Source organism: Christensenella sp. KGMB01412 (genome assembly GCF_055522415.1).
In genome coordinates, this window is sequence record NZ_JBVFVW010000006.1 from 114,661 (window position 1) to 163,187 (window position 48,527).

The 48,527-nt window shown below is 46.2% G+C and carries 36 protein-coding genes, 1 other RNA gene and 1 pseudogene (1 of these 38 running past the window's edge); 4 read left to right on the plus strand and 34 right to left on the minus strand.

The genetic code is table 11. The features are described 5' to 3' along the window. The 10 genes and pseudogenes from ACS5WU_RS10760 to ACS5WU_RS10805 all read right to left on the minus strand — a co-directional run. A protein-coding gene (locus tag ACS5WU_RS10760; RefSeq protein WP_302760227.1) for a PAS domain-containing hybrid sensor histidine kinase/response regulator crosses the window boundary here: on the minus strand, positions 1-2,091 show its 5' portion. The gene continues 1,443 nt to the left of window position 1, outside the view; only the first 2,091 of its 3,534 coding nucleotides appear in the window; it begins with the start codon at positions 2,089-2,091; the stop codon falls past the left edge of the window. Next, a complete protein-coding gene (locus tag ACS5WU_RS10765) occupies positions 2,088-2,459 on the minus strand; it encodes an Hpt domain-containing protein (protein ID WP_046442911.1) in 372 nt (123 codons plus the stop codon). The genes ACS5WU_RS10760 and ACS5WU_RS10765 overlap by 4 nt, the downstream gene beginning before the upstream one ends. A gap of 4 nt (positions 2,460-2,463) precedes the next feature. Further along, positions 2,464-6,054: a response regulator gene (locus tag ACS5WU_RS10770; RefSeq protein WP_046442912.1), complete on the minus strand. Its 3,591-nt coding sequence runs from the start codon at positions 6,052-6,054 to the stop codon at positions 2,464-2,466. A 4-nt stretch (positions 6,055-6,058) separates the two neighbouring features. Further along, positions 6,059-8,638 carry an EAL domain-containing protein gene (locus ACS5WU_RS10775; protein WP_465089159.1) on the minus strand — a complete coding sequence of 860 codons (2,580 nt, stop codon included), beginning with the start codon at positions 8,636-8,638 and terminating at the stop codon, positions 6,059-6,061. 456 nt (positions 8,639-9,094) lie between these two features. Continuing rightward, positions 9,095-9,499, minus strand: coding sequence for an organic hydroperoxide resistance protein (locus ACS5WU_RS10780; RefSeq protein WP_059109094.1), 405 nt, complete (start codon positions 9,497-9,499; stop codon positions 9,095-9,097). A 138-nt stretch (positions 9,500-9,637) separates the two neighbouring features. Then, positions 9,638-10,756 carry an aldo/keto reductase gene (locus ACS5WU_RS10785; protein WP_046442913.1) on the minus strand — a complete coding sequence of 373 codons (1,119 nt, stop codon included), beginning with the start codon at positions 10,754-10,756 and terminating at the stop codon, positions 9,638-9,640. A gap of 282 nt (positions 10,757-11,038) precedes the next feature. After that, the gene (locus ACS5WU_RS10790) at positions 11,039-11,593 is read right to left on the minus strand and encodes a cyclophilin-like fold protein (RefSeq protein ID WP_302761183.1); all 555 of its coding nucleotides are present in this window, start codon (positions 11,591-11,593) and stop codon (positions 11,039-11,041) included. A 70-nt stretch (positions 11,594-11,663) separates the two neighbouring features. Beyond that, positions 11,664-11,741 (minus strand): annotated as a pseudogene (locus ACS5WU_RS10795) (flavodoxin family protein); the annotation flags it as partial. Between the two features lie 14 nt (positions 11,742-11,755). Then, entirely contained in the window at positions 11,756-12,319 is a 564-nt protein-coding gene (locus ACS5WU_RS10800; protein ID WP_302761185.1) for a sugar O-acetyltransferase, read from the minus strand. Between the two features lie 297 nt (positions 12,320-12,616). Next, entirely contained in the window at positions 12,617-13,783 is a 1,167-nt protein-coding gene (locus tag ACS5WU_RS10805) for an iron-containing alcohol dehydrogenase (RefSeq protein WP_046442949.1), read from the minus strand. A gap of 145 nt (positions 13,784-13,928) precedes the next feature. Between ACS5WU_RS10805 and ACS5WU_RS10810 the strand changes: the two genes are divergently transcribed. Then, a complete protein-coding gene (locus ACS5WU_RS10810; RefSeq protein WP_046442915.1) occupies positions 13,929-14,795 on the plus strand; it encodes a LysR family transcriptional regulator in 867 nt (288 codons plus the stop codon). An 83-nt stretch (positions 14,796-14,878) separates the two neighbouring features. Here the strand turns inward: ACS5WU_RS10810 and ACS5WU_RS10815 are convergent, their stop codons facing one another. Beyond that, the gene (locus ACS5WU_RS10815; RefSeq protein ID WP_302761188.1) at positions 14,879-18,661 is read right to left on the minus strand and encodes a lectin like domain-containing protein; all 3,783 of its coding nucleotides are present in this window, start codon (positions 18,659-18,661) and stop codon (positions 14,879-14,881) included. Between the two features lie 70 nt (positions 18,662-18,731). After that, positions 18,732-20,846, minus strand: coding sequence for a M13-type metalloendopeptidase (locus tag ACS5WU_RS10820; RefSeq protein WP_465089156.1), 2,115 nt, complete (start codon positions 20,844-20,846; stop codon positions 18,732-18,734). Positions 20,847-21,445: 599 nt separating this feature from the next. Between ACS5WU_RS10820 and ACS5WU_RS10825 the strand changes: the two genes are divergently transcribed. Next, on the plus strand, positions 21,446-22,672 hold the full coding sequence (locus ACS5WU_RS10825; protein WP_302761757.1) for a DEAD/DEAH box helicase: 1,227 nt from the start codon (positions 21,446-21,448) through the stop codon (positions 22,670-22,672). Between the two features lie 769 nt (positions 22,673-23,441). Here ACS5WU_RS10825 and ACS5WU_RS10830 read toward each other — a convergent pair. Together ACS5WU_RS10830 and ACS5WU_RS10835 are read right to left on the minus strand one after the other, a co-directional pair. Further along, positions 23,442-25,859 (minus strand): glycyl radical protein, encoded by a 2,418-nt coding sequence (locus ACS5WU_RS10830; protein ID WP_302761759.1) that lies wholly within the window; start codon positions 25,857-25,859, stop codon positions 23,442-23,444. Positions 25,860-25,889: 30 nt separating this feature from the next. Next, positions 25,890-26,840: an ROK family protein gene (locus tag ACS5WU_RS10835; protein WP_046442919.1), complete on the minus strand. Its 951-nt coding sequence runs from the start codon at positions 26,838-26,840 to the stop codon at positions 25,890-25,892. A gap of 208 nt (positions 26,841-27,048) precedes the next feature. Here ACS5WU_RS10835 and ACS5WU_RS10840 point away from each other — a divergent pair, with 208 nt between their 5' ends. Then, complete coding sequence (locus ACS5WU_RS10840; protein ID WP_046442920.1) at positions 27,049-27,942, plus strand: glycyl-radical enzyme activating protein; 894 nt, start codon at positions 27,049-27,051, stop codon at positions 27,940-27,942. Positions 27,943-27,997: 55 nt separating this feature from the next. Here the strand turns inward: ACS5WU_RS10840 and ACS5WU_RS10845 are convergent, their stop codons facing one another. The 6 genes from ACS5WU_RS10845 to ACS5WU_RS10870 all read right to left on the minus strand — a co-directional run bounded on the left by ACS5WU_RS10845 (position 27,998) and on the right by ACS5WU_RS10870 (position 34,546). Continuing rightward, positions 27,998-28,792 (minus strand): DeoR/GlpR family DNA-binding transcription regulator, encoded by a 795-nt coding sequence (locus ACS5WU_RS10845; RefSeq protein WP_059109597.1) that lies wholly within the window; start codon positions 28,790-28,792, stop codon positions 27,998-28,000. A 92-nt stretch (positions 28,793-28,884) separates the two neighbouring features. Beyond that, entirely contained in the window at positions 28,885-29,853 is a 969-nt protein-coding gene (locus ACS5WU_RS10850; protein ID WP_046442921.1) for an ABC transporter permease, read from the minus strand. Between the two features lie 12 nt (positions 29,854-29,865). Further along, complete coding sequence (locus ACS5WU_RS10855) at positions 29,866-30,849, minus strand: ABC transporter permease (protein WP_059109596.1); 984 nt, start codon at positions 30,847-30,849, stop codon at positions 29,866-29,868. 20 nt (positions 30,850-30,869) lie between these two features. Further along, positions 30,870-32,348, minus strand: coding sequence for a sugar ABC transporter ATP-binding protein (locus tag ACS5WU_RS10860; RefSeq protein ID WP_046442951.1), 1,479 nt, complete (start codon positions 32,346-32,348; stop codon positions 30,870-30,872). Positions 32,349-32,437: 89 nt separating this feature from the next. Then, complete coding sequence (locus tag ACS5WU_RS10865; RefSeq protein ID WP_302762062.1) at positions 32,438-33,490, minus strand: sugar ABC transporter substrate-binding protein; 1,053 nt, start codon at positions 33,488-33,490, stop codon at positions 32,438-32,440. 249 nt (positions 33,491-33,739) lie between these two features. After that, entirely contained in the window at positions 33,740-34,546 is an 807-nt protein-coding gene (locus tag ACS5WU_RS10870) for an AraC family transcriptional regulator (protein ID WP_302762064.1), read from the minus strand. Between the two features lie 190 nt (positions 34,547-34,736). On the opposite strand from ACS5WU_RS10870, the gene ACS5WU_RS10875 reads away from it, so the two are divergent. Then, positions 34,737-35,012 (plus strand): epoxyqueuosine reductase QueH, encoded by a 276-nt coding sequence (locus ACS5WU_RS10875; protein WP_320606990.1) that lies wholly within the window; start codon positions 34,737-34,739, stop codon positions 35,010-35,012. A gap of 575 nt (positions 35,013-35,587) precedes the next feature. Here the strand turns inward: ACS5WU_RS10875 and ACS5WU_RS10880 are convergent. The 14 genes from ACS5WU_RS10880 to ACS5WU_RS10945 all read right to left on the minus strand — a co-directional run bounded on the left by ACS5WU_RS10880 (position 35,588) and on the right by ACS5WU_RS10945 (position 48,489). Continuing rightward, positions 35,588-35,773 (minus strand): hypothetical protein, encoded by a 186-nt coding sequence (locus ACS5WU_RS10880; protein WP_465089157.1) that lies wholly within the window; start codon positions 35,771-35,773, stop codon positions 35,588-35,590. 345 nt (positions 35,774-36,118) lie between these two features. After that, positions 36,119-36,652 (minus strand): IbrB-like domain-containing protein, encoded by a 534-nt coding sequence (locus ACS5WU_RS10885; protein ID WP_046442925.1) that lies wholly within the window; start codon positions 36,650-36,652, stop codon positions 36,119-36,121. Continuing rightward, positions 36,633-37,964, minus strand: coding sequence for a phosphoadenosine phosphosulfate reductase (locus tag ACS5WU_RS10890; protein WP_302762173.1), 1,332 nt, complete (start codon positions 37,962-37,964; stop codon positions 36,633-36,635). Before ACS5WU_RS10890 ends, ACS5WU_RS10885 begins: the two co-directional genes overlap by 20 nt. A 176-nt stretch (positions 37,965-38,140) precedes the next feature. After that, positions 38,141-38,524: a transfer-messenger RNA gene (ssrA, locus tag ACS5WU_RS10895) on the minus strand. A 24-nt stretch (positions 38,525-38,548) separates the two neighbouring features. Then, positions 38,549-38,995, minus strand: coding sequence for an SsrA-binding protein SmpB (gene smpB / locus ACS5WU_RS10900; RefSeq protein WP_046442927.1), 447 nt, complete (start codon positions 38,993-38,995; stop codon positions 38,549-38,551). Positions 38,996-39,040: 45 nt separating this feature from the next. Continuing rightward, entirely contained in the window at positions 39,041-41,122 is a 2,082-nt protein-coding gene (rnr, locus tag ACS5WU_RS10905) for a ribonuclease R (protein WP_320606991.1), read from the minus strand. Between the two features lie 94 nt (positions 41,123-41,216). Beyond that, the gene (secG, locus tag ACS5WU_RS10910; protein ID WP_046442928.1) at positions 41,217-41,468 is read right to left on the minus strand and encodes a preprotein translocase subunit SecG; all 252 of its coding nucleotides are present in this window, start codon (positions 41,466-41,468) and stop codon (positions 41,217-41,219) included. A gap of 152 nt (positions 41,469-41,620) precedes the next feature. Beyond that, the gene (gene dusB / locus ACS5WU_RS10915) at positions 41,621-42,613 is read right to left on the minus strand and encodes a tRNA dihydrouridine synthase DusB (RefSeq protein ID WP_320606992.1); all 993 of its coding nucleotides are present in this window, start codon (positions 42,611-42,613) and stop codon (positions 41,621-41,623) included. A 40-nt stretch (positions 42,614-42,653) separates the two neighbouring features. Next, on the minus strand, positions 42,654-43,298 hold the full coding sequence (locus ACS5WU_RS10920) for a hypothetical protein (RefSeq protein WP_046442929.1): 645 nt from the start codon (positions 43,296-43,298) through the stop codon (positions 42,654-42,656). Positions 43,299-43,636: 338 nt separating this feature from the next. Continuing rightward, entirely contained in the window at positions 43,637-44,083 is a 447-nt protein-coding gene (locus ACS5WU_RS10925; RefSeq protein WP_465089158.1) for a VOC family protein, read from the minus strand. Positions 44,084-44,107: 24 nt separating this feature from the next. Then, entirely contained in the window at positions 44,108-44,938 is an 831-nt protein-coding gene (locus ACS5WU_RS10930; protein WP_046442931.1) for a sugar phosphate isomerase/epimerase family protein, read from the minus strand. Positions 44,939-44,969: 31 nt separating this feature from the next. After that, positions 44,970-46,967 (minus strand): oxidoreductase, encoded by a 1,998-nt coding sequence (locus tag ACS5WU_RS10935; RefSeq protein WP_046442932.1) that lies wholly within the window; start codon positions 46,965-46,967, stop codon positions 44,970-44,972. A 16-nt stretch (positions 46,968-46,983) separates the two neighbouring features. Continuing rightward, the gene (locus ACS5WU_RS10940; protein ID WP_046442933.1) at positions 46,984-48,006 is read right to left on the minus strand and encodes a Gfo/Idh/MocA family protein; all 1,023 of its coding nucleotides are present in this window, start codon (positions 48,004-48,006) and stop codon (positions 46,984-46,986) included. A gap of 36 nt (positions 48,007-48,042) precedes the next feature. Then, complete coding sequence (locus ACS5WU_RS10945; protein WP_052740350.1) at positions 48,043-48,489, minus strand: VOC family protein; 447 nt, start codon at positions 48,487-48,489, stop codon at positions 48,043-48,045. Positions 48,490-48,527: the final 38 nt, after the last annotated feature.

A 48,527-nucleotide genomic window follows, 5' to 3' on the forward strand; every position in this document is an offset into this window, starting at 1 on the left:
TGAAAAGCTTTCAACCGAAACATCAAAATCCTCAGCCGAAAAAGGCGCCAGGTTTTCCAGAACCGTCTGTCTGGTATAAATTGTCAGATTACCGCCGTTTCTGTCGATGAATGCTGCAAGCTCAAAGGTATAGGCAATCATATTAAGCAACCCCTGCTGCTCCCTGACAGAATCTGTAATATCCGAGCGCATGAGGCAAATACGGCCAAGCCGGAGATCAACCGCCGAGACCGTCATATTTTTGGTAAGGATATCCCCTTTCTCACTTACAATAGAATACGGAAAGGAGTATGTGCCCTCTTTTTCGAGACGGGCAAGCATATATTCCTCACTCAGCATTTGCTCTGCGCGTTTTTTATCTTTTGAAATCACCTGTTCCTTGAGCATATGCTCAATCTTTTCAGAATGCCTTCCGCTCTTCTCCGGAAGGTCCGTAGCATCTTTGCCGCTGTTAAGAATCGTATACCGGTCCTCCGCCAAATCAACATCCACAACCAGATCGCAGCTGGCAACGGATAACTGGTGCAGGATTCTATCGGTAATCGTCTGCTCCGTAATATCCGTTACTGTCAAAATACCCGTAATGTCGCCGGTATCAGGCGTCTCAACGAGATTCATCTCAAAGCGGATATAACGTCCGCGGGTTTCCTTCGGCAGCTTCACAAAGCAGTTCAAAACCTGCTCCGTATCACCCCGTTCAAACGCAGCCAGCGCCGGCGCATTCAGATATTTGCTTAAAAACATCTGCCGCTCTTCTTCCTCGACGATAAGGCTTGCAATCCCCTTGAAAAAATCCTCCCGGACCATCCCAAAGGTTTCCAGTAAATCGGAGCCTGTATGGTCAATAATCTCGTATATCCTGTTTTCTGTGATATTACAATGCCCAATCACCACCGCGTTAGCCCCCGGCGTACGGTAGTGCTGGACAATCAATTCGTTGTATTTCTGCCGGATACGTTCCTGCTCCTGCAGCTCTTTTGTCATATCGTGGTATACGGCGTAAAACTTGCGCTCCCCATCCCTGCTTTCAATCATCGTCAAAGTATTCTTAACCCATATGTAGCCTTCGTCGCCTCTTTTCAGCCGATATGTAATCTGGTACTGATTTTCTCCGCTTGCAATATACTCAGCGATTTTCGACGCAACGGTTTCCTTATCGTCCGGATGCACGCCGTCCATTGCGTTTCCTTCATATAACCGCCATGCTTCATCGATTGTCATATGCGTCATAGCGGCAAATCCGTCAGATAAATATTCCGGTGTCATCTTCCCGTCTTCTTCAAAACGGACAACTGCAATCCCGCTTGGAAGATGCTTTACAATCGTTTGGAAATATTGCTCCAGACGTTCCTTTTCCCTTCGGGTATTCACCTCTTCCGTAATATCCCTGATATACTTGATGTATGCCGGAACTCCATCCCAGACAGTTTCCCTGAACCGCGTAGCATAGAACTGATTGGTGCCGGGAATACTCATTTCATGTTCTTTGCCGTCAGGCTGGTGATCCTTCAAAGTGCAAAATGAACACGGCGCGTCTTTGCCGTGCAGTACAGCATAACATTTTTCTTCCTTCCGGATGTTCCCCACCCGAGACATGTTTCTGGATTCATTGACATAAAGTAAATTGTAATTCTCTTTTCCAATCACATAAATCCCATCTGCAGAATCATTTGCAATTTCCCTGAATAACCTTGCTTCTTCCGGTATTTTTAACGACTCGTTTTCTTTTTCGCCGTCCGGTACAGCAAACATATATTCAATGCGCGCAGGCTTTCCGTTCCAGTCGATCAGCTTTCCGTTGAGACGAAAAGTTTGCTTCCCGCCGCAAAATAAAAAATCGCAGGTTGCAGATTTTTTATCGGTCATTTGCCCGGCATTACAAAAACTGCATGGCTTGTCATAGCCTGCCACATTGTAACAAAAACAATCGTCTTCCTCCCTGTTTTTCAGGAAAACTTCTTTTGCCAGCCTGTTTGCATACAGAAGCTTCCCGCCGTCCGCCTCACTGATAAAAACCGCAACCGGCGCACCATCCAGCATATCTGTGATTTGCTCCGCGCAAAACGCACGAAGTCTATCGCCCTGTGTCATATCCGCTCCCCTTTTTTCAAAGACTGCCGAAGCTTATCCACTTCATGAAATTCCGTTTTGACCGATTCATACAATACGTCGTAATCATTACGCTGTTCCCGCCTGCGAAGCGGATCAACCATATCACAAACCGCCTCATAAAGACGCTTTAACCCCATATTCCCCGCCACGCCCTTGAGCGTGTGCGCCGCTTCAAAAGCCATATCAAGATTTCCGGATTCAATCGCTTCACCCAAATTGGCAAGGTTGTCGTCGTCAAACAACATATCGAGAAATTCCCGGTATGTCTCCTCGCTCCCCATAAAACGTTCCATCGTGGTCTCATAATCTGCGCCATAGGCTTCAAATATTTCTTTGAAAGTTTGCATCGTCTCAGGCCTCGTTTTCAAATATAAAATCATAAAGTGTCTGGTACATCCTTTTGGGATCGATTGGCTTTGTCAGGTGGGCGTTCATTCCTGCGGCTTTGCTCTTCTCAATGTCGTCGTCAAACGCATTTGCCGTCATTGCAATAATAGGGATTGTCCTGGCATCGTCATTGCTCAGATGCCGGATATTGGCAGCAGCGGTCAGGCCGTCCATCACCGGCATTCGGATATCCATCAAAATCCCATCGTAATATCCGTTTGCAGATTTTCCAAAAATTTCCATCGCGCGCAGGCCGTTTTCCGCAGTGTCCACTGTAAAGCCTTTTCCCTCCAGAAGCTTTTTTGCCACTTCCGTATTCATAAAGTTATCTTCCACCAACAGCAACCGCTTTCCTGTAAAGTCATAATCGATTTCTTCTGCTTTTTTTATTTGTTCTTCTTTTTCTCCCAGCGCTTTTGTCAGCGCCGAGATAATCGACGTTTTAAACATCGGCTTACTCATCAGAAGGTTGACTCCCGCAAGCTTCGCCTCATGCTCGATTGCCGCCCAGTCATATGCCGTCATAATAATAATGGTAACCTCCGGTCCCACAATACTGCGGATTCTCCGGGCTGTTTCAATTCCGTCCATTTCCGGCATCTTCCAGTCAATCAGTATCATATCAAAATATTTGCCCTCTGCAAACATTTTTTGTACCAAGCCAACGGCTTTATGCCCGCTGTCAACCCATTCGGCCTTAATCCCTATCTCATGAAGCGTGACGACTGCGCTTTCACAAATCGCCACATCGTCGTCCACTACCAGCGTTTTCAAATGCGTAAAATTATAATTTTGCTTTCTTTGGTTATGGCGCAGCTGTGCCTCTTTTGTAATGCCAAGCTTTACGTCCACGGTAAATTCCGTTCCGATTCCCTTGATGGAACGCGCCGAAATTTTACCATCCATCAAATCAACGATGTTTTTAGAAATCGCAAGCCCAAGGCCCGTTCCTCCAAACACAGCCGTCGCACCGTCCGATTCCTGTGAAAACGGCTCAAAAATATGAGGCAGGAAATCTTCGCTCATCCCCACGCCCGTATCGTTTATAATAAAACGCAAGGAAGCGTCTTTTTTGTTCTTATTGCGCTGCTCCGCAGAGAAGGTGACCTTTCCGCCTTCGCCCGTAAATTTGATTGCGTTGCTCAGGATATTGATAAGCACCTGCTGCAGCTTCATTGCATCTCCGATATAACAATCATCCAGCATTGGATCGACAATACATTCAAATTCCACATCCTTTGCCGCCGCCTGTCCAAAGCAGATCGAATTAATGCCGTTAAGGAATTCTTCGGTCGGAATTTCTTCATTTTTCAGTAGCATCTTTCCACTTTCAATCCGGCTCATATCAAGAATGTCATTGATAAGCGACAGCAGGAACCTTGAAGAAATCCCAATTTTTGAAATACAGTCCTGCACCTGGGCGTCATCCCCAATCGATTGTGCGGCAATCGCGCTCATACCAATGATGGCGTTCATGGGCGTACGGATTTCGTGGCTCATGCGTGAAAGAAAATCCGATTTGGCTGCGTTGGCCTGTTCCGCGGCAATCAGCGCCGCAGCCAGTTCATCCTTCTGCCGTTGTTCCTTGTGTACCACATCAGTCACATCGTTCCTTGCCAGGCACACCCGCTTCAGCTCTTTGCTGATATAAAAAAGCTGATACCGCTTTACCCTCAATTCGTCTTTCGTATTTTTCATTTCCACAATAAAGGAATAAGTGTCATCGTCAGCTAACCGCTTTTGCATATAATCAAAATCCAGTTTATGTAAGTATTCGTTTCTGGCCTTATCGTCCATAAACCGGTCTGCGACAATACGTATTTCTTTTTGGAATATTCCCGGGTTTGGCACCGTATCCTTACACCTTTCGTCACATGAAACCGGGCGATGGGTTTGTTGCAGGATATCGATCTCCGTGATGATATCATAGTCCAGCTCCACAATCCGGTCCAAAAGCTGCTCCTGCAATTTTTGCTCTGTAATATCCAACGTATAGAAAAAAACGATGATATCGCCGGTTTCCGGATTCAGGCAGGAGCGCAGGCTGGTACTGCCCCAGAAGGTGCTGCCGTCATTGCGCCTTCTCAAAAACTCAAAATGATAATCAACATTTCCCATCGCATAATCTGCCAGCACCTTTTTCCTGTCCATAACGCTGCGGATTTCTTCCCCATATTCCGCATAAACGGCCGATGCCGCAAGGTTATCCACCGTTTTGTCAAAAGAATCCCCTACGCGCGCAACAGCAACGTTAGACGTACTCACATAATTTTCCATCCTGTTTTGCGTTACATTGATACGTCCCTGTATGGTCCCGTCGGCCGGTGCCAGTTCCGCGAAATAAGCCAGTTCCTTTTCGTAGAGGTCTTTTTCCCTCTCCTGCAACTGCTTTTCATCCGTAATATCCACAAAAACGCAGTAGAAATATTGCTCTTTACCTTTTTCCGTAAACAACTGCGCCTTAATTGAAACCCATTTGACGGTCCCGTCCTTGCAGATCAGCCTGTTTTCGTTTTGAATGGTGTTGCCATGTTCCAGCTGTGCGTTTAGCTTGCCGGGCATTTCAGCCATGTCCTGCGGACAGATCACAGCGGACATCTTGTTTCCCATTGCTGCAAATTCATCACGGGTATAGCCCAAAAATTCGAACAAACCATCGTTCGCGTCAATGACAGAAAAATGTTCGTCAAACCGGCAACGGAATACCGCGCCGGGAATGTTGTTATAAAGATTCAGCACCTCTTCGCGCGCAAGTTTTTGATCGGTTATATCAATGCAGACCGATATAATTGCATGCCTGCCATCCTCTGCCACGACCTGCCTGCCCGTATCGTGCACCCAGATGTAAGAACCGTCTTTTTTCTTCATCCGGTATTCCACGATATATTCCCCGCCCGCTTTCATCTGGCATGCAACGGAAGCGTCCACCAGGCTCCTGTCGTCAGGGTGCATACAATTTGAAACCATTCCGTCAATATCTGCAACAAATTCCGCTTCGTCATCATAGCCCAAATATTCGAGCATCTGGCGGTTGATAAAATAGAACGGAAACCCATCTTCAATATATCCGCCCATCATTCCGCCGGGCAGGGAGTCGTAAAGCAGCTCCTGCCGCTGCCGCGCAATGTTCTCCATTACAAGCGTTTGCGGGTAATGCTCACTCCCCTTCTGGCTGCTGCTTGGTTCCGCAAAATGAAGGTTTCGAATCAGCCAGTCGTCATTTTTTTCCTGAACCATCGTAAAAAAACCACGCAGGTGCCATGCGTAAAGAGTATTTTTTAATATCATCTCAATCGATATATAGCAAATACGATCAGAAATTTTCTGCTCACGGACAAACGAAAATTTACAGGCAAACGGCTCCGAAATCTCACGGATGTCGTTGCCTATATATTCGATCATCTCATCCCTTCCCCAGGCAAATTCGTTTTCGCCGGTGCCTACAAAATTAATACCGTCAGATAAAAATCCGACGGCTGCTTCTGCATCCCTCCGTTCAAACCAACTGCCGCAGAATTCGCGCACAACCTCTCTTGCCGTCCCCGTCTTCTCCATCCGCTTATCCTTCCCACAGGCAACAATCACCTTTATAACCGCTCTTCGCACGATACAAAGCCTGGTCTGCCCCGTCAATGATTTCTTCCATCGAATCTCCCGCATTCCAAATGGCTATCCCTGCCGTACAGGATGCCGGAATGCCTTTTACAAAACAGTTATCCTGAAAGGTCCGGCAAATCTCCCGGCCTTTTTTCAGCATATCCTGTTCCGATTTAATCTGTTTCATTACAACAATAAATTCATCCCCGCCATAACGTGCCAAAACATCGTTCTCCCGCGTATGGGATTGCAGGAAGGCGCCAAATTGCTGAATAATACGATCCCCTTCCAAATGTCCGTACGTATCGTTAACCTGTTTTAAATGATCCAGGTCAAACAGATAAACCGCCAAAGGCGTCTTCTCTTTTTTCATGGAATTAATTGCAAAATCCATACCCCGCCTGTTCAAGAGTCCCGTTAAATAATCACGGTACGCCTCTTTTTCCAGCACCCCTTCGCGATCCTGCGACGCCGCTATTTCGATCATGCGCATAATTCGGTTTGAAAGTCCCCTTAAAGAGTGCGGTTTTCCTGCAAAATCATCAGCGCCATAGCTCAGCGCCTTTTCCTCCAGTTGTTCGTCCTGTGGTCCTGTTGCAATGACAGGAACATCGCAAATCGCTTTTTCCTTTTGCAACGCGCTCAAAACAGAAGCGCCTCCGCAATCCGCAAGCGTCATGCTCACGACGGCTACCACGATTTTATAACCATATCGCCCTATGTAATCCAATGCGCTTTTGGCATCCGGCGCTTCCAATACTTCAAAATGATCTTCAAAGTTTTTTCGCACGGCATTGCGGTATTGTTGATCTTCATCCGCAATCAGAAGGAGTTTTTTTCCATATATCCCGGGGCCTGCATCTGCCCTTTCCTGCACAGCTATCTGCTGCTTTTTGAGCAACGCTTCAAATTCGTTGCATGGCATTGGTTTTGCAAAAAGATATCCCTGGACAAAATCACATCCAATATCTCTCAGGCGCTCCAGCTGTTCTTTTGTCTCAACGCCTTCCGCCACAACGCTAAGATCCATCCAGCGGGCAAGGCCGATAATAAAGCGTAAAATCCCTTCATTCACCGGTTTTGCCGTTTCACTTTGTATGAATTTCATATCCAGCTTCAAAATATCAAGCGGCATCTTATTTAGCATATTCAGAGAAGAATAACCGCTTCCAAAATCGTCCATTTCAATGATAAAGCCAAGCTCGCGAAGGTGCCGCACCGTATTGATGATCTGGTTTGGATCTTCCGTGTAAGCGCTTTCCGTGATTTCCAGATGAATGCGCGAAGGATGCAATCCATATTTTCGTACGGTTTTCACTAAAAAGTCGGTAAGGTCGGCATTGTAAATATCGGCACGTGATACGTTTACAGAAATGGCAAACGGCGGGATCCCCCTGTCCTCCCATTCCCTTAGGATAGAGCAGGTTTTGTCCCACACAAATTGATCCAGCTTTGTTATAAAGCCATTTTTTTCAAACAATGGAATAAATTCAGCGGGAGATTGAAATCCCCATAGTGGATGATTCCATCGCACCAGTGCCTCCGCGCCCGCCAGTTCTCCGTCCCTTACCCTGTATTTGGGCTGCAGGTATATTTCGAATTGTTCCTCTTCAAGGGCCGATTCCATAATATCGGCGATCGCCTGTTCGTGAAGCAACGCGCTGCGAAGCTCGTCGTCATAAATAGCAAAATATTTTCCATACTGGCCCTTAATACTGCGTGCAGCCAATAGCGCACGGTCACACATCTGTTCCACAGAAATTGTTTCGTCTTCTATGGGATAGATACCCCACTTCATTACAATATTTTTTGTGTTCGATAGGGTACATATCTGTGCGCTGGCTTCGATAAACATCTCATCCGCATAGTTTGACTGACGCTCCAGCAGGCATGCAAACTGGTCTGCGTTAAACCGTCCGCAAATTCCCCTGTCATCCACAATGCTCGTATAAACGCCCGCAATTACCTTTAAAAGGCTGTCGCCCGCCTGGGTTCCAAACACATCGTTGATCAGTTTAAAGTTCTCAATATCCGAGCAAATGATGTCATATTTTTTTCCCGGATTCCGAATGAGTATATCTTTTGCACGTTTATAAAAAAATTCCTTACCGAAAAGCCCCGTGAGCCTGTCAAACTGGAATTGGTTTATCATAGCTGCAGTTTCGCGCAGATTAATAATGCTTGCCACCCTGTGGCGAATCACCTGGGGCCTGTATGGCTTAACCACAAAATCGGTCGCGCCGTTTGATAAAGCCGCAACCTCGTCCGTCTCACCGTCATTTTGCGTCGTAACAATAACCGGAATGGAAGAATATAAAGGATCAGCCTTCATAATTGAAAGAAACGTATATCCGTCCATGACAGGCATAACGATATCAAGCAGGATCAAAGAAATATCTTCATGATGTTTTTTGAGAACCTCCAGTGCCGCCTGTCCGTTTTCCGCTTCCAGCACCTGGTATTCGGATGATAAAATCCGGTTCAAAATCATCCGGTTCATTTGGTTATCTTCCACAATTAAAATTTTCTTTTGTGAAAACATCGCGCTATCGTTTTTGTCCTGCATATACCTTCCCTGCCATACAAATTCTATATTTTTACCATCAAGTATTATTTTGCTGTAATAAAATCCCTGAATTCTGTAAATCATCTGTTACATGGCACCTGAAAAGGAACAGCGGAAATGCCCACATAACTCTGTCCATATATGTTCAATTTTATCATAGGTGCAAATGTTTCGCAATTCTTTTGCCCTTTTATACGCACCATTTTAATGGGTACAGGCATTTTTCAAATACAAAAAGCCGGATTGTTCCGGCTTTTATTTTACAGACCTCTTTATACTTACGTGATTTTGCTTTTACAGCCCCTTTTACATGGGCTGCCAAAACACCCGCATGTTTGTAAGGTGAATGCAGTACACATATTTTGTCTTTTTTTCCAAATGGTTTTAGTCAACAAAAAAAGCGGTCCAAAGGGATCGCTTTTTTCTCCTGATTCAGACTGCCTTTAACGTTACTTCAATATTACCCCGCGTTGCCTTGGAATACGGACAAACCTCATGCGCTTTTTCCAGGAGTTCCTGCGTTTTTTCCGGGGACTGCCCTTCTATATGTCCCTCGATATCTGCGCCGATCATATAGTCAAGCGGTTCTTTTTCATATAGGGAAACGACGATAGCAACCGTGCTTTTCGCATTGATCCCTGCCTTTTGCATCACAAGCTCCAGCGCACTGTTAAAGCAGGCGCTGTAGCCTGCCGCAAATAATTGTTCCGGATTTGTCGCTCCCGCATTGCCACTGCCCGGCGCTGCAATTTTCAAATCAAGCGAGTGGTCTTCCGAAAAAACCTCTCCTGTGCGTCCTCCGGTGTTTGTCATTTTAACAGAATAAATTTTTTTCATGATCATAATTCCTTTCCTGATTGGTATTTTTTATCGGTATGGTTTCATTTGAATTAGTAATACCCAGAATCGGAATCCATCAAACGCTTTCATAAAAAAATCCGGCGCTACAATTTACAGGCCGGCCTCTATCTGTTTTTACTCAAAAGCTTTCGCCACATCACGAAGGCCTTCCACAATTTCCAGATGCTGCGGGCACTGGCGTTCGCAGTTTTTGCAGCCAATACAATCGGATGCTTTTCCATGCGTCTTCGTATAGTTTTCATAATACACGCCCTGAACCGAAAATCCCTTGGGTTTTGCCTGCTTTTCCAGATTATACAATGAAAAATATGCCGGAATCGGAATATTCCCTGGGCATCCCTCAACGCAATATCCACAGCCAGTGCACGGTATTGCAATCGTTGAATTAATCTCGCTGACCGCCTGCTTTATAATAGCGCGCTCTTCTGCATTAAGCGGAGCAAATTTTTCCATATATGAAGTATTATCCAAAAGCTGCGCCAGATTGCTCATACCGCTTAAAACAGTGAGAATCCCCTGGTTACTCGCGGCAAACCGTACCGCCCATGACGCTGCGGACATATGAGGCGCATAATTCCTGAACAGATTTTCCACTTTTGGCGGTACCTTGGCAAGCGTGCCGCCCTTCACAGGCTCCATCACAATGATTTCCTTTCCATGCCTTCGCGCGGCGTCATAGCATTTGCGGGACTGTATGCTTTCATTCTCCCAATCCAGATAATTGATTTGAAGTTGTACGACGTCAACCTCCGGATGATCGGTTAATATCTTTTCCAGGAGGTCTGCATTGTCATGATAAGAAAATCCAATCTTACGGATCTTGCCAGCCGCTTTTTTCTTTTTGATGAATCCAAAGCTATCAAACTTCTGTGCAATTTCGTAATGCAGAACGTTCAGGTTATGCAACAAATAATAATCAAAATATTCCACCCCACATTTTTCAAGCTGCTCAGAAAAAATTCTGTCCATATCTTCGGCTTTTTCCAAAAACATTGTCGGCATTTTTGAAGTCAATGTAAAGCTTTCCCGCGGATAGCGTTTTACAAGAGCCTCCCTCGCCACTATTTCACTTGTAAACTCATGATACATATACGCTGTATCAAAATACGTAAATCCCCGTGAAATAAACTCGTCCACCATGAACCTGACCTGCTCCATATCTACGCTTTTTTTGTCATTTTCATCCAAAAGCGGGAGCCTCATCAGGCCAAACCCCAATTTTTTTATCTCCATATCTTACCCTCTTTTCAGTTTCATCGTATCTTCTACCACTTCAGCATAATACCTGAAGTGGACTCCAAGTCAAGCCTTTTACAAAAAATTTACTACTTTGTTTACATAGATTGGTAGATTGTCAGTCACGTTTCTATAAAAAACAACCGCATTTCGCGGTTGTTTTTTATAACTCACCATTATCCGGTATTCCAGACCGTTTGCAATAAAGTTTTTTTCAGCTACACTATAAAAATTTTTTTGATGGTCGGGAGGTTTTCCATGCGCTTTGACGTATCAAAATCATCGTCTATTTTCGCCCCATTCCCCTATACTGAATGTCGCTTGCACGCTTCCCCCGCCAAGCGCTTCCGTAAGGCCGGATGTATTTTCCATATAACCAAGCCGCGTATAGCTGTATGAAGTTGAAAAACTCTCATAAAACAGCACCAGGCAATCAGAGCCGTAAAGCATCAAATCGCCTGCCTGTATAATGGCCGGCTGCTCAGCTTCAGTCGGCAGTCCATCGGAAAGGTAGTTAAACTTTTCGTTGCCGTTCAGCTCATCCATCTCCAGAGTCAGCGGCAGCCGCTCTGCAAAGGCCCGCGCCGTTTCATTGTCATACAAACGCACTATAAAAGTATGTTCGCCTATTGTCATTTGCATATCCAGCTGATCGATTTTCTCCTCCGCTCGCCCCTGCTCTGTCTGTGACGTGCCCGGCTGTTCCGTTGAGGTTCCCCGCGTTGTTTGCACAGAAGGGATAGCCTGCGACATTGTTGCTACAGTGCTGCCGCATGCTGCCAATGAAAATATCAGCCATATTCCGCATAATAAAACCGTAATTTTTTTCGTCATTTATTTCTACCTGCCGTAAAACACCTTAAGCCATTTTGCCCGTCTCATAGCCCGCCTCCTGCGCCCCTCATATAAAAGCGTCCGCAAGCAACTCCGAATTTCCGCCCTTACGCGGGCTTGTAGAAATCACCAAAATATGTTTACTCATGGTTTCGATTCCTTTCAAATTTTCCTGATTATTCTTGCAGGAACTCCGCCTGCAAGCACATGATCCGGAACATTCCTCGTAACCACCGCGCCCGCGGCAATGACAGAACCGTCGCCAATCGTCACGCCGGGCGTGACCGTGGTATTGGATCCGATCCATACGTCCTTGCCGATCACGATGGGCGCGGGATACATATCCCTGCGCTTTTGGGGATCAAGATCATGATTGAGCGTTGCCAGCACGACATTATGCCCAATCATAGTGTTATCTCCCACTGTGATGCCGCCCTGATCCTGGAAATGACATCCGGCATTGATAAACACATTTTTGCCAAGCCGTATATTTTTGCCGCAATCCGTGTAAAACGGCGGAAATAGTCCAAACGTTTTATCTACAGGCCTCCCTGTCAATTCCGAAAACAACGCTTGAATCTCGTCCATTTCATGATACGAGCCGTTCAGCTCTGCTGTGATGCGGCGCGCCTCCCTGCTTAATTGCTGCATACAGTCATGCTCTTCCGATCCGCCCTTTACAAAAAGCCCGCGGTTCATGTGATCTAAAAATTCATTCTGGTTCATTTTATATACCCTTCAATTTGTCCCATTACCATCTTGTCTGGATAAAGGCAGCCATCCCGATTGCTCCACAGATATTCTTTGCATACCAAAATTGGTATTTCCATTGAAGCGTACTGCCGTATCGTTCAATGTTATTGTGCTCCTTAAGCTGCGGTTCCCATTCACAAAAATATATCGTGAATGATTAAACGCACATTGTTAAAAAACGCCTGCTCTCGCCCAAACCTGCTTCACGTATTTCCTTTTCTTATCCCAATCAAAACACGCATTACGCCGTACTGTTTCAGTCCTGCTTCGTCATATGCTGTTTTGAAGGATTTCGACAATTTCGCCATGGTTGAGTTCCTTATATCCTCCCTGCATTACAAAAGTACTGTCTGCAATATCCTCCAGCATATTCTGTGTAACACCCAATTCGCTGATGTTCATAACAAGTCCCAGCTCTTTCATATAAGACTCCATGCGCCCAAGGCCTTCATCGGCAATCTGCCTGTCCGTTTTTCCCTGCGGGACTACATCCCAAACATTAATTGCGTATTTTTTGAATTTTTCAAGTCCATACGGAGCGATAAACCTGTAATATGCCATGGATACGGCGGAAAGCGTCATGCCGTGAGTCGCATCGGTATATGCGCCGATTGCCTGGCCGATCATGTGCACCATCCAGTCGGTAGATTTTCCCTTTGCGACCAATGTGTTGAGCGCCCAGGTCGCAGTCCACATGATATTGCTGCGCGCTTCATAGTCCATTGGGTTCTTAAGCGCAATCCGCGAAGAGTGTATCAGCGAGCGGAGTAATCCTTCCATGATGTAATCGGAGGTATTGTCATCCTCACCAGAAAAATATTGTTCCAGTATATGCGACATAATATCGAAAAAACCAGCCACCATCTGGTATTTTGGAATAGAAAACGTTAATACAGGGTTCAATATCGAAAACTTCGGAAACACATTTTCGCCAAACACATGCCCTATCTTTTTCTTCTGCGTATGATTGGTGATAACTGAACCGCCATTCATTTCAGAGCCGGTCCCCACCATCGTGAGAACACACCCTACCGGAATAATCCGGTTATCCACATCCTCCATGCGCAGATAATATTTATCCCATGGATCCTCCTCGCAGTAAGCGGAAACGCTAACCGCCTTTGCGTAGTCGCATACGGAGCCGCCGCCCACCGCAAGGATTAAATCCACCTCGTTTTTCCGTGCAATTTTGCATCCCTCGTATAATTTTTCCACCGTTGGATTTGGCATAACGCCCGCATCTTCATAGATAATTTTTTCTTCTGCCTTCAATATTCCCACTACTTCATCGTAGATACCATTACGCTTAATAGAGCCGCCGCCATAGACCAGCATGACTCTTTTTCCGTATTGCCGAAGCTCATCATGCAGGGCCTGGATCGATTGTTCTCCAAAATGCAATTTAGTTGGGTTGCAATAACTAAAATTTCCTAACATCGCCATCATTCCTTTCTGTGTTTGTTTCAAACATATTTTCATATTAGCACCCTGATTTTAAAATGAAAAATACTTATATCAAATACACAGCCATGCTTGACAGGCATATTAGTTCAATGCTATTTTATTATCAGGAGGGTAAACAATGGAAATCAGAGTGTTGCAATATTTTCTGGCAGTCGCCCGGGAGCAAAATATCTCGGCCGCAGCGGAATCTTTACACTTATCCCAGCCTACTCTTTCAAGGCAGTTGAAGGACATGGAAAATGAGCTGGGAAAACAGCTCTTTATCCGCGGCAACCGAAAAATCACATTAACCGAGGAAGGAATGCTCCTTCAAAAACGCGCCGAAGAAATCATTGATCTTGTGAAGAAAACAGAAAACGAGCTTATGGTTTCAGATGGCGTTGTCGCCGGTGATATTTATATTGGCGCAGGCGAAACCGACGCCATCCGATTGATTGCAAAGGCGGCGCGGAACCTGCAAGACAGGTATCCGCAGGTTTGTTTTCACATTCTGAGTGGCAATGCAGAATTTGTGATGGAGCGTCTTGATAAAGGCCTCATCGATTTCGGGCTTATCTTTGCTCCTGCCGACCGATCCAAACATGACTATTTTGCTGTTCCCGCCAAGGATTTATGGGGCGTATTGATGCGGCGGGATTCCCCCCTTGCGAAGATGGATTCAATTCGCCCGCAGGATTTGTACGGGAAGCCGTTGATCGTCTCTGCGCAAAGAAGCAGCGATGAATTGTCTGTCTTTGTGAAGTCCGGATACGTTGTGGCGACCTATAATCTGATCTACAATGCGTCCCGCATGGTAGACGAAGGTATGGGATATGCAATTACTTTCGATAAATTGATCAATACCAGCGGTAACAGCAATCTTTGTTTTGTACCGCTTTCTCCAAAAATTGAGGCCGGGATGAATTTTATCTGGAAACGGTATCAGGTTTTTTCAAAAGCGGCAACGCTTTTTTTACAGGAACTCCAAAAAATAATTGGCGAATAAAGTACAGTACAGGCCTGACTTTGGCAAATTGTCAGTTTTACCGTATCGCCTGACTTTAACGGTATTTCCCACCACTGCTTGCCTTACTTTCCACTCCTGCGCCGCAGCAGCACGATCAGCACCGCGGCAGCCACCGCCGCGCCTGCAATGATGGCAACGATAACCCACAGCGTCATATCTTTCGCATCCCCTGTCTGCGCCCCGCTTCCCTGCTGTGTCCCGCTCCCGCTATCCGCCGTTCCGCCGCTGTCCGGTTGTTTCTGGTTTGCAAGTACATATTCGGAGCAATGTTCGAGGGTAAACGCCGCATATCCGGCGCTGTCCACGCTTTGCGTGCTGATATCATCATATCCTGTTCCATTGAAGTAATACAGGTATGTTTCTTCGCCTGTTCCAAACGGAGGCACGGCAAGCACGGATATTGTTGCTTTTCCGGGGAGCGCCCCGCTGTGCCCGAAGTTCAGGAACAGCAGCTTTGTTCCCTGAGGAAATACCGCTGCATTTTTCGCCGCCTCGCCGGGTGTATTGGAAAACGCAAGGCTCATGTCCATTGCCGCCGTAATGTCTCCCCCGTAGAATACAAACCGCGCAACCACCTTGCCCGTATCATCCAGAATTGCAAAAATGACTGTCTTATCCTGCCCCTTGATTTGCTCAAAGACCTCTTTGGGAACGATTGTTCCTTCCTCCGCCGGAATCAGCAGCGCCTGCTGTGGGCCGAGCCCATTCAGGGCTTCTTGTATTTTTTCGAGCTCGAGGCCGTCCTCCATCCGCGGCAATGAAATAATCTCCTTGCCTTCCGCGCCCGGAATCTGTGCGTCCTGCACGATTGTGATCGTTTTGCTCACCGACTTGGTATCGTCTGCCGTACTTGTCGCCGTAACCACAACCGTTCCTGTCGCTTTTGCAGTGAACAGCACCGCTGTTTCTCCGCTGCGTCCGGTTTCCGTCCTGATATCGATGCTGTCAAGATCGCCTGCATAGCTCCACCGGATTCCGGAAAATACCTCTTCGTTTGGGGTAACCGTCGCTGTTGCGGAAAAATCTGCCGTCTGCCCGATCTCCAGATAAACCGAATCCGCGCCGTCGATGCTGACGCTTTCCACGCCCATCTGTTCGGCAATATTATTTTGCCGCAGCAGGATACTTTCCGCACTGCTCATCGTCGCAAAGGTCCAGCAGGAAGGAATCCAGCCCTGATTTTTCACCGGAGTGACCGCACCAATATCGCGCAGGTCAAATTTTTCCGGCAAATTTGTAACAGGATCGGCTGTCCTGCCCTGCGGCAGGCTGCTGGTCGTGTTCTGTCCGCTGCCTGACGCACTGTCCGGCGCTGCCGCCGGAATGGAAAGCTCGCCCGTCCTCTCGAGCTGTGCCGCGCTGAGCGCCCGGCCCACGCCGCCTTGGGAAGAATCGTCCGTTCCGCCGCCCGCGCCGTCCGTGAACACCTTGATGCAGTTGTTCGCGGAATATTTCGCGGAAATATCAGTCCAGTCACGTCCGTCGGTGCTGGTGAAGCTCTGCCCGGCCTGCGCCCGCGCCCTGTCCGAACGGCCCGCGATCGGCATCTCAATCGCCGCGACGACGTCGCTTCCGTCCCGGTTTTGCAGCCGCACAGTCACACCGAACTCTTCTCCTGCGGCGACGGAAATCCCCTCGCCAAGCTCCACCGTATAATAGCCCTTATATTTATGGGCCCCGCTCGCCACATGGCGCGTCTCGCCGTTCGCCTCAAGGTAAACGTCATAATCCTGATCCTCGTGCATGGAGTAAAATGACACGGCCTTTACATCCTGCGCGCCTGCTGCCGTAAACACGTTTTTTGTGTACAGCACCTTGCCCCGCGAATATTGACTGGGCTCGTAGAGGTTCGTATAGCCCAGCGGATCGTACTGGTAAATATTGTCGTAATCGCTCGACGGATTGTCCACAAATATGGCGGCAGCAGGATTGGCGGATAGGTCTGCGCTATAATAGGAAATATAGAAAAAACCATTCTGTCCCTTTTCCGTACCATAATTATTTTTAGCGATAAACGCGCCGTCGCCCGCAGGCGTATACGAACTGCCGTCCACAGTTACCGTGAATTGTTCCGCCGGAACCGTATCATCCCACCCTACCAGTGAGATTGCATGTCCGCCCCCGGCCATATCCGCCTCCGGCTTGAAATAATACGAACCGGTCTCGTCGTAATACCCGCCTTCTCCTTCCTGATGTCGAATTCCGCAATAGATCGCCCCATAGGTATAGATCGCGTTTTTATAGTGGAGCGTATCTTCCGCCGTTTTCTCCCGGTCTGGCAGCAGAATCGCCTGCCGCAAGTGATAGCGTGCAGGAAGCTGGTTATAGGCGAACTCGCTCACGTCGCCGCCGAATTCGTCCAGCATATACGGATCGTCTTCCTCCAGAACCGGACCGCTCCACCGCGCAAGATAGGCGAGCGCCATATAGATGTCCCCGCCGGAAAGCACCCCGCCGCGTCCTTCGGTCGGCGTATAGCATTCCTCAGAGGAATCTGCGTTGAGCATTGCATTGAGCATATTGTATTCTGAGAGATCGAGGCCTTCCGCTGCCTGCTTGGAAATCGTAAGCGTATATTCTTTTACGGAAAAAACCCCGTCCGGGCTTTTTACCACGGCATAATAATCCCCTTCGACAAGCTCTGCCGTAATCCGCTGGTCTCCCGCAAGCGCGCTTGCAGCGACCTCGCTTCCGTCGCTGCGGAGAAGAGTAAGCGAATATGCCGCGTCTTCCTCATCCGGCTGGAAAAGCAAAAGCTCTATGGGCGTCGCATAACTGTAATGGAATTTGTAATAATCCACATCCGCGGCGCTGTGGATCGTGGCCCGGATTTTGGAAGGAAAGGAAACATCTGTCGCCGTCTCCCGGGCGTCGTTGGGCTCGTACTGATCGCCCATGCCCCCCACCGTATAAGAAAAACGCTGCACATCGCCCATAGCGGCGCCGTCTTTATGGGTACGGGCATTGATGAGCGTATCCTGACCGATCACAACCACTGCCGTGTCGGCCCCGGAATCTGTCGTTCCCGCCGCCCCCTTCGCCGGAACAGTCCCATCTGTCGTATACAATATCTTCTCGTCCGCCGCCGCACGCAGTGTCACCTGCGTTCCTGCCGCAACCGTACCCGGCGCGGGATCTGCCCTCACCATTCCGCTCTTGTGCACGGTATAGGCTCCCGACGCAGGCTCGCTGCTCTTGAGTCCCGCCTTCCGCGCGCTTGCCAAAATCCTGACATCTTCTGTCAACGTCAGTTTATTCGCCGGGTTATACAAAGACGCACTGGAGAGCTTCGGCGACGTCCCGTCCAGCGTATAATAAATCTGCGCATCCGCCGTTCCGCTCGAAAGCCCAAGCTCCGTTCCCGCCGGATATTCTCCGGCTGCCTGATCGAAGGCGACCTGTTTGCAGGTTGCCGGCATAAATCGTGCATTGCCGGATGCAACCGGATCATATTCATCGCCCGCCGTCATATCGATAAATACAACACCCACGCCGTCGAGCTCCTCCTGCGTGAGCACTCCATCTGCTACCGCCTGCGCGATTGCTTCCCGAAGCAATATAGTCCCCGTATACGCAATGCGCTCCGTCATCCTCGTTTCCTTATTTTTCAGGGTAAACATCAGCATATAATAGATCGTTTCCCCGCCCGCGGGAGCAGTATCGGCCACCCGGACTGTAGTGTCCTCCTCCGCCGCGTAAAGATCGCCCGCCTCCGGCGGATCACAGTTTTCAAAAACCAGAGAAAGCTCCGCGGGGCCTTCCGCTGCAAAAGCAAATGATACACAGGAAAATACTGCGGTTACCGCTAAAATGATCGCCACCAGCCAACATATGATCCTCTTCATTTTTATTTATCTACCCTCCGTGTACTGCTCCTTTATCGATCAGCGCCTGTTTATTGGTATATCTTCCTTCTTACCAAACCGCAAGGCGTTCATCGGGTGCAACGTACATCCCATCGTTTTCTCCAAGCCCATAGGCGTCGTAAAATTCCTGCATTTGCTGCACATTAACATTGGTACGCACATACCCCAGCGGATGGGCGTCCGCGCTTGTCTGCATCGTGCAGAAAGCCTCCGACGCCGATTTACGCCATACCTGCGCATACGCATTGAAAAAGGCCTTGTAATCAAATCCGTCAATCGTCTTGGCGATATCCATCATACAGGCAATGCCACCGAGGTCCGCCACAGTTTCGCCGATCGTCAGTTCTCCATCCACCGTAAGGTCCGGAAGCACTTCAATCTGATCATAATAGGCAGCTACCTTATCTGTACGTTCCTTGAATGCCGCGCGGTCTTCATCTGTCCACCAATTTTTCCGGTTGCCGTCCTTGTCGTATTGGCTTCCAAGCGTATCGAACGCGTGCGTAAACTCATGCCCGATAATACTGCCGATTCCTCCCAGGCGTTGCTCCTGCGTACCATCTTTATCATAAAACGCACCGCCAAGGATCCCTGCCGGGATATTGATCGAGTTATCTTTTTCATTGTAAAAGGCGTTAACCTCCTGCGGATAGCACTCGCTCCATTCGCCTTTTTGCACAGACGTCCCAATTTTTTGCTTTGCACGCTCCTTTTCAAACGAATAGATGCGTACCATGTTGTCCATCAGGTTTCCACCATCTTCCGCGGAACGGAGCGCCAACGAAGAATAATCGGTCCATACATCCGGATAACCGACACGAACAGTCATCGCATCCAGTTTTTCCACTGCTTTCTCGCGTGTTTCATCGGTCAGCCAATCTTCAGTGCGGAGTCGTTCTTTGAATACCGACCGTACCATATCAATGGTTTCTTCCACATCTTGTTTCACGTCTTCCGTAAAGTAATTGTCCACATAAATCTTTCCGACCGCCATCGCAAGGTATTTGTTACAGTCATCGTAGGCCATTTGCTCTAACGGTTGTTCACCGGAAATTCCATACACTGCGGCAATTTTTTCATTGTAAATATCAAGAAACCCCTGGTCAAGATATTTACACGTTTTCCCGAAGACGTCATATAGCAATAACGCTTTCAGGCCTTCCAGGTTTTCTTCTGTGTAGACCTCGTTCATGACTTTTAACCATTCCGGCTCGCTCAATACATATTTTTCACTTCCACCATACCCGTTTGTTTCCAGTATTTGTGCCAACGGAAATACGGACGACTCTTTTTCCAGCTCATTAAGGGTTCGGACGTTATAGGTGAGCTCCCGGTAGTCTTCGCGAGCCACCGCATCCGCCCCATAGCAACCTGTGGCAATCTGCGTCTCAACAGCAAAAGCCGCATCGTTCATCGCCTGCGCCTCTTGCTCCGTATATCCCATTCTTTCAAACAGCTTTTCATACGCCGTATCGTTAATTTCCTTTTTTTGCTTCGCGGTATCCGTCAGTTCCTTATATGAACTCGCGTCGCTCAGGGAAAGTGAAGTCGGCTTGATTTCCACCACGTAGGCTGAATTGTCCTTATCGTCCGTATTCACGCTCAGGTTACACAGAGGCGCCGCGATCATATCCTCCCCGCCGCATAAAAGCTCTGTTAGTTCTTCAATGCTGCTTACCGCCTGTATTTTATCGATATATGGCCGGAGCGGTTCCGCCCCCTCCTCATTGCGCGTATCCATATCAATTACCGACGCATACAAAATTTTTACAAGCTCCGCTTCACGCCCAGTAAGCGTATCGTCAGAAATCAGTTTCAATATTTCTTCCTTGCGCTGGTTCTCCAAATCTGTGAAAGAGGATACCAACACTGATCCATCTGGAATTTCTGCTTTGGAAAGCCAATCGTAGTTGACTGCCTGGTGGAAATCATCTTTACTATCCGGCGCCTGCCCGGGCAAATTCCCAGCCAGATCGGAATTAACCCACGGCGAGCCGACTAGTCCTGTTTCCGCATTTTCTGTTTGTTCTGCCTGCTGGTTGGCAGTCTGCTCCGGCTGTGTACTCTCCGCCGGGGCGTTGTCTGTTTTTGCGCAGCCTGCCAGTAAAAAAGCAAAACAAAAAACCAGACAAATTAACGGTTTTATTTTATTACCTCTGTTCATCTTATTCTCCCTTAGATCATTCTTTATACATTCAAGGTTTCCCGGGAATTCCCGGCTGCCCTCACCCCTTGGATTACTTATTTCGCCCTGTTTTCAACGTTTTTTCTATTTGCAGCACTTCAGCCGCAATACTGGATTTCTAAATATTATTCCTTACACTGATACAGCGTTTCTAAAAAGACAACCATTTCTGGTTGTCCATACTATGCCAACTTCAGTTGTCTGGTTTCCTTACTGTCTTAAGCAACTTCATGGACATAGAACTTTGGATTTTTCCAATAATATTATACCTTATTTTTTTGTGTATGGTAAGATATATTTAGAATAGTACCACTTGTCGCGGAGAATATTCCTGTTTGAATTCCACTAATCCTTGCACCTTAAAACTGGTCCATATATGAAATTTTTTTTACAAAAGTCCCTTGTTGTGCTATCATAGTTATAGTATCCAATTCCGCACTGTCGCGCATATTTTGTAAGCCCAGTATGGTTTTACAGAAATATGCGTTTTTTTATGGAAAGATACAGCGGGCTGTTTGGGAAACATTCTATTTTATTGTTCTCTCTACGGCTTAAAGATTATTTTTAGGAGACAATAAATGCAAGAAACACCTTTTAAAGACCTCGGTATCTCAGATGATATCCAAGCAAGCCTTCGTAACATGAATTTTGAAAAACCCACACCGGTGCAGGAGCTGACCATTGGGGGCTTTCTGGAAGGAGCCGACCTGTTGGTACAGGCGCCGACCGGAACAGGCAAAACGGGCGCGTTCGGTGTCCCTATCGTTCAGCAGATCGACCGGACGCAGCGAATTTCCCAGGCGCTTATCCTGTGCCCGACCAGAGAACTGGCGGTGCAGGTTGCAGGTGTACTTCGTAATCTTGCAAAAAACAAACCCGGTATACGTATCGTCACCCTATATGGCGGCGAAAATATCAAGAAGCAGCTTGACATGTTGCATAAAACGCCGCATATCATTGTGGCTACGCCCGGCCGCCTGATGGATCATATGCACCGTCAAACCGTTCAGCTCAAAAATATCCGTACCGTCGTTCTGGATGAAGCCGACCGCATGCTGGATATGGGCTTTCGCAAGGATATGGAAAAAATATTGCGCGCAACGCCAAAAGACAGGCAGACCGTCTTTTTTTCTGCAACCATCCCGCAGGAAATCTATATGATCGCAAACCAGTTCTTAAAAAAAGATGCACGGGAAATCCGTGTTGAGCAAGAATCCCTGGCGGTGGAAACGGTAAAACAATACTATACGATCATTCCTGTCGGCTATAAAAATGATATCCTGATTACACTCTTAAAAAACAATGATCTTCCTTTGACGCTGATCTTTGTAAACATGAAACACAAGGCGGACAGACTGGCAGCCCAGTTACGGAAAAAGGGATTTAAGGCTGCCGCACTGCATGGAGATATGAGCCAGAATCAGCGTGACCGGGTGATGAAAGAATACCGTTTGGGCAAACTTGATACTCTCGTTGCCACAGACATCGCCGCCCGGGGTATTGATGTCAAGAATATCGACGCCGTCATCAATTATGACGCGCCTTTGGATGACGAAAGTTATGTACACCGTATTGGGCGCACGGGCCGCGCCGAACAGGAAGGCGTCGCCTATACGTTTATCAACCAGGAAGAGGACGAGATCGACCGGCTGCGAAAGATGATTAAGAACCTGAATATCGATATATCCCCAACGGAGGATTCGCCTGTCCTTCCCGAACCCGTCAAGCGTGTGTCGCATGGCCGGGTAAGCGGTCAATCCTTCCATAGCATCAATCCGCGCCGCAGGGGGCGCGGCCGCAGATGACAGGCTCGAAAGCGTTCCTGCGCCGGAAAAAAGAATATCAAGAGCGAATTGTTGACAATTTTGTGCAAAGGATAGTTATACACACCATGCCAAATAGAAAAAATCGTCATCATGCACAACATTAATAACGTCTTAGTAAAGCATATTCAATTAGCTGCGGTTAATCCAAAAGATGCCGCTATTTTATTCGCAAGCATCTATAATAACTATTTGAAGACATCTGGTTCTTACGTTTTTATGAATGACCTAAAAAACTTTTTATCAAAATCTTTCACTAGAAATCTTGCAACCACTGTTCAAGTCCTTGTTTTTATACAACTTCTGCCCGGCAGTCGACCTCCCGTGGGATAATGCAGCCTCAGCGTATTGGTCACAGTGATACCGTTAGGGCCATCCCACGACTTTCGGTCAACCAAACAGATACAACGATCAAATGGATACTATAACCCCTAAATCGTTCAGTGTTCCGTCCTGCATCTCCTTGCCAAAATCACTCGGATTCTTGCCGCAAATGCAGGTGCCATACTTTGACGAATATTACCTGTAGCAAAGCTCTACAGAACGGAGTTTTCCCAAACACGCAAGTAATTTTTGCAGGCAACATAATTAGACATAAATATGCTTCATCTCTTGTATGACCTTCGGCACATAAACCTATTCGACAAAAGAATACAAACAACATCTATATCGCTTTCTGTATCAATTCCGTTACAAAGCTCTCCCTGCACTTTCAATATTTAAGGATTTGCTTATGGCCCGCTACCCATTGTTAGATAACCTGTTCCGTTCTCTCTATAATATCATCTTGCGTCTTTTTGCTGAGCACATTGAAAAACGCGCTGTAACCTGCAACCCGCACAATCAAATCCCTATGCTTTTCCGGATGTATCTGTGCGTCCTGCAATGTCTCCCTGCTGACTACGTTGAACTGAACGTGGTAGCCCTGCAGCCGATTAAAAAATCCTCGCATCAACATAATAATCTTATCGCGATTTTCTTCCTTCTGGAGCATCTGCGGCGTCACTTTCTGATTGAGGAGGACTCCTCCTGTAATCTCCTCAGTCGGCAACTTGGCCACACTCTTAAATACTGCTGTCGGCCCATTCTTGTCAGCTTCATGACTCGGGCTACAACCTTCCGCCAGCGGTTCGCCCGCCTTCCTTCCATCGGGCGTTGCCAAAGTGCCTGCCCCCTGCGGAACATTGGCTGATATAGAAGATGTTCCTGCATAATAAATTCCACCGATCGGTCCGCGCCCATAGCGGGTATTATGGTACTTTTTCATTTCGTCGATGTAAACATTATACGCGTCTACCACAAGCTCGTCCACATAATCGTCGTCGTTGCCATATTTGGGCGCAGCTTCAAGCTGCTTTCTGATCCGCTCGTTTTTTTCGCCCCCAAAATTTGCCTGCAGTGCTTCCCATAATTCTGCCGGCGTAATCTGCTTAGTTTCATATACTAGTTGTTTAATGGCCGCAAGGCTGTCCGCCAGATTTGCGATGCCTACTTGCAAGTCACTAATAAAATCGTAGACGGAACCTCCTTCCTTCATATTAAGTCCGCGCTCTATACAATCGTCCGTGAGGGCGCTGCATAAAATATCGGCCGTATCATGTTCCAAGACCATATCGCAGGTTGCGTCGATGATCGTGCACTGCCTGCACATTTCACGTATCACCTTATCCCAGCTCTCCAGCAGGTCGTCAAAACTCTTCATGTCTTTAAAGTGCATCGTCCCTTCGCATACCCTTTCACCGGAAGCCGGGTCCACGCCGTTATTCATCGCAATCAACAGAGCCTTGGGAAAGTTCAAAAAGCTCATTCCCGTGCAACGGTAGCCCCATTTGCCCGGCACCGCGGTTTCCACGCAGCCGATGGCACTGTAATTATAGGCGTCGTCATGTGAAACTCCATATTTGATAAAACTTGGAATAATAATTTCATCATTGTTAAACGCCGGCATACCGAAGCCATAACGTATCACCTCTACACATTCCCTCATAAATTCATGAGTCAAGCCTTTGTGATATCTTACAGTCAAATTAGGCTGTGTGAGATGGCATTGTGCGACGCTCTTCAGTATAAGCCTTGAAAGCTCGTTTGTAGCATCTTTTTCGTCAGTCGTTTGCCCTCCCACCGTTACATTTTGATAAAGTGGGCTGCCTGCGCTGAATTGCGTATGGCTCCACGACCTTACTTTATTGATTGTATAGGTCTTGAGCCACAGGTTGCACAATAGTTCATCTGCCCTGTCGTCGTCGATTTTTCCGCTACGAATATCGGCCTCATAGAAAGGATATAAATACTGGTCCATGCGCCCGTAGGAAAGACTATGACCGTTGGATTCGATCTGTAATATGAGATGGATCAGCCAAACACTTTGGACCGCCTCATGAAAACTTGAAGCCGGTTCATAGGGGACTTTCGCAAGTATCCGGCTGATTTCCAGAAGTTCCGCCCTGCGCACCGGATCTTTTTCCTGCGCCGCTGTTTCGTCCGCAAGCTTTGAATACCTCGCTGCAAAGGCCCTGACTCCCTCGATAACGATCAGGATCGCTCGATAGAAATAGCTTTTTTTTATATTTTTGTAATCCGTTAAGTCAAGAGCCTCCAGCTTTTCTTTTGTTCTCCGCTCATAATCCTTCAATCCCACTTGAAGCATTCTGCCGTAATCGACAGCACAATGGGCATCGCCCGAGGTTATATTGCCTTCAGATTTGATAATTCCCAGATCATAATATAGCTTACTGTGGGGAGGAAACGCTGCAAGTCCCCGGTCAAGCACTGTATTGTGCTCCCAAAAAGGCGCGATGTCGCGCAGCTTGCGCTTATTTTCCTCTGTTATATAGAAAACGTCTCCATCCCTATGCTCAAATTGGTCTAACTCGTCTATCACCCATTGCATCGCATACTCCGGGAATATCGGCGCACTGCGGTTACTGCTGGCCTGGTTACCAACAATCAGGGTTTGCGGTTCGATAAATATGCTCATGCCTTCAAGAATGTTCTTGAGCATAATCGCACGTTTGATTGCCAAAGGCTGATCCTGGTTTTCCTGGTATACTTTTGTTGTTATCAACGCACGTTCTACGCAAATATATGGTTTAGTGTCGACAAGCTCTTCACGAAACTTTCTCATCCTTCCTGTCATTTCGCCAAAATAGTTCTCTATAACTTTGCTCATTTGATTCATCCCTCCATCTGCTTGCAAAATCTAATAAAGCAATTCATGGGCGCCTATGATCCCCATATCATCGCCAAGCTCCGCTTCCTTGAAAATAACTTTTTCACCCGTTTTTTTATATCCTTCAAACTGTCTGTATATCTCGTTCCAAAAGCGGCCGCCTAGCTTCAGCAAACCACCTCCCAGAACAAAACAGTCAATATTTAAAAACACATATATGTTAAAAAACCATAAAGCGAAATAGTGCTGCATCTGTTTGATTGCTTTCCCCGCAAGCGCATCGCCATGCTCCCATGCCCGCACGATTTCCAGAGTTGAAATCTCTTCCGGACATTCCACCATGTCGCTGATTGTGGTTTTCTTGCCTTCCTCAACCCATTTACATAGATGTTTTGCTATCATTTGCCCGCTGCACCAACTCATGAAGCACCCATCATTCCCGCACGGGCAATAAACCTCCCTTTTCTGATCCGGCGTAATCAGCATGTGCCCGCTTTCTCCCGCAAATCCATTGCTTCCTTTAAACAGCTTACCATCAATGACGACCGCAGAAGATATCCCTGAGCTGACGGCACAATAAATCATATGGTCGTGCCCTTTGCCCGCTCCATAACGGTTTTCTCCCAATGCCGCCGCATGTGCGTCGTTATCTATCTCGATTGCAGCGCCAGGGAAAATTTTTTTCAGGTAATCCCCAGCCCCAAAACCTGCTAATTTTGGAATATTGGAATTTACAACGATATATCCATCCGGATAACGTATAGAACCGGGAATTCCAACCCCAATCCCTTCAATATCATTTAATAAACCATTACTTTTATTAGCCATTTTTTCAACGTCACGTTTCACATATTGGAAAAAATCCTCGGCCGCCAAATTCTGCGGAGTCTGCGACCTCATTTTACCGATCAGTTTCCTGTTCCGGTCAAATAAACCATATGCGATTTTTGTTCCGCCAATATCAATTCCTACTGAAAGCATCTTTACCGCCCCTTATTTTTAAAGAAAGTATTTATAGTTTCATTCGTAATTATTATATCATATAGATATCAATTATCAAGATAAATTTCCTATAAATATCAAATATTTTTTATTTGCAATAAAATATATTTTCATTCGTAATTGAAAATACTTTTTTATCTTGTTATAATGTTTTCGTAAGTGAATATTTTAAAGGAGTATGGCATAAATGGAAGCGCTTATCTTCAATATCCAGAAATTCAGTTTAAACGATGGTCCGGGGATCAGGACGGTTGTGTTTCTGAAAGGCTGCCCTCTTCGTTGCGCATGGTGTTCCAACCCGGAAAGCCAGTCCTGCGGGAAGCAAATCCTCTGGGATTTCTCAAAATGCGCCAGGTGCGGCAGCTGCGTACGCATGTGCTCCAATCAGGCTATTTCATTCGCTGATCAAAGCCTTCGCTTTGACCGCCTGAAATGCACCGGCTGCGAAACCTGCGTATCTGCCTGTCCCACAGGTGCGCTGGAATCAGACAGCCGTTTAATGACGGTTCAGGAAGTCCTCGAGATATGTCGTCAGGATACTCCTTTCTATGAGGAAAGCGGGGGAGGAATCACTCTCTCGGGCGGTGAAGCGCTTTGTCAGCCTGAGTTTTCGGACCTCTTACTCAGTGCGGCAAAGAGAGAGAATATCGGAACTGCAATCGAAACCTCGTGCTATGCCCCTTATAAAACGTTTGATAAAGTGACAAAACATGCCGATTATCTGCTTACAGATATGAAACACTGGGACAGCGGACAGCATAAAGAAAAAACAGGCGTTTCGAATGAGGTTATTCTCTCAAATATAGGGCGTGCCGTCAAAAGTGGAAAAAATGTATTGCTGCGTATTCCCGTGATTCCCGGTTTTAACAACTCGCTCAGTGATGCAGATGCCTTTTGCAGCGTTATAAAAGAACTCGGTCTGGCACGTGTCCAACTCCTGCCTTTTCATCAATTTGGTGAAAAAAAATATTCTATGCTGGGATTGGCATATGATTACGAAAAAGCAGACGCGCTTCATGAAACCGATCTGTTGGCCTTCCAACAGCGCTTTTTCGAAAATGACGTGGAAGCGTTTTTCTGATCATCCCACAAATAAAATGCCGGTAGAGGAGGGTATCCTTACCGGCTTTTTGTTTTCATGTTTTTTTCATTGTAGTATCCGGCTCCAAATCATTTGGCATCCCTTTTACTTTGACAATCTGCACTTCACTCTCACGCAGCAAATTTTCCGTCTGCCTGTCGATCCCTTCATCCGTAATAACCGTATCTATGGCCTTCGTAGGCAGTAGCATCACAACCCCTTGCTGCCTGAACTTGCTGGAATCCGTCAAAATGATGACTTTGTTTGCCTGCTTTGCCATATTTTGCACCGCTTCAGCCCGGTCAAGGTTCTTTCCCGTAAATCCGGTATTAGCCGAAAATCCATCAGTTCCAATAAAAAATTTATCGACGCAAAAGCTCTCTACACATTTTCTGACAATCGCGCCAACCATTACCTGCGCTTCATTCTGGTATTCGCCTCCCAAAAGGATCACCTTAGCCGACGGCTTTTCCCGAATGAAATCCGCAATAAACGCGGAATTTGTAATTATTGTGACGTTTTGTTTTTCATTGACCAGACGTTCGGCCAGTACGGCGCAGCAGGAACCGGATTCTATCATCACCGTTTCTCCGTTGGAAACAGTTTTTGCCGCTTCTCTTCCGATGCGTTGTTTGATTTCATAATTGACCGCGAGCCTGTTATTGATGTCGTCCTTTGAAATCGCCAGTGCAAACCCGTGCTCCCGCCGGATCAGCTTCCTTGATTCGAGACTGTCCAGCGTTTTACGCACCGTCACCGAGGATACCCCGAGCATTTCCGCCAGTTTAGAGACTTCTACGCTTTCCTGCTTTGTGACAATATTTAAAATATCCAATTCACGCTTCTTCATAATATACTAGCCAATCATTTTTTATTTCATTTTAGCACGATTATTCTTTCTTTTCAATCGTATTTTTCTTTCAAAAGAAGCATACTCCATAATCAAACGGTTTCCCTTGCGCGTTTGAGCGTATAGCAATCCAGCCAGATAATCGCCACGATAACGATTCCCTGTATGGCCTGCTGGACATATGGATCGATTCCCATCAGGTTCATACAGTTGGACAGTATAACCAGAACAAACATACCCAATGCAGACTGCCATACGCCGCCTACCCCACCGGCAAACGAAGTGCCGCCTACAACAACGCCGCAATTAACGAGCATAGCGGTATTATCGCCATAGGTAGAAGCACCCGAATTCATGAGTGAGGACAGCATTACTCCTGCCACGGCAGTTATTACACCGGACAGGACAAAGGCAACCCATTTTGTCCGTATCACATTGATGCCCGAGTACTGGGCCACAGAATAGTCCCCGCCAATCGCATAGCAGTTCCTGCCAAACGCCGTATACCGCAGCAATACGAATACGGCAATAAAGGCCAAAATCATTACAACTACGATATTTGGAACAATCCCCAAGATCTTCCCGTTCGCCAACTGCATAAATTCCTGATTGCCCGGCTGGATCGGTTTTGCATCCGTTAGCTGCTGGCATACTCCTTTCAACAGCATCCCCATACCAAGCGTAATAATAAACGGCTCCGTCCTCTGCTTTACCACAAAAAAGCCGTTGATAAATCCGACTAACGCCCCCGCTCCGACAGCCACCAGAATTGCGATCCACATTGGCAGGACATTCATGAGCAGGATTGCCAAGATACCCGAGACGCACATCGTACCCCCCACAGACAGATCACACGCGCCGCAAATGATTACGATCGTTATTCCAAACGCGATCATTTCGTTCACAGATGCCTGTTTCAGCATATCCATCAAATTGAAAGAAGAGAAAAATTCGGGATGCCCGAACGCCATATAGGCCAATAATATGATGACTACAAGCAGAGCCTTTTGTTTCAAAAGACCGTCTGCTACTTTCTTACCCAAAGTCAATTCCGTATTCATACAATCCCCTCCTCATACCTTCCGGCGGTTGTCAAGCCAGATAGCGATTACAAGTATCGCCCCCTTGACAACAACCTGCATATAGGTTGACACACCCAAAAGGTTCAGGCAATTTGACATGAGGGTGACGAGCAACACGCCCAGAACGGTCTTTAACACGCTTCCGTTCCCACCCAGTAGGGATGAGCCGCCGACTACAACAGCCAGGATCGCGTTTGTTTCATACCCTTCGCCGATAAGCGGTGAAGCTGAGGTCACACGGGAAAATAACACGATTGCGCCTACCGCCGCCATAAGACCTGATAATGTAAATATAATTGTAATACTTCTGTTTACAGGAATACCCGCCAGATTTGCTGCTTTTTTATTTCCTCCCGTCAGATTGATCGCCCGCCCCATATAGGTCTTGGACTGGAAGATATAGAGAACTGCAAGGCAGCCGAGAAAAATGATAAACGATACTGGCAATATTCCAAATCCATCCTGTCCGATCGATTGGAAAAGAGAATAATCCGATCCCAGCGACCTTAACTGCTTTGTCGAGCCACCGGAAATAAGGAGTGCAAGAGCCCCATAAATCGTACTCATCCCAAAAGTAATAAATAGTGCCCGGGCCTGCGTTGTAGCCCCGCCAGAAATCAGTATTTTACTGTTCAGGTAACCCGCGCCCGCTCCAACAAGCAGTCCCACGCACAGCGCCGGGACCTGCCCAAGCACGTCGATCAGGGTTATGGTAACTACAACTGTCAGATTGATAATTCCTGCTACAGACAGGTCGATAAATCCGGCTATAATTGCGAAAGTCATCCCCAGTGACACGAAGGCAAGGGGACCGAACTGCCTTAATATATTTGCGATATTCGCGCTTGAAACAAACCGGGGTTCCGCCACTGCTGTAATCACGACCAGAACGATCAGGACAACAAGCACCAAATTTGTCTGGATAAATTTACCCGCCCGGTTAAGGGCGCGTCCTTTTTCATTGATTGCTTCCATCTTTTGTCATCCTCCCATCATTATGCCAAAGCACTTTTCATGATTACTTCAGCACTGATTCCCTCAGGGTTGAATTCACCGGTAATTTTTCCTTCGCTGACCGTCAGTACCCTGTTGCTCATATTCAATACTTCGGGTAGCTCGGAGGATATCAGAATAATAGCGCTGCCGCTTTCTGCGATTTGTTTCATCAGAAGATAAATCTCGTATTTCGCGCCAACGTCGATCCCCTTCGTAGGCTCGTCCAATATAAGTACCTTAGGCTTCATCTCGAGCCAGCGTGCCAGAATGCACTTCTGTTGGTTCCCGCCGGAAAGACTGACCACCTTGGTCTTTTCAGAGGGTGTCTTTATCTCCAGCGCCTTGATTTGCTCCCTTGCCATTTCCTGTTCTCTGCTTTTATTCACAAAGCTGTTTGGGCTTATGTTTTTCAAGGCGGCCATCGAAATATTCTGTTCCACACTGAATGGCAACACAAGGCCCTCCTCCTTCCTGTCCTCTGGTACAAATGCAATACCGGCCTTAATGGCATCTGCTGGCCTGCGGATATTTACAGGTCTCCCCGCCATCTTGATCGTATGGCCTTTCACCTTATCTGCACCAAAAATAGCACGGACGATCTCGCTCCTCCCGGCACCGACAAGCCCGACAAGGCCCAATATTTCGCCGCATTTGATTTGAAAGGAAATATCATGCAGTTTATGGGAATTAAGATGGTTTACCTCCATAAGCACATTTCCCTGGCTCCTTGGCCTTTCCGGGAACTCCATTTCAATAGAGCGGCCCACCATCTTCGCAATAATATCTTCCCGGGTGTATGCCCCTATCCTGTTTGTCTCTATTACGTTGCCATCACGCATGATCGTAACAGTTTCACACAGCCTGAAAATTTCATCCATTTTATGACTGATATAAATAATTGCAATTCCTTTTTGTTTTAATCCCTCAATGATCTGGTACAGGCCCTCCAACTCTTCATCCGTTAAACTGCTGCTCGGTTCGTCCATGATAATTAGCTTAGAACGAAATGATAACGCTTTTGCGATTTCCACCATTTGCTTTTCCGAGACGCTCAGTTTTTCCACAAGCGTATAGGTGTTTATTTTACATCCAATGCTGTCAAGAAGCTCTTTTGCTTGCCTGTGAACACCCTTCATCCCATTTAGCTCTTTAAATCTTCCAAGAAAAATATTTTCGCCTACACTCATACTGTTAACTAAATTAAGTTCCTGATATATGATGCTCAGGCCCATATTCAGTGATTGAATAGGAGTCGTATGTTCAATCGTATTTCCATCAAATATCACTGTGCCGGAATCCTTCGTATATACGCCGGATAGAATCTTCATCAAAGTAGATTTTCCTGCTCCGTTTTCGCCGATGATCCCGTGGACAATCCCTCTCCCTACTTCAAGGGATACATGATTGAGAGCCTTAACACCTGGAAACGACTTGTTGACATCTTCGATGATTAAAATCGGTTCTTTATCCTTTTCCATGTTTTTCCCTCCATTTGTTTTGAAAAGCAAGACTCGCCTCCGTACAGCTTAACCGGAGCGAGTCTTACCAATCCCTCAATGCCCAAAGCTTACCATTCCGGGACTTCAAAATCCTTAATATTATCTTTTGTAACTACGTCAAAATCAATGTAGTTTACGACTTCGAAATCCTTGCCATCAATTGCGTTGCGCGCTACTTCCATAGCTTTTTGAGCCATTGTTACAAAGTTCTGCATGATTGTTACAGATTGTTCCCCTGACTCAACCTGGTCAAACCCTGCTTTACATCCGTCAACCGCCACGACATATACGTCATTCATCCCCGCGGATTTTAGCGCTTCGATAACGCCCGTCGCTCCATTATCCCAGTGGCAAAAAACACCCTGTATTTCATCCCCGTACTTCACAATGAAATCTTCCATGATTGCCATGGCTTCAGCTGTCGCCCATTGCGTTACACCTTTGCTGTCCAGTACTTCAATATTATCGTTCTTATACTTGTCAAAACCACTGTGGCGTTTGATCTGTGCGTCGTGACCGGTCTGCCCCATTACCTCGACAATTTTGGCTCCATCCGGAAACTTTTTATTGAATGCCTCTGCCGCGAATTTCCCAGCATCGTCATCGTTCGCTCCTACAAAGAAATCACGCACGGAAGCGTTTTCTTCAGCTAAATCAGAAGAATATAAACCAATTTTCACACCAGCATCCTTCGCACTCTGCAATGCGGGAACAATTGCATTGATATCGCACGGATTTACAAAGATTACTTTTGCCCCTGCCGTAACAGCATTGCCAATCGCCGTGGATTGTTTCTGGGCGTCTCCTTCATCTGACATAATTTTTACCTGAAAACCATATTCGCTTCCATATTTTTCAAATTGTTTTGCGGAGTACCCTTGGGATTCGTTTGTCGTATCGGCAATAAAGACTAACAGATCTTCATTTCCAGATGCCGCGTTGCCGGCTGCACTTGCGGACGTTTCCGCAGATTCCGTTGCAATGGCTTCCGTTGCCGCAGCACTTTTTTCTGCAGGCTGATCCTGACTTGCTACAGTGCCAGAACCGCCTCCACTACACCCTACCAGACAAAGCGAGACAACCAATAAGACAGAAATCAATACTGCAATACTTTTTTTCATTTTATTCCTCCTAAAATAATTATATTTATAAAGACAACAGCTATTTTATCTGCGCCTTTAAACTGTATTTACTTTTGTGAATTATAGAATGAAGACTTGAGAAATAGATTTTTATTTTCGCAAGTGTTTATATTTATGTATGAAATTATATTATAGTTTTTATGTAAATAAAATGCCTATTATTGAACAAAAAGTATATTTTATTGAACCTATCATATGAAACACGGCTCAGATTTTTAAATTTGATTTTTATTCGAATTTTTTCCTGAATGCAGACGGCGTCATACCAACCACTTCTTTAAACTTCTTCGTGAAATATTTTGGGGAAGAAAATCCAACTTTGAAAGCAATCTCTTCAATTCCATAATTTGTTTCTTCCAGATATTGCATGGCTTCATTGATACGCATGCTGCACAAGTAACCCATGATTGTCATATGCACACGCTTTTGAAATAACCTGCACAGATAAGAAGGGCTGACAAAAAGCGTCTTTGCAAGCTCTTCGATATTGATCTTTCCATTGATATTCGTACGTAAATACAAAACTGCCTTGTCAAATGTTGAAATTTTAGTTTCTTTTTCAAACTGCATCTTTATCATCATCAGCAAAGCAGTTCCAAAAAGATAACGTCCAATCATTGCGGAACGGTATTCACATTTGAGTTCATCTCTTAAAGTTTCTAAAATCCACAGGATTCTTAAATTTCTGTCACAAATATGAATGCAGCGGGAAATTTCGAAATGGTTTGTTTGAAACTGAACATAGATCGTCAAAAAATCCTCACTGCTTATATTTCTAATACAGTGCGGCATTCCCCGCGGGATCAGGATACTCTCGTTGGCATGTACCTCTTTTTGTTTTCCGTCTTTGCATTCGCATTCCATTGCTCCATTCAACAGATAGATTATCTGTCCGTATTCAGACGCATGTTCTACTAAGCGTGATTCAAGTGCTTGTTTATCCAACTTTTCACATAAAATCACATCAATTTTTCCCTCATTCAGTGTGTTTTCCATTTTATTTATCATCTCATTGAAAAGTTTCTGGTCTATCATACTGTTTTCCCCACTCATTTTTCTTTCATATGAAACCGTTTTCTGTTTTTTATATAATTATATCGAACTATTTATGCCATGTAAATATCCCACTCGGAAAACAGCAGCCATAAACGATTCCACTTGCCACAGGCCTCGCTTTTCTTGATGCTGGATACTGTATAAAATAACTTGTGAAAGGGGGAATTGTATGAAATTACTGCTTCATGTTTGTTGTGCTCCCTGTTCGACCAAATATATTGAAGCCCTCCGCGAAGAGGGATTGGAGCCAACGCTTTTTTGGTATAATCCCAATATTCATCCCGTTACGGAGTACTGCTCCCGCAGGGGCGCCATGATCGGTTATGCAGAAGAGATTGGCACCGGGCTGCTTTTACAGGATCACTACGGGCTTCAAATATCCCCCCGCTACGCCGGAGGTATTTCATATGCGGGCTACCAGCAATGCCTAAACAGGCACATATAGGGCCTGACATTTGCATATTCGTTACTTGCTATCCATAAATGGGTTGTCCTTAAATGGGCTCCTCAACCGATCTCCCATCTTGTCATCAATATTTCTCCAACTTCTCTTCTTTTTTCTCCATAAAACACCTGTCTTCTATACTTTGGTGCCAATGCTATAGTGATCTGAATTACACATTTCACGATACGGCAAATTCAGATGATACATTATTTTACACTTTCGATATATCACCGGATTTGTGTTATTCAATATGCTATTGCCAATACGATATGATATTTGCAGTTCCATTTTGTATGTGCTAAGCTTTTTTTATCATTCATTTTGAAAACCTCCCTTTGCTTCTTTTTTGCAGTTTGTCAGTCCGCAAATTTATTTTAGCAAACGGAGGTTTTCTCTCTCATAGCTTTAAGCTTTACGGAACCCCACGCTTAGCGTGGGGTTCAATTACAAAAAGCGGTTGGAGAGCATAAAATTCCCCAACCGCTTTCATTATGCCTTCTTACTGGAAACGAGCGGCTTTCTCCCTTTGTGTCCTGCGCCCAGCTCATCCCTTCTTACTTGGCGGACTTTATGTGTTATGCCAATCGTTTGTCCTCTGTATGTATATGTGCGACCAAAAGTCCTGCTGCTTCATTCACCTTGTCAACAGATGAGACATTTACCCCATTTACTGTTAATTCGTTAGTCACTTGTGCCATTTTCTGCTTATATCCATCACGGAATCTTTTGTGCGCTGGGTGATCCGAATATTTGCTTTCCATCTGCAGACGTTCTTCGCCGGAAAAATGCTTACCCACATAATTATTCAGGAACTGAATCGTGGTCTCTATTTGCGTGCGCCCTTTTCCCTAGGAACAAGCGTCCAGCAAATTACTAATCGCCTGAAAAAGCTGCCTGTGTTCACTGTCAATCAAATGGTATTTTACTAGTGTAGTTGAATTGCAGAGAGTTTTTTTGCTGAACATACTCTCAATTATAGCAAGTAAACGGATAAAATTTATACAGGCTGTGCCCGTTTTTTTATACCTATTTTCGTTTTATTGTATCATTTCTCTTTCATATATGTATCTTTGGAATACGGGTTCTGTTTGATTGCCGGTATATATCTATTCTGTTTCCTCCGCCGGTTTCCACGCCCTCCCAAATTCAACATCACGGAACAATGCGGTAAGCCCTGTTATTTGCTTCAAGCGTAAAATCTCATCCTTATCCATTCCCAAATGTTTGGATATCCATGCGTCAGAACGCCCAATCTCGTGCAGCTCCTTGATAATATTGCTCATCAGGTCCACATCATGAGAGCCCCGTGCACGGTTATGCCGGACAGTGCTTGCCATTCGTTTTGATAAAGGTTTATCGATCACGGAAACCGGCAGCATCCCATGTTCCCGCTCATAAATATCCGGATAATTCATCATGACCTGGTACCTGTGGAACCCATCTACGATCACATATCTATCCGCTGTCTTTTCATAATAGCATACGACGGGCATGGTATAACCATCCTCTTTGATACTGTCATATAATAGCTTCATCTCCGGCGGCGCTACTTTATTCGGATTATATGTATTCGGAATCACTTTTTCAATCGGCACTGGAATGACCTGATACGCCGGACTCTTAAAGTCTTGTTTGCTCATCGATAAATCCTCCATATTTTTTCCTGATCATTTCCACTCGTTTTTGCTCCTGCCTGGCCAATCCAAATCCCATAAAGCGGCAGACATGGTCATTTTTCAAAATACAATAACACATCCGTTTCCAGCTTGGCACATCCTTGGTACTTTTGATATCGTCCGTATGGTCTGGAAGTCTCCCTAAAAAAACAATCCGGGACTTTTTATCCAAAGTATAGTTGGAAACTCCATTTCGTTTGATTTTGTATCCGTTCTCCTTTAGTTCCCTTATCGTCTCTTCCGACAGTCCGCCGCCCGTCTTATGCCAAAATTCTATAGATGCGTTAAATTTTTTGATATAGTTATTTCGTAGCCTTTTGGGCAAAGTATCCAGCAAAAAATAAGTATAGCTTTTCCATGTGTGTCCCTCCGGCAGCGTAATATTCCGATATCCCATTGCTTTTGTTTTGCCGTATATAGCGCCAAAATTTGCCCCATGCACCCTTCCTACCAGCTTTGTCCAGATCACAGGATCGATCACCCGGTACAGGTTCAGGCTTTCTTTTGCAGCGTCGCTGAACGGCGAAGCAACCCTCATCTGGTCCGGCTTTAATCCAGCTTTGTAATACATATCATAAAGACCGTTATAATCGTAATCAAACCGGTAATTCGCGATCCAAACGTCGCTCGTCGACCAATCATACAAGGGAGAGGCGCACCACACATCCTTGAATTGTTTGGAGATCCAGCATTCACCTTTATATCCATATTTTTTATTCAAAAATCCACTATACCGCTGTAGTGATTCATCCGCCCGCAGGCCCAATAAGCAGGCCGTTTTCTTATTCCCATGCTGCTCTTTATAAAAACGTCCGAACTGCTTTGCAAGGTCTTCCTGATGCATCCGGTAGCGATAATGATCGAATGGATGGTCTAAATTGATGACATAAGGGTGGTCCGGCATATCGCGCACCCACAGCTTCTTTTTAGTATCATCCCACGGATACCAGTACATTTCATAGCTGCTGAGCGCCGTCCTCGTCGCCATTGGCAGGCATACCCAATATAGATTTTTGGTCTCGGGCCATAAATTTTGGAAGGTTCGTTCAATGTACTGTGTTGTCAGCGTATATTGCGCCTCGAAATCCTGATGGAAAACACCAACAATACGGTCAGGGTAATATTTCCGTTTGAAATCCATCACAAGATTAAGCAGCAGCCCACTGTCTTTCCCTCCGCTGAAAGAAACATAAATATTATCAAATTCTTGGAATATATATTCAAGCCGTTCCTGTAAAGCGTCATACACACTGACAGATTGATATTCCTTTTTCATATTTCCGCTCATCCGATACATTTTTTAATTAAATATTATACTAATATTTTAGAAAAAATATGAAAATTTGAAATCCAGCTATGGAAAACATACTTTTTTTGTTCTGTGTTTCGAAGCCTAAAAAAGCCCATTGTTATAGGCTTTTTTAGAAATCCAGCTATTTTGTCAGTAAGACTTGGTGGAGATGAGGGGAGTCGAACCCCTGTCCGAAAGCCTGCCCGGGCAACTTTCTACAAGCTTATTGGTTTTTGTAAAATTCCCTCTTCAAGACCCCAAACCACAAAATTCAGGAAGAAGTAGCTTCATAAAATCCATGCCGCCTCAAAGCTTTGGCAGCATAGTAGCCTGTTTTAAATTAGCTCCCGATTCTTTCCCAAACAGGAAAGGAAAGGTCAGAAGGCCGCTTATTTAATTAAGCAGCGAGCAGAGCGGGAGAACCCACCTCTGCAGTTTTGTTTGTTTTAGCATTTATATTTAGGTGAATCTTTTTAACGCAGAGTACTCAACTGCGGCTTGCTTATTGCCTTTACAAATGCCCCCGTCGAAACCAGTACATCCCCATATGAAATTTTTAATTGTTTTCCTTAAAATCTTCTCTCCATATCCCGCTTGATTGCCTTTTCCTTGAGATCCTGCCGTTTATCGTACAAATGCTTTCCGCGGCAGACGCCGATCTCAATCTTGACCTTGCCCCGCTTTAAATACATCCGCAGCGGAATCAGCGTGTATCCCTTTTGCGCGGTAAGCCCCAATAACCTTGTGATTTCTTTTTTGTGAAGCAGCAGCTTTCTGACACGCAGCGGATCCCTGTTGAAAATGTTTCCCTTTTCGTAGGGGCTGATGTGTAAATTATTGACAAACGCCTCCGCTCCATGAATATTTACATAAGAATCCCGCAGGTTTACCCTCGCCATACGGCACGATTTTACTTCCGTGCCCACAAGCTCGATTCCTGCTTCGTACTTATCCTCTATGAAATATTCATGCCACGCCTTTTTATTCTGCGCAAGCACCTTCTCTCCTGCCGCCATGCCGCTTCCTCTTATCACATTCTCTATTACTATTATAACCCAAGTTTATGCAAAGGTAAATTCTATTTTCCCCAAAGCCACATCTGCGGATACCACCTTGATGCTGATCTTATCACCAAGCGTAATCCGTTTTTTTGTATGTTCGCCGATCACGCAGTATTCTTTTTCATAGTATTCATAGTAATCATCATCAAGCCGCGCCAATGGAATCATGCCCTCTATCGTGTTTTTAAGCTCCGCAAAAATCCCAAAGCGAGTCACTCCCGATACAACTGCCTCGTATACCTCGCCAACATGCTCCTTCATGTACTCTGCCATTTTCAGGTTCGTTACTGCGCGTTCCGCTTCGATTGCGTTACGTTCGCGGGCGCTGGTGTGCTGCGCTACCTCCGGCAGTATGCTGCACAAATGGCGAATATATCCCTCATTCATCCTGCCCTCTATCGTCGCTTTGATAATACGGTGCACCTGCAAGTCCGGATATCGCCTGATAGGCGATGTAAAATGGCAGTACTGATCTGCCGCGAGCCCAAAATGCGAAACCGGCTCCGTTGCGTACCGCGCTTTCTTAAGCGCCCGCAGCGTCACTGTATTTACAATCGTTTCCTCTGTCGTACCGGCAACCTTCTCCAGCACGTCCTGAATCGCGTGCGGATGAATGTTTTGGAATCCCTTCAGGTGGATACCAAAATTCCCAAGAAAAATCGCAAGCTCCTTCATTCTGTCTGCATCCGGCTGTTCGTGGATACGATATAAAAACGGTATATCCATATAATGATATAACTCTGCAACTGTGATATTCGCCCGGAGCATAAATTCCTCTATCAGCTTTTCCGCATCTCCGCGTTTTCTGACTCGAACATCTACGGGCACGCCGTTATCTCCTAATATGATCTCAGCTTCATCGATATTAAAATCAATGCTCCCCTTCTCAAAGCGTCTTTCACGAAGCGTCTTGGCAATCGAATTCATGCTTCGCAGCATCCCGGCAATATCCGCATACGCTTCATTTTCCTGCGCGTCCCCGGCCAGAAGACGGTTCACGCCATTGTAAGTCAGGCGATGTCTGGAACGAATCACACTATTCTCAATACGCTGGCTGACTATATCTCCACGCGCGTTGACTTCCATCAGGCAGGAAAGCGTAAGCTTATCCTCGCCTGCATTGAGCGAACATAAATCATTGGACAATTCCTTTGGAAGCATTGGCACAACCCTGTCCACCAGATAAACGCTCGTGCCGCGCCGGAGCGCCTCCCTGTCAAGCGGCGTTTCCTCGCGTACATAATGGCTTACGTCCGCAATATGGACGCCCAGTTCATAATTTCCATTATCCAGAAGGCGCAGCGATACCGCGTCGTCAAGATCCTTTGCGTCGTCGCCGTCAATCGTCACAATCATTTCATCGCGCAGGTCCAGCCGGTTCTTCAAATCCTTTTCCCCGCCTGTCAGCTCACGCGCCTGCTGCGCGCAATCCTCAGGAAAATCGGATACCAGTCCAAACCGCCGCGCATATGCAAGGATATCGATGCCCGCGTCTCCCGCCCGTCCAAGTATTTCAGTAATTTTACCTTCCGGGCTTTTTCCATTCTGTGCACGGCGCGTTACGCTGATTACTACCTTTTGGCCGTTTTTGGCCTTCATTGTTTTGCTTTTGGGAACGTAGATATCGTCGATTGCCGAATCGTCGCTCACAACAAATACAGTCCCATTTTTTGCCTGAACAGTCCCAACCGTCTCTACGGGTAGCGGTGAAAGCACCTTGATTACCTTTCCTTCCAAATGCTTCCCCTCTTGCTGGTGCTTCGAAAGTTTTACAAGCACCTCTTCCCCGCTGAACGCACCGCCCTTATGCGAAGGCGCTACAAAGATATCGTCCATGCCCTCCGGCGTTCTCAGGAACGCAAAACCGCCCTGTTTACAGTCAAGAACTCCCTTAAACAACCCCATCGTGCTTGCCAGCGCATATTTCCCGCTTTTTGTCTTTGCGACCTCATTCTCTTTTTCCAGCGCGCCAAGCTCTTCCCGCAGTTCCTCCTCCGGGACTTCCAAATCCTGCGCCATCATCTTTGGATCTGCATAAATCCGGTCGCCGATCATCTGCAATATCCGTTCTTTTTCTATCAAATAAATTCTCCTGTCCTTCCGGTCATACGCATTCCGTATGATCCAGCCATAAAAAAAGCACCCCTGCGTGGGTGCTTTTGATTCTCATTTTTGCTTACATCCAATACTTTTGCATGACCACAAGCAATACAGCCAATATCATGAAACCGATCGCGGCAATTCTTGTAAGCCGCACCAACGTCGCTTCCATCCCACGGGCCTTCTTTTTACCCCACATAGCTTCCGCACCGCCGCCGATCGCACCGGGCACCCCTGTTTTCGCACCAGACTGCAGCAGAACCACCACAATCAGGAAAATAGAGAAAGCTACCAACACTATTTTTATGATAAGAGATAATACCTCCATGACAAACCTCCGATTAAAATACGTAACAGCAGTATAATACCATGAAACAGCTTTAAATGCAACTTATTTTTTATTGCAGTTGATTAAATGGTTACACAACCAATATTTACCAAAACTGCTATAAAGCATACATAATTGCATTTCGCTACGCGCTAAGTTTCATCCATTGGCCGTAATATGCCGGTCAATATTTCCTCGAGCTGCGCATAAGTATCAGCCCGGACTACCTCGGTACGCAAACGCGCCGCATGCTTCATTCCCTTTATATAATGGGAAGCGTGTCCACGCATTTGTTTGATCGCAAGCGTTTCGCCCTTTTGGCCTACAGCCAGACGGGCCTGCCTCAGGCACATCCTTATTTTTTGCTCCTCTGTTGGAATTGTTTTGACGCATCCTGTTTCAAGCAATTCCCTGATCTGCGTGAACAAAAAAGGATTCCCCTGCGCGCCGCGCGCTACCATTACCGCGTCGCACTTTGTTTTTTCAAGCAGCCCCACAGCATCTTGTGCCGTAAAGATATCGCCGTTACCAATCACCTTTGCCTGTACGGCCCGCTTCACTTCAGCGATAATATCCCAGTCTGCCTTTCCACTGTAATACTGTTCGCGCGTTCTTCCATGTACCGCAAGTACATCCGCTCCCGCATCCTCGGCTGTTTTTGCAAAGGCTACAGCGTTTTTATCACGGTTACTGAACCCTGCGCGGAATTTGACACTGACAGGTACATCCGACGCCTTTTTGACAGCAGAAATAATCTCTCCCGCCAAAATCGGTTCCTTCATGAGCGCGCTCCCTTCGCCGTTGTTTACAATCTTTGGCGCAGGGCAACCCATATTGATATCTATCATAAACAACCGTTCGCCCATCGAATCACATATTTTTTTAGCCGTATCTGCAACCGTCTGCGGTTCCCGCCCAAAAAGCTGAACCACCACCCGCTTTTCAAGCTTGCTAAGCGAGAGAAGCTCTTTGGTATGTGCATTTTTGTACATAATTCCTTTCGCGCTGACCATCTCCGTAACGGTCATTTGCGCGCCGCACTCAATACATACCTCACGCATCGCCGCATCCGTTACGCCCGCCATCGGTGCAAGGTAAACTTTTGGTATTTCCATATCGTCCATTCCCGTCAAAAAAACAGGCATACAAAAGAATATCCCTTTGTATGCCCTCTTATTTTCCGCTTTATTCCTGCTGCGCCGTTTCGCCGTCCTCCGGCTCATCCGCAGCCTGTGACGCGCTTGCGGAAGGGCTTGCCACTGCCGAAGGGCTGGTTGTTACAGTCGGCTCCACAGCCTTCACAAACTTAATACCGTCTATTTTCCAGGTATTGTCTTCCTTAACCAGCGTTACCTCATAGGTTCCGTTTTGCCATTCCGGGGGCTTCTGCGTAATTTCCAGGCCCTCCTGCGCCGCCGCTTCATCCTGAACGATCGGCGTTCCGGCAATATCCGTCACCAGGTCATCCACGTTAATCGTTGCGCGATCCTGCCACGGCCACACGATCGTACCGTCTACATCCGTACGCTGGTAATAATTGGTAATTGTAAAATCATCATATGCCGATCCATGCAACAACGAATCGGCGCTCAAATAATACTCTGTGAAAAAGCGGCTCAAAAGCTCTTTGTTCGTCCCGTCCTCGTCATCCATTAAAACCGCCGTAGCTCTCTGCGTAAAGGCATCCTTTGCTACCATACGGATATTCATGGTGTTCATTGCCGCATAAAATGCGACAATAACAAGCGCAATTACAACAATTACAATCGCAATCCGTGACAATACGAACAAAAAACCCTTTGCCGTCTTGATTCCGCCTTCTTTTGTCATATTTCACTTGAAGCGGCTGGAAGTACTCCATACCGCGTTTCCCCCTTTATTTTGCAAGGTCTTGCTGTATCGGGCATAAAACCATCCCTGCGTCTCATCGAAATCTGTAGCTGCACAGTCCTTTGCGTCCGATGAAAACAATACCAGCCTGATTCTGTCGTTCCTTTCCCCGCCATTTGCCTGTCAAACCTCTAATGATGGGGATCATGACTTATACTCCTAATTATTGTATCAGAGCATCGTCCAGCCTTCAAGTACTGTTTGGGCAAATGATCATTTTCCAAATCCAATAGCAAAAAACAGCTGGATTCTTCCAGCCGTTTTTTTAACCACTTGATTCATTTTCCACACTGAACCATTTCACAGAAATTTCCTTCCGGATCCCTGCAGAACAAATAGGAATTTCCACTCTCCCTCCAGAACGGCGGGCTCAAGCATTCCAAGCCCGCGTCTGTAAGCTTTTCGTAGATTTCGTCGATTCCTCTGACCTCAAGGCTGTAATGCAATCCTGTGTCATTGATCATAAAATCTTTTGGGCGCTGTGTATTCGACGACTTGCACGATTCATAGGATAGCAGCTTCATTGCCGGGCTCTGGTCGGCATAACAAAGCTCGGCTATCTTAATCCGGGCGTCTCCAAGGCCAATTCCTTTGCAAAAATCATCATCCTTGCAACCATATTCTCGTTCCACACTGAATCCCAGAACGCCAGTAAAAAAGGCTTTCATTTTTTCCAAATCCTCCACCACGATTCCTATGTGGTTGAGTCCAATTACTTTTCCCATGTTTTTCTCCTTCTCTCCCAGCCTTTATTCTTCAAAGGCACCTTTCATTCTTTTGACGTCCTGCCTGAGCAGGTCAAAAATATCCCCGCCACGTTCACACAACGGTTTTTTGCTGTAGTAATTTTCCAGATAGAGCCATCCGTCGTAGTTGATGTTTTTAAGATATTCGAGCGAACCCGGTACGTTGGCGTTTCCGTCTCCAATCAACTGAGAGCTGATAACACTATCTATCCCGTCCTTTACATGTATCTCAGGATACAAAAGATCATTTTTGTACAGGAAATCGATTACTTCAAGCTGATCGAGCCTCGCCACCCTCCAATAATTCTGCGTATCGTAGGAGATTGAGAAATTTGGTCTGTCCACAAGCTTTGCAAGTTTCAACGTCCATTCCGGTGAGAGCGTGTTTTCCGATGTAACATCCATTCCATGCTTTGCCGCTTCATCGCAGCCATACCGCAGAGCCTCCGCAGTAATTTCTAGTTCTTCTTCCGTCCTGATCTCACCGTCGCCAAAACTGGGATATAATACCATCTGCATTTTCATATAGGAGGCCATGTCTATCGTCCTGTCGATAATATCATAGACAAGTTTTCCCTTTTCCGTATTTTTGGGGTGAAGCATACCTGTGTAATCAAAATCGCTTACATTTACGGAAGGGAATTTTACATTATATTTGTCACCCATCTCCAGATAATAATCCCTGTGCCATTTCCAGTCGAGCATAAAAGGTTCGTCTTCCGGCGTGATATAAATGATCTGTATACCGTTAAGCCCCATATCGCTCGCCAGCTTAATATTTCCGATTCGTTTGCCCGGAAGGGCAAAATCGATAATCCCAAACTTCACGTCCATTGTTGTTCTTCCTTTCTGTTTTATCCTGTTGTCAAAAAGACATTGCGCAGTCGTAAGCATTCTCTACAACCGACAGCAAATTTCCAACTTCTCTGGAGTCGCCAATGTTATACGCATTTACTCCAAGCTTTATGAGTTCGTCAAACAGCGTATGATTTGGTACATATCCTGCAGCAATGACCACCGTATCGGTTGGAATCTCTGTCTGCTTTCCCTTGCTCTCAATACAAACGCCTTCTTTTCCAATAGATACCACCTTTGAATTTTTGTACAAATTCACTTTGTAATACGTCAGGAGATTGCGCAGCATCATTGAATTTGCAGGGTTCAGGAAGGGTGTCTGCAAAATGTCCGGAAGCATTTCTACAACGCTCACCTTCCTTCCATTCAAAGCCAATTCGTAGGCAATTTCACATCCTGTCAACCCGCCCCCTACGATCACTGCACGCTTACCAACCGTATCAAGGCTGCAAAGTGCCTCAATCGCGGTACGCATATCCGCTTCCACATCCATCGGAATCGGTAGTCTGCGTTCCTTGCTTCCCGTGGCTGCAATCACACGGTCATATCCTTTCGCCGCAAGTTCTGCCGCGGATATTGTTGTGTTCAGATGGATCATGATGCCACAGCGCTCCATTTCGTGTTCATACCATGCCAGTAGCTTTCTGTCAAAGGCCTTACATGCAGGCATTGCCGCAGCATTAAAAACACCGCCCAGTTTTGAGTCCTTTTCAAACAGGTCTACCTTATGTCCTCTGAGGCTGCAAATTCTCGCGCTCTCCATACCGCCAATACCACCGCCCACAATAGCAATTCTCCCCGGACGGTCACTTTTACCGAAATCGCGCTCGTTTGCCATTCCCAGCCTTGGGTTGATAGCACAGGTCATGCTTTGTCCAAATACAATCCGAAAGCAGCCGCTTTGGCATGAAATACACGGACGTATTTCTTCCATTCGTCCTTCCTTTACCTTGTTTGGCCAGTCCGGTTCGGCGAGTAGCGTCCTTCCAATACTTGCACAGTCGATTTTCCCCTGCTCTATCGCCTTGGCAATCCTGTACGGATCGTCCATTTTACCGGCACAGAACATGGGAATTCTGACGGCCTGCTTGACAAATGCTACATCCTCAAGATTGCACAAATGCGGCATGTAGACAGGTGGATGGGACCAATACCATGCGTCGTTTGAGCCGTTGTCCGCATCAATCGCATCATATCCCATTTTTTCAAGCAATACGGCGATCTCTCTTGATTCTTCACGGCAACGTCCGTATTCTTCATATCTTTCCCCGGGCAGTGCTCCATCGTTCAGGCCCTTCATTTTGCTTTCCATACTCATTCGCATTATGGTTGGGAATTTCTCACCACAGGAGTCTTTTACAGCTTGCAGCAATTCCTTTGCAAGGCGTAGCCTGTTTTCAAGCGTACCGCCATATTCATCCGTCCTGTGGTTAAATTTTTCAATCGCAAATTGATCCAGGAGATATCCCTCATGCAGTGCGTGTACCTCAATTCCATCAAATCCCGCATCTTTCAAAAGCTTTGCGGAATCCCTGAAACACTGAAGCAAATGGCCAATCCAGTCTTTGGATACACCGGAATGTTTTATTTCCGGCATCCATGCGTTTGGAACCCCGTCAGACGGAGCCACAAGACGGCTACGGTCAATATCCTTTACATTTTCAGGTGTCAGAAACTGACATCTCCCCACTCCAATTGTAAGCTGACCAAATACCTTGGCCCCATACTGGTGGATGTTTTTGCACATTTCCGTAGCAGGTCCAAGAAATACATCCCTGTAATCAGCAAAAGAGTCCCATTCCGGCGTAAGTACATATATGCTTCCTGTAATCAGCAACCCAACTCCCCCCCGCGCTCTTTCTTCCAGTATGTTCCTGGCACGGTAATCAAACTTGCGGTCTGAATCGACGATTGGTCCCGGATCCATTGGGCACTGTACGATACGGTTTTTGATTTCGCATGTTCCAATTTTGATTGGCTGGAACAGCGCTTCAATTCTTTTCTCCATTTTCCGGCTCCATTCTTTACTTCAGATAATGGTTGTACACAGACGTCCCTTCATCAAACGATTTTTTTGCCAGATCTGCAATTTCTACTACACGCCTTGCGTCTGTCGTCCCACACGGAGTTTCTTTGCCTGTCTGTACGGCATCCACAAAGGCAAACACTTCGCTCTCGTATGCGTCGCCAAAACGTTCCCAATACCACGGGCAGCATTCATTTCTCATACCGTATTCGTCTTTCACCGTAACAAATGAATTGATCCCTGTATTTACAGTGATAGAACCCTTTGTCCCCACTACTTCCAGCCAAACGTCATAACCGCAGGTTGCCAGCCTGTTACCTTCAATTTCCGCCATCACACCGTTTTGGAACTGGAGCATAACTGCATCAGCGTCCAGGTCGTTAAAGTCCTTAAATTCTTCAAACGAGTATACCCCGCCAATCGCAAACACCTTTTCCACCTCAGAATTTGCAAACCATCTCGCAAGGTCGAAATCGTGTACGTTCAGGTCAAAGAAAATGCCACCCGATCCCGGTAGAAAACGATCGAAAAATTCCCTGTGTTTGCCGGGATCCCTCGTCACGCTTTTTACCTTAATCACATCCCCAATTTCTCCACGGTCAACTCTTGCCTTTGCATCCATCATCGATTTATCAAACCGTCTCAAAAAAGCCACCTGTATTACTTTGCCTTTATTCGACGCCACAGCTTCGTCTATTTCATCCAGTTCATCAAACGTAAGTCCCGTCGGCTTTTCGCAAAAAATATGCTTTTTCGCAGCGCAGGCCGCCTTGATGCACTCACAGTGCGCAGCAGAGGTGTTCGTAATAAACACGGCATCAATTTCCTCGTCATTCATTACATCATGATAATCGGTTGTGTATTTTCTCGCGCCCAGCCTTTGCGCAGTAGACCTTGCAAGCTCTTCATTCAGATCGCATACCGTCACAAGCTCCGCGTCCGGCACACGCAATGCAACCGTCTCAGCATGACAAATTCCCATACGTCCCACACCAATTGAAGCAATTCTCAGTTTTTCCATGATTTCTTTTCCTCCTGTTGTTTTCATTGTGTCTATTTAGTTATATTGTCTGACTTCGCAATAATTTCCGTCCGGATCCCTTACAAGCATAAATGTGAATCCTTCCGAATGCGAAATTGGCTCCGAAACACTTTTCCCATCATATTGTGAAAGCTTTTGGTAAATTTCTCCAATATCGTCAACTGATACACTGAAATGTTTTACCCCTACGTCATTGAAAGCAAAATCGCTCGGCCTCGCTGTGCTCGGCGCTTTGGGGGTGATATAATACAATAGCTCCATCGCCACCGAGCCGTCCTCGTTTTCCAGCATTACTATGTCCTGGCTCATACCTGGAAGGTTGAGCGTCTTCCTGCTGTCCTCATCATCCGCCCTAAATTTTGCAGCCACCTTAAAGCCAAGCAGGCCGCAGTAAAAATCAATAATTTTTTCTAAGTTTTCAGTTACAAGACCAATGTGGTTATACGTTACAACCTTTCTCATTTTTACACCTCTCATATTTTTTATTTAGTTTCTTTTTA

What these genes read in the sequence shown, in the direction of transcription:
- ACS5WU_RS10765 (WP_046442911.1), bottom strand. Translation starts at nt 2,459, where the DNA reads ATGCAAACTTTCAAAGAAATATTTGAAGCCTATGGCGCAGATTATGAG.
- ACS5WU_RS10770 (WP_046442912.1), bottom strand. Translation starts at nt 6,054, where the DNA reads ATGGAGAAGACGGGGACGGCAAGAGAGGTTGTGCGCGAATTCTGCGGC.
- ACS5WU_RS10775 (WP_465089159.1), bottom strand. Translation starts at nt 8,638, where the DNA reads ATGTTTTCACAAAAGAAAATTTTAATTGTGGAAGATAACCAAATGAAC.
- ACS5WU_RS10780 (WP_059109094.1), bottom strand. Translation starts at nt 9,499, where the DNA reads ATGAAAAAAATTTATTCTGTTAAAATGACAAACACCGGAGGACGCACA.
- ACS5WU_RS10785 (WP_046442913.1), bottom strand. Translation starts at nt 10,756, where the DNA reads ATGGAGATAAAAAAATTGGGGTTTGGCCTGATGAGGCTCCCGCTTTTG.
- ACS5WU_RS10790 (WP_302761183.1), bottom strand. Translation starts at nt 11,593, where the DNA reads ATGACGAAAAAAATTACGGTTTTATTATGCGGAATATGGCTGATATTT.
- ACS5WU_RS10800 (WP_302761185.1), bottom strand. Translation starts at nt 12,319, where the DNA reads ATGAACCAGAATGAATTTTTAGATCACATGAACCGCGGGCTTTTTGTA.
- ACS5WU_RS10805 (WP_046442949.1), bottom strand. Translation starts at nt 13,783, where the DNA reads ATGTTAGGAAATTTTAGTTATTGCAACCCAACTAAATTGCATTTTGGA.
- ACS5WU_RS10810 (WP_046442915.1), top strand. Translation starts at nt 13,929, where the DNA reads ATGGAAATCAGAGTGTTGCAATATTTTCTGGCAGTCGCCCGGGAGCAA.
- ACS5WU_RS10815 (WP_302761188.1), bottom strand. Translation starts at nt 18,661, where the DNA reads ATGAAGAGGATCATATGTTGGCTGGTGGCGATCATTTTAGCGGTAACC.
- ACS5WU_RS10820 (WP_465089156.1), bottom strand. Translation starts at nt 20,846, where the DNA reads ATGAACAGAGGTAATAAAATAAAACCGTTAATTTGTCTGGTTTTTTGT.
- ACS5WU_RS10825 (WP_302761757.1), top strand. Translation starts at nt 21,446, where the DNA reads ATGCAAGAAACACCTTTTAAAGACCTCGGTATCTCAGATGATATCCAA.
- ACS5WU_RS10830 (WP_302761759.1), bottom strand. Translation starts at nt 25,859, where the DNA reads ATGAGCAAAGTTATAGAGAACTATTTTGGCGAAATGACAGGAAGGATG.
- ACS5WU_RS10835 (WP_046442919.1), bottom strand. Translation starts at nt 26,840, where the DNA reads ATGCTTTCAGTAGGAATTGATATTGGCGGAACAAAAATCGCATATGGT.
- ACS5WU_RS10840 (WP_046442920.1), top strand. Translation starts at nt 27,049, where the DNA reads ATGGAAGCGCTTATCTTCAATATCCAGAAATTCAGTTTAAACGATGGT.
- ACS5WU_RS10845 (WP_059109597.1), bottom strand. Translation starts at nt 28,792, where the DNA reads ATGAAGAAGCGTGAATTGGATATTTTAAATATTGTCACAAAGCAGGAA.
- ACS5WU_RS10850 (WP_046442921.1), bottom strand. Translation starts at nt 29,853, where the DNA reads ATGAATACGGAATTGACTTTGGGTAAGAAAGTAGCAGACGGTCTTTTG.
- ACS5WU_RS10855 (WP_059109596.1), bottom strand. Translation starts at nt 30,849, where the DNA reads ATGGAAGCAATCAATGAAAAAGGACGCGCCCTTAACCGGGCGGGTAAA.
- ACS5WU_RS10860 (WP_046442951.1), bottom strand. Translation starts at nt 32,348, where the DNA reads ATGGAAAAGGATAAAGAACCGATTTTAATCATCGAAGATGTCAACAAG.
- ACS5WU_RS10865 (WP_302762062.1), bottom strand. Translation starts at nt 33,490, where the DNA reads ATGAAAAAAAGTATTGCAGTATTGATTTCTGTCTTATTGGTTGTCTCG.
- ACS5WU_RS10870 (WP_302762064.1), bottom strand. Translation starts at nt 34,546, where the DNA reads ATGATAGACCAGAAACTTTTCAATGAGATGATAAATAAAATGGAAAAC.
- ACS5WU_RS10875 (WP_320606990.1), top strand. Translation starts at nt 34,737, where the DNA reads ATGAAATTACTGCTTCATGTTTGTTGTGCTCCCTGTTCGACCAAATAT.
- ACS5WU_RS10880 (WP_465089157.1), bottom strand. Translation starts at nt 35,773, where the DNA reads ATGGAAAGCAAATATTCGGATCACCCAGCGCACAAAAGATTCCGTGAT.
- ACS5WU_RS10885 (WP_046442925.1), bottom strand. Translation starts at nt 36,652, where the DNA reads ATGAGCAAACAAGACTTTAAGAGTCCGGCGTATCAGGTCATTCCAGTG.
- ACS5WU_RS10890 (WP_302762173.1), bottom strand. Translation starts at nt 37,964, where the DNA reads ATGAAAAAGGAATATCAATCTGTCAGTGTGTATGACGCTTTACAGGAA.
- smpB (WP_046442927.1), bottom strand. Translation starts at nt 38,995, where the DNA reads ATGGCGGCAGGAGAGAAGGTGCTTGCGCAGAATAAAAAGGCGTGGCAT.
- secG (WP_046442928.1), bottom strand. Translation starts at nt 41,468, where the DNA reads ATGGAGGTATTATCTCTTATCATAAAAATAGTGTTGGTAGCTTTCTCT.
- dusB (WP_320606992.1), bottom strand. Translation starts at nt 42,613, where the DNA reads ATGCCTGTTTTTTTGACGGGAATGGACGATATGGAAATACCAAAAGTT.
- ACS5WU_RS10920 (WP_046442929.1), bottom strand. Translation starts at nt 43,298, where the DNA reads ATGACAAAAGAAGGCGGAATCAAGACGGCAAAGGGTTTTTTGTTCGTA.
- ACS5WU_RS10925 (WP_465089158.1), bottom strand. Translation starts at nt 44,083, where the DNA reads ATGGGAAAAGTAATTGGACTCAACCACATAGGAATCGTGGTGGAGGAT.
- ACS5WU_RS10930 (WP_046442931.1), bottom strand. Translation starts at nt 44,938, where the DNA reads ATGGACGTGAAGTTTGGGATTATCGATTTTGCCCTTCCGGGCAAACGA.
- ACS5WU_RS10935 (WP_046442932.1), bottom strand. Translation starts at nt 46,967, where the DNA reads ATGGAGAAAAGAATTGAAGCGCTGTTCCAGCCAATCAAAATTGGAACA.
- ACS5WU_RS10940 (WP_046442933.1), bottom strand. Translation starts at nt 48,006, where the DNA reads ATGGAAAAACTGAGAATTGCTTCAATTGGTGTGGGACGTATGGGAATT.
- ACS5WU_RS10945 (WP_052740350.1), bottom strand. Translation starts at nt 48,489, where the DNA reads ATGAGAAAGGTTGTAACGTATAACCACATTGGTCTTGTAACTGAAAAC.